We start from the raw sequence: 50,347 nt of genomic DNA on the forward strand, positions 1-50,347 counted from the left end.
ATTGTCAATAGAGTCAAACGTGCGGATCTCACTCAAACCACGCTTCGACAATAAAAGCGTCATCGCCGCCGTCAACGTCGTCTTGCCGTGATCCACATGTCCAATCGTACCTACGTTTATGTGAGGCTTCGTTCGCTCAAATTTCTCCTTTGCCATAACCTGTTCTCCTTGATTACTGCATGTCGATTACAGAGCCTACGACCGGGCTTGAACCGGTGACCTCGTCCTTACCAAGGACGTGCTCTACCGACTGAGCTACGTAGGCATCCAAAGAAATTTTAGACCAAGGGGCATTGAAAGTAGTTTTTTGCGTGTGATTTCCATAAACCCGTTCTGAGCGGCGGACGGGGCTCGAACCCGCGACCCTCAGCTTGGAAGGCTGATGCTCTACCAACTGAGCTACCACCGCATTCTTATCACCCACCACTGTGCCTCTTATCTTCTGGATGCGTACGGTTCTTGTGGGGAGAGATGGATTTGAACCACCGTAGGCTTGCGCCGCCAGATTTACAGTCTGGTGCATTTGACCGCTCTGCCATCTCCCCCAGTTTTCATGAGGATGTGAAATACCCAAGGTAACCATAAACTTGATGTTTTGTTTTCTTCTGCGTTTTTTCTAGGGTCAAAAACCCTTTTTCAAATTCTCTCGGGGCGGGAGCCCTGTACCGCTACTTTTATTCTTATAATGTGTTGCCTGAGGGAAGTCTCTCCAGCTGGCTGTCGGGCAACGTCCCTTCGACTCATAGATCATCCCGATATGCCATCGAGCCACCGGAGGGACTTGAACCCCCGACCGGCTGATTACAAATCAGCTGCTCTACCATCTGAGCTACGGTGGCATGTCGGGATCTTTTCCCAAGCCGAGGCTGAAATCCAACACCGGCAAGGCGGGACTTCGTCACCTGAGTTACACCTTGGACAAAACTCGAGACTTCAAAACCTCCGTGGCACACATTTTGCATAGCCTTGAAATTTAGAGACGATTTTAATATATGTCAAATTATTTCAGCTAAAAAATAAAGAAAAATAATAGTGAGAAATATAGAGTATTTATAACCATTTACACGACAGCGCAATATAACCTCATCTAACTTCACCCGATATCCGCTTCACCACAGTACCGGAAGGAGTGTCCTCAAGCTGCAGACCTTTCTTAAGAAAATAGTGGCGAATTTCATCAGATCGTGCCCAATCCTTACTATCCCTTGCCGCCTCTCTCTCTTCAATAAGCGTCAAATCTTCCTGAGACAATTCGACTTCATCTTCTGACGTTACACCGATAACCGAATCGATTTTACTCAGAATGGAGAGAATATGGCTGGCTTCTTCTTTCTTCAGTTTCCCATCGTCAATTCTTCTATTCTCTTCCCTGACCCAGTTGAAGACAAATCCCATCGCCTCAGCTATATTTAAATCCTTATTCATAGCGCTTGTGAATTCTTCCAGTACATTCGAACTATCTGGCGTCAATTCACCGGATTGTATTTCCGCAATCCCTTCCAATCTCCGTTTAAAATCCTGAAGCCTCAGCACTGAATTGTCAGCAGCTGCCAGATGTTCCTCTGTAAGATTGATCTTCTGACGGTAGTGCGAAGAAATGAGAAGATAGCGAATGGCGAGAGGGTTGTACCCCTTCTTCAGCAATGCAGGCAACGTATAGTAATTACCCAGCGATTTGCTCATCTTTGTGCCGTCTACAATAAGATGTTCACAGTGTACCCAACAGTTTGCAAACCTTCCCCCTGTGGCACAAATACTCTGCGCTATTTCATTCTCGTGATGGGGAAAGATGAGATCGACACCGCCGCAATGAATGTCGAATTCTTCTCCGAGATATTGCATCGACATGGCGGAACATTCCACATGCCAACCGGGGCGTCCCCTTCCCCAGGGGGCATCCCACGAAACTTCTCCATCCTCAGGTTTCCACCCTTTCCAGAGGGCAAAATCGTTGATATTCTCTTTGTCGTATTCGTCGTCTGCCACACGTTGCGTCGAAGTGAGCGATTGGGTGTCAATTCGAGACAAACGCCCGTACTCAGGGTACGATGACAGTTTGAAGAAAACTGAGCCGTCATCAGTAGCATATGCGTGTCCTCGATCCATAAGGGATGAAATGAGATCGATAATATGAGGAATATGTTGTGTTGCAGCAGGGTATTCATCCGCCTCCAAAATGCCAAGTGTGCTGACGTCTTCCATGAACGCCGCCCGGTACCTTTCCGTAAATTGCACTAAGGTTTCATTTTCCTCGGCGCATTTTGCGATAATTTTGTCATCCACATCAGTAAGATTCATAACGTGGAGAACACGGTAACCGATAAAGCGAAGATATCGCTTCAGAAGGTCAAAAAAGAGGAACGATCGACAGTTGCCAATATGGGCGAAATCGTACAGCGTAGGACCGCACGTATACAGTCGTACCGTATCTCCCTCAATAGGCTTGAACTCCTCAACTCGTCTGGTGAACGTATTATGGAGACGAAGACCCATCTTCACTTCACAGGTTTTATCATATTGGAATCGATCTTGACGGAGATAGCTTGCTGGATCCCATCAACATGAAGTACAAAACGTTGGTCAGTATCTTTCCTTGAAAGGGTACCTCTGACACCCCGCAGCGGGCCGCCAATGACTTCCACCTCCTCCCCTATATCAAAAAAGTCGTGCGGATCAGGAATGAAACCACCCTCAAGTATCTGCCGCACCGCCTCTACCTGTTCAGACGGTACAATAGCGTATTCGCCCTTAAACTTTACGATATGGTGGACGCCGATCGTCTGCAATACGTAAAGAGCGTGGTTGAGGGGGATATGAACAAAAAGGTAACTGTTAAATAACGGCATCCAGACCCACTTCTTGCGATCCTTCCAGAACCGCAACTTCTTGACGAGAGGTAGATAGGTCTTTATCCCTTTCTCTCTAAGTTGCTCATCAGCCGTTTTTTCGTGGCGAGGCTTAGTATAGACGGCAAGCCATACTTCCTCCACTCCATTCTCATTCATTGCAAGGCAAGATCGATAATAGTTTTTATTACTTTCTCAAAAGAAACACCCGCTTGCTTTGCCGCCTTGGGAACAAGGCTTGTACCGGTAAGTCCGGGCAATGTATTTACTTCAAGACAGTAGTATTCGTTTTCCGGATTGAGCCGAAAATCGACACGGCAATAATGACGACAACCGATGAGATCAGCGATCTTTTTGGATGCGTTGACAATTAACTCAACCAGGGAAGAAGGTAAATCAGCCGGACAGATATAGTCAGACATTCCTGCTGTGTACTTACATTTGTAATCGTAGAATTCGTGGGAAGGTTTAATCTCGATAACAGGTAGAGCATCCCCGCCAAGAATGCCCACGGTGATCTCTCTTCCGGGGATATACTCCTCGATCATAACATCACCACCGAACTCCTGGGCTATTTCAACGGCAGCGTCTATCTCTGAGGCACTGTGCACAATTGAAACACCCATTGTACTTCCGTCTGCGTTTGGTTTAACAACAACCGGATAGGAGAATCTCTCTTCGCTGGTTTTTACCTCACCAAAAGAACCGCCTTCAATCATCAGCCACGATGCAGTTGTAAGACCGTTTTCTCTAAGCAACAGCTTTGTCCTGTTTTTGTCCATAGCGAGAGCCGATGCTTTGGCACCAGAGCCCGTATACCTGATACCATTTTCCTCAAGAACCTGCTGAACGCCGCCATCTTCACCTTCACCGCCGTGGAGCGCGATGAAGACCACTTCTGTACTCTTAAGAATTGGAATCACCGCTTCAAGTGCGCCCTCGTAGGGGCAAGGAATGACTTCCATCCCAAGAGTGTCTACAGCTTCCACCACCGCCCGACCCGTTGAGAGCGATACCTCTCTCTCGGAGGAATTGCCCCCCATCAATACAGCAACTGTCATTTGGAACTCTTGTCTCCGATTATAAAGTCAATACAGTCGGTTAAGTTGTTGCCTGATAAATCAATCTCTAACATAGCTTGTGCCAGTATTCTTTCTGTAAGTTTACCGTTTCCCGTACGGACAAGGACAGTTTTCATTGATAGTGCTTTCCCAGCTCTGATATCCGCTTCAGAGTCGCCAATAATATAAGACCGATCCAGTTCAATCGAGTGATCCTTCGCCGCCCGTTCAAAGAGTGCTGTCCCCGGTTTGCGACATCGGCATCCTTCATCGGGATGATGGGGACAAACATACACGCCTAAAAGCGGGATGCCAGACGCCTCGAATTGGTCCTCAATAAAGCGGTGAATAGCGTCCAGATTCTCTTGTTTGATCTTTCCCCTGGCAATACCTGATTGATTGGTGACAATGATGAAAGCAAACTCCTGATCATCGAGATTCTGCAGCGCTACAAGTGCATTAGGGAAGAACTGAAACTGATCCAGCGAAGAGATGTAACCCGGATCCGGATTCAATGTCCCGTCTCTATCCAAGAATACTACTGTCCGTGATTCAGAATGATTCACGCTTCGATCTCTATTGGTTTGACTTCTTTAAGGGTAACAGAACTTCTGATCAGGCAGAAAGACCCAACCGCCACCAGCGGCACAAAACCGATGGCATGATTCAGTATGGCAAACGCCTGAGACATAGATTCACCCTGGCCAAACAGCCCAACCATCACCAGAACAGCACCAGCGTGGTATGTACCAATGAATCCGGGTGCCGAAGGGATCATAATAACCATCGTGGTGGCCACCAGCACCACTCCCACCTCTATCCAGGTTATGTTGATGTCAAGCGCGTGAGCAGTCAGCCAGCTTATGCTAAAGTAAATCACCCACAAAGAGATACTGTAGAATGCAAGTGACCAGTAGTGTTTTGTTTGTCTGAGACTTACCAGTCCGTGGAGAAATGAATGAAGCAGGTGTCTCACTTTCAGACCCAGCCCGCGCTGCAGCAGTGCCATATTCTCAATTCTTTCCAGCCACTCCTCATGCGTACTGGATATCCACAAAAGGACAGCGAACCCTCCCAGAACGATGATTCCAAGCGCAATTCCCCCACTTGCCAGCCAGCGGGGTACGTCGTAAAGAGAGAAAAAGAGAATCACAAGAATGAGCGTGCCTGTCATATCCAGGAGGCGTTCAACCACAATGGTTCCGAACGCGCTGGCGGCCGTGAGGGAGGGCTCTTTTTCACGAATGGCATAAGCCCTCATGAATTCTCCCAGGCGGAGCGGGAGAACGCTATTGCCAAAATAACCGATCATTGTAGAAGAAAATGCCGTAGAAACGGATACTCGAGAAATGGGTAAGAGCAGAATCTGCCATCTGAGCGCTCTCACCCAGACACTGAATACCATCAGTAGCAGTGCAACAAGAATCAAAGACCATTGCGCCTGGGCAAGTGCTCCCCCCAGTTCCGTTAAATCAATTTGACGGAAAGCCACATATAGACCTATGATACTAATAACTAAACCGACAATAAACTTCTTCATTTCTGAATTATCACCTTAGATCAATTATTTCTTTGCCACGGAGCGATTCATTTGTCAGTCGTTCCGCATCCTTGAGAGACGATACACTCTCCACTGTCACCGCTACCCGGGCATCGTCCCCGATGCTACCTCTGATTGAGACAGGAAGCCAGTCATACGAGTTCACAATGATATCTAACCTGTCAAAACCGACCAAGGTTTCCGCGGTAAGTCTGACGCGTACTTTGTTTTCATCTATTCTGGACACCGCCCGGACACTAAAACCTGAAAAGTCACCCAACAGAATGGAGAAGAAACTGGACGGATCCTTTCTGTTGAAGCGGTCTATGACCACCTGATCTGTTTCGGAATAGTGTGTCATAATCGTCGACTCCTGGATTAGAATAGTCTGATAGGGCAAGTTGAGTTCCAGATAGTCACTCCCGAGGATCGACAAGGTTCCACGTCCTTCCCAAGAATCATCCAGGGCTGAGTAGCTCCACTTGACCTGAAAATGGTGACCGGCGGGATCATGAAGTGCTTTTTTAATCTTCCCAAGGATGTCCGCATCGACCCGAAGTTCAGCCGCCGTAATTGCCCCCGAAGTCACCGCAATAACTGAGAAGTATGTGAGAATGTGAATAAAGCTGACTACCCGATCAGGATGAGTCGTCATCCAGCACCTGGAGGTAGGATTCGTCAACGAGGACTTCCCTGGCCTTACTTCCTGTAAAGGCACCGACAATACCGAGCTGTTCCATCTCATCGATCAGCCTGGCAGCCCGGGAATAACCGATCCGGAATCGCCGCTGGAGGAGCGAGATCGATCCCTGCTGATGAGTAACAATAAGGCGGATTGCATCCTTCAGGAGTTCATCTTCCCCATCAACAGGTCTTCCCAATCCGCCATCCTCAGCCAGTTGGACTTTAGAGCCTTCCAACAGGATTTCGTCGGCTGTCGGCTGAGATGCAACATGGCCCACAAGCCTGTTTATCTCTTCCAGTGACACAAAAGAGTTATGAACACGTATCGGTTCAGATGCACCCGGCGGCAGAAACAGCATATCGCCTTTGCCAAGAAGTTTTTCCGCTCCATTTGTATCAATGATCGTCCTCGAATCAATTTTTGTTGCCACCTGAAATGCAATTCTGGCCGGAAAGTTCGCCTTAATTACACCGGTAATGACATCCACGGACGGCCGCTGTGTGGCCACCACAAGATGAATTCCCACGGCCCTGGCCATCTGTGTAAGTCGTGCGATGGGGATTTCCACTTCCTTGGGCGCCCTGAGCATCAAATCAGCGAGTTCATCAATCAGCACAACAATGTAAGGCATTACGGGGAAGTCATTAGACTGTACCGCCTTTTCATTATACTCTTGAATATTTCTTACGACCGCATCAGCCAACACATCGTAACGCCGACTCATCTCCCGCTCCGCAGCACGCAGCGAGAGAATAGCATTCTCAGGCGTGGTGATTACATATTCATCTATATCATCGCTGGTAATCAGGTGGTGTTTTTCCAGAGAGCGGTAGGACGCCAGTTCCAGTTTCTTGGGATCAATCAGGATAAACCTTACATCCTCAGGCGTCGCGCGATAGAGAATACTAGTAATAATCGTATTGATACAGACGGATTTTCCCGATCCCGTCGTTCCAGCCACCAGCAGATGCGGCATCTTCTCAAGTTCGATTATAAAATTCTCACCATTGGTGGTTTTACCGAGAGCCACAGCCAGCTTTGAGTCCGAACTGACAAACTTTTCCGAATTGATCACCGACCGTAAATAGACGATGGACGGATTCTGGTTGGGTATTTCTATTCCGACGGAAGACTTCCCCGGAATCGGTGCGATCACCCTTACACGGGGCGCTTTCAAAACCCTCGCCAGATCGTCCGATAGTTGCACAAACTTGTTGACTCTTACTCCCTCAGCCGGTTCCACCTCAAAGAGAGTAATGATTGGACCGGGAGAAATGTTGACCACTTGACCTTCCACACCAAACGTCATGAGCGACTGTACCAGGAAATTGGCTTTCTCTACCAGTTCTTCATGAGATGCGCTGGGAATAACAATCTGTTCGTGCTTGTCCAGGATATCTACGGAAGGGAGTTGATATTCGCGTTTTGGCGCTCGTTCCGCCTGAGCATCGAGATCTACCTCTTCCTCGATGACTTCCTCACCAATTGTGAAGCCGCCCGATTCGTCAGCCTCGGGAGTTTCCTCCATCTCCATTTCCATCTGCGGCAGATCGGCCTCTTCCGTTTCTACCTGTTCTTCTGCTGGCGGTATCGAGACAGATGTCGGCTGAACCGGACGCTCACTTTCAGGATCGGGAGGTGGTGCTTCTAAAATCTTCTCAGATTCTTGTACCTTTTCATCAGGAAAATCTTCTTCTCCTCTCTTCTGCTGCAGTTGAGTCAGTAGGTGAGCGGTGTGTTCCCGCTTCTCTTTTTCCTTATCTTTTTCGGCAACTTTTAAATTGTGTTTATTGCGAACCGTCATTAAAGATATCGATGCCATTTTAAAGGGGCGGTAAAAATCCCAATTGAAATATCCCCTAATCACGACCAGGGTACCAGCCAGCAAAACTAAACTGGCCCCGATTGTACCAAGAAAGTCGTGTAGTAATCTTGCGAGAAGGGCTCCCACGAGACCGGCGTTCTGGTAACTTGTGGGGCTCATGATGCCGCGGACAGCTGCCGGCAGACCGAGAGCAACTGAGAGAATCAGGGAAAGTGCCAGACCGTGAACTGAAATACGAATGAGTGTATTATATGACTTCTTGGCGAAGATCCACCAACCCCAGATAAGCCCCAGCAAAGGGATCACATATGCCACGTAGCCGATAGTCATCTTGATGAGTGCGTGGGAGACATAGACGCCCAAGATACCCATCCGGTTTGTAATAGCCACATGCTGGGAAATGGACGGTTCTTCAGTGGCATTATAGGTGAAAAGACTGAGCAAAACGAACAGTGATAAAACAATGAGGAGAATCCCGATGATTTCTTTACGTCTATCTTTCATTCAATCTCTTTCGTCAAAGTACCACTATTCCAGAAAGGCGGTTTCACGATCACGGCCCCGATGCCTGCATCGCGGATGCTAATCTCAACCCTTGAACCGGGCTTACCATATTCAGCTTCAACAAATCCTATGCCGATACCCTTTTTCAGAGATGGAGAGAAGGTTCCGCTGGTAACCTGACCTACTTGCGCACCGTCCCGGAGGATCGGATAGCCGTTTCTTGGAATCCCGCGTTCTTCCATTTCGAAGGCCACTAATTTACGAGAGATACCGGCAGACTTCAATCGGAGAATTGCATCGCGCCCAATAAAGCTTTCCTGATCAAGTTTGGTTATCCAGCCGAGTCCAGCTTCAAGAGGTGAGGTCGATTCATCCAGTTCATTGCCATAAAGAACATATCCCATCTCCAGCCGCAAAGTATCCCTGGCGCCGAGACCGACAGGCTTTACCCCAAATGAGTCGCCCGCTGCTGTCAGAGCATTCCACAATCGGTCTGCATCGTCATTACTGAGATAGAGTTCGTAGCCCAATTCGCCAGTGTAACCGGTCCTGGCACACAGAATGGTCACGCTGTCAAATGTTGTTTCCTGGTGATGATAGAAAGAGAGAGCACCGATCCAGGGATCACAATTGAGATTCTTAAGTAGAGCATGAGAATCGGGTCCCTGCACCGCTATCAGTGTTGTTTCATCAGAAACGTCGCGCAACAAAACATTTTCAGTTTGATGTTCTTTAAGCCAATCATAGTCCTTGAGGATATTGGATACGTTCACGACCAAAAGATAATCTTCATCCCTTCTATACAAAACACAATCGTCTATGATTCCCCCGTTCTCGTTGCAGATGGCGGTATACTGCGCCTGACCAACTTCAAGCCGGGCGACATCGTTAATCGTTACTTTTTGCAGGAACTGTCTGGCACCACTCCCACCAATCTCAAACTCACCCATATGAGACAGATCAAACAGCCCAACCCTTTCCCTCACGACACTGTGCTCTTCGATGATGCTACTGTACTGAATGGGCATCTCAAAACCTGCGAAAGGAACCATCTTTGCACCCAAGTCAACATGCCTATGGAACAGCGCTGTACGTTTCACGGTGTATTCAGACTATAATTTCTTATGTAATCGCTGATGGTGCAGTCCCGCACCGCGATGATCAAGTCTCAAAGTATTCCTTCAGCCTCCCCAGCCCCTGCACAATATCTTCCACATCTATACCGGAATATGCAAAACGGATGTAGTAATCTCTCTCATCGGGAAGAGGGCGGCCGAAGTGGTTCCGGGTGCAGAAGGAGATCCCCGTCTTATGCAACGCTTCAGTCTGAAGTTCACCGATCTCCGTGAATCCCTTACGTTCCATGATTTCTGTGACCTTGGGGAAAAGGTAAAAGGTGCTGTTTGGGAGGGCAATGTCAATCCCATAGATAGCGTTGAGACCGTCCACAGCGGCGTTGCGGCGATCCTTCAGGATTTCGAGAATTCTTTTCGGTCCAGACTGATCGCCGTCAATCCCCTCCACCATAGCCCACTGAATGAAATGATTAGAACACGACTCATGATTCGTATTCAGCTTGGTAATAACATTAATTACTTTTTCCGGCCCAACACCCGCCCCCAAGCGCCAGCCTGTCATAGCAAACTTTTTAGAGAAGGTGTACAGAATTACCGTGCGTTCCATCATTCCCGGCAGCGCTACAATAGAGTGGGGTTCGCCTCCGTAACGAATCTCGAAATAGGCTTCATCTGAGAGAACCCACAAATCACACTTAAGCGCAAGTTCCGCGAGGGATTTCATCTCATCTTCTGTAGACTCTGCACTGATGGGGTTTTGATAATTGTTATAGATGAGAATCCGAGTTTTATCCGTAATGGAATCGTGAAGTTTATCCAAGTCGATGGCGAATCCCTCATCCGTCTGGACGTATCCGTACGGGACGGCGACACCCCCCTGGAATTCAATCTGAGATTCATAGATGGGGTAGCCGGGATTGGGATAGAGGACCTCATCTCCGGAATTCATAACAGCGGAGATAAACTTGCTGATGAGAGGTTTACCCCCGGGTTGAATGGAGACATTTTCCGGGCCATATATTACTCCGCGCCTGTGACTGACGTCATGGGCTAAGGCCTCTCTTAGTGTAGCGATTCCCGCTGCCGGAGAGTAGCCTGTTCTTCCGTCCGCGATAGCCTTGCTGGCGGCTTGCACCACATTGGCTGGCGTAGAGATATTCATATCACCGAGATGGAAGGGGTAAACCTTGTTTCCCTGTGAAGCCCACCGGGCCGCCTGCACAGACACAGCAAAAGCTGTCTCTGTGCCGAGACGCTTTAATCGATCAGCAAGTTGCACGAAGTATTTCCTTTTCTATTAAGTTGAACGCCTTCCGCACAAGTCCCCTCCTTGGAGGGGTGGATCCGCTGTACCTCGAAGACAGGGTGGGTAAGTACAATTCTTGATAACTCATCATCATTCATTTGCTACAAACCTTGAAGGTTTCTGCCCTCACATGAACTATAAGAATCAATTAGTCTTGAACCAAGATTTTACGAGATACCTCTCCTACAGTTTGGTCAGGGCAGACTTAACGATCTCTTCCAAACCGCCTTCCAGCTGACCATCCTTTCTCATACCGGTGAGTACTTTGAACCCTTGCACCCTTGAGAATCCAAGTGCGGTAAGTGCTGCCAGAGCGTCAGCGAATTCATCACTGAGAGCGTCATCCTCTTTAAGGATATCATCTAAACCTTCGACGGTGACAAATTTCTCCTTTAGTTCGACAATAATTCGTTTAGCCGTCTTCGGTCCGATTCCTGGAAGTGCTGTTAAAGCCGCAACATCGCCCGCGATGATCCGGCGCTTGAATTCACCCGGGCTGGCCCCTGACAGAATTCCGATGGCGAGCTTGGGTCCTATTTTCGTAATCCCGATCAACATCTTGAAGAGCTCCAACTCTTCCTGCGAATAGAAACCGTAAAGCTCCAGTGCGTCTTCACGGACGTTGAGGTAAGTTATCACCTCTACTTCGGCACCTGCTTCCGACATATGATCGTAAGTCGGCACCGAAACGAAAATATGTAGTGATATGCCGCCTACATCGATCACGATCCCACTGGGCGTTTTTTGTCTAAGTTTACCCTTTACAGAATGAATCATATTCACATCTCCGGCGGCTGGTTAAGGTGACAAAGGGCAGTGGCAAGCGCATCGGTGATATCCAGCTTAAGAGGCGTATCCGGTAACGATAACAGCGACTTCACCATGTATTGAACCTGCTCTTTGGATGCATTTCCATTCCCCACCACAGACATCTTAATCTTGCGCGGCGAATACTCAAAGCACTGGATATCCTGGTGAGCCCCCGCCAGCAGAATGACGCCCCGCGCCTGCCCCAGCACAAGAGCTGTCCTGGCATTCTTGCTGAAAAAAGCCTCCTCCACTGCCATTTCATTAGGACTGTTCTCCTCAATAATCTTTTTAAGATCGTCATACAGATAAGATAGGCGTTCATAAAGAGGTTTACCGCCGGGCGGCAATACGGTGCCGAACTTAACGGCGCGGTGATCGTGGCCATCTGACTCAATGATGCCATAACCTGTTACCTCGATCCCGGGATCAATCCCGATGATTTTACGCAACTATTGTACCTCAGCAATGACCACTTCATCCATGTCGAAGTTCGACGAGAGGGTCTGGATGTCATCATGATCTTCCAGCGATTCCATCAGATTGATCACCTTACGAGCGGTCTCTCCTTCGACCCTGGCCGTATCACGGGGAATATTTGAAATTTCTGCCCCGGTCACAGTGAACTGATTATGCTCCAGATGATGTTTCAAGTCCGCCATCCTCTCCGGTTCCGAAGTGATCTCGTAGACATCCTCCTCTTCTACAAAGTCGTCACCGCCCCCTTCCAGCACCGTCTCAAGGAGCCTATCTTCGTCCATCTCGTTCTTGTCCACCGTCACAAGTCCCTTCTTTTCAAACATCCACGCCACGCATCCTGATGCACCAAGATTGCCGCCGTACATTGTCATGAGATGACGGATTTCAGCTACTGTCCGCTTTCTGTTGTCCGTCATCACTTCCATCATGATAGCGACGCCGCCGGGACCATAGCCTTCAAAGACAGCTTCCTCATAGGTGACGCCGGGGAGTTCGCCCGTCCCCCGCCGGATGGCCCGTTTGACGTTATCGGCAGGCATGTTGGCCGCTTTCGCCGCCAGGACGGCCTGTCGCAGCCTCGGATTGGCGTCCTCTTCCCCACCGCCCATTCTGGCCGCCACGGTGATCTCCCTGATAAGCCGGGTGAACACCTTGCCGCGCTTAGCGTCCACTACCGCCTTCTTGCGCTTAATCTGTGCCCATTTGGAATGACCGGCCATTGGTTCCTCCGATAACTAATGATTGCAGGCGCTTGTCACAAGACTGTATCCGGACAGGATTAAAATCTCCAAGATTGTCAGCAACAACAGGCTTTCCCGACGGGGAAATTTATGGCGAAGGTGTCTGCCGGACAACCGTTTTCCCGACGGGGAAATTTATGGCGAAGGCAATGTTGCTTCTTAGCGTCTGCTCTGTTGTACCCTAACCTGACTGCGGATAATCCACGCTGTCAGGTATCCCATTTTCCTGATACGAAGCTGAACTCTCTCAGCATCGAAACGGGAACGGAAATTCCCCACCCTTACCTTATAGTTTGGGGGATCGAATATCACATAGACTTCATCATCGAACAGAGGTAAAAGTTCAGTGCGTAGGTTGGCAGCCGACTCGTGATCCAGAGTTGACAGTACCTGAATCCGGTACCCTTCTTCAGTGGTATCAGCTGACGTTCTTTTCAGTTCTTCAGGAAGCTCGTCTCCGGGTCGTAGAATGACAGGCCATTTGATTTCAGGTTCACTCAATGTGTTAGGACTAAAGCTTTCATCCACCTTGACTTTCCTGTCCTGACCACTGACCATAAAGAAGAAAACAATGACAGCAAAAAGTGACCTCATCTTAAAGTACTCTCATTCTATCTGAATGTATCCAACCTTTCTTGCCGTCAATCAGTTCTATTTCCATCCATGGAAACTGTTGGCTTGCAATTTTTGCTTTCGTCCCCTCGTGCACTACAAACAGTAGATTACCGATATCAGTCGGTGCCGAATATACTTTCGCTTCCGTGGCGATGATTACACCTTCCTCTTTGTCCAGGAGATCAAAATAGAGATCTGCAAAGATGACGCCTGAGAGAAGGGCAATTGCAAGAGTTCCCGCCAGCAGATTGCTGGAAATCACCCGCGGTACCCATTCAAGAAAAGATCCGTTGAGATAAAGTAAGCTGGAAATCAGGAGAAAGCTACTCACGATGAGGAGCCACTGAGACGGCGAAAATCCACGCTTCAGTGCGCCGTACCATTCCAGAACGAACAGAGCCTCAGGCGCTTCCACCCGGTCGACTATTCTGGCATTGGCCACACTCAGATTGAATCTTAAATCGCCATCTCTCGGGTTAAACTTGAGTCCCTTTTCGTAGGCCCATATAGCATCGCCCAAGCTACCTATCTGATAATATGCATTGCCAAGATTGTAGTAAAGATTCGTATGCGAAAAACCCTGATTCAGCACCTGATTGTAAAGATTGACTGCCTCGGTATAGCTGTTCTGCTCGTACATCTGGTTGGCATCGCTGAACAGTGAATCGGGATATGAACGCTGAGCCCCCGCTGAAGTGCACAATAAAAGTATAACAATCAGGATTAACGAAGTCCTACTCATAAAACAGTATCAATTTTTTTCAGTAATACAGTCGTTCTTTTTGCCATGGCCGCAGCGTCCTTTCCTTTGTCAGCCAGATCAGAGGGGGCATAACGGGCGCGATCGCATGAGACAAGAATGTCTGTCAAGTCCTGTATCGTATCACTACCAAGTCTGCCATCCAGAATCCTGTTCAATGAAGCGCTATCCATGCCGGCACGGGAGATACCAAGTCTAGCGCTAAAATAGCTGAAAACAGCATCCGCTACCAGATGAAAACCGGACGGATCCTTTACTTTGCGCAGCTTTCTCCTGGCCTTACGCATGGCATTCCGCGACCTACTGATAGCACTTCTTTCTTCTTTCCCATCCTCAAGCGATGTCACAACTCTGGGAGTCAAAAAGAGTGCCAGCGCCGCAATAGTAAACCACCAGAAAAACGCCGGAATCATCCTTTCGCTCAGAGGTTTCAACTTCACCGCCCCGGTGCGAATATAGCGTATATCCTGACCCAAAAGTGCAATCTCTTCTTTCGTCAGTCCTCTTCCCTCACCCATAATGCCCTTGCCCGGTTTCACATCCAGGACAGCCGTCTCAGTGGTCGTCTTTTTCCATTCAGATACCTCGGGATTTAAATAGCCGAGTTCTGATCTCGGTATGAAAAATCTGCCCTCTTTGCGCGGAATGATAATGTATTCCCACCGCTTCTTTCCGGAGATCTGATCCCGGAAAGGATCCTTCTCAAATGAAGTTTTGGGATTGAACACTTCCAGTCCATCGGGAAAATCCGGTTCCTCCAGCTGAAAAAGGTTCAGATTTCCCGTCCCCGTCAATTCCACCACATAAGAAACTGCTTCATTAACTTCTGTTGATGTGGTATCGAGATAAGAGGCAAGAGCAAACTCACCCACAGCGCCGGTAAAATCAGCGGGACGGTTCTCAGCCGGTACGGGCTTCACTGCCAGCTTAAGTCCGTCAGACCTCACAATCTGTTGCTTGTTCCGCTTGAAGAAATCGTCAAAAAGCGAAGGCACTCTCGATCTCGACGGCACCTCAATGGTGCAGTTCAAGATCATGGGGTCCAGTGTCAAGTCTCCCGTTGTAGTTGGAAAAAGGGCAATCTTGTAGAGCGTCGCTACCTTGTAGCGAACTCCCTCTAATTGGGCGTCCCTCAGGGTAGGCTGTTTAGGAGCATACAGCTCCTCCATCCAGAAACCGATACCTTGCGGCTGCTTTTCCACTGAATACTGACGAAGATTTACTCTCGTGTACAGTTTGTAGCTGACTGTGATCTGCTCACCGAGGTATGCTTCACTTTTGTCACTCTCCGCCGTCAGAAAAACAAGGGGTGTGGTTGTCTCAGATTGCTGCTGCGGCTCTCCGCTCCTCTGCGCTGGCTGCCGCTGCCCTTGTGAGACCCGAACAGTAATAGCTTCCGTACGGTAACGTTTCCCATCGATTGTTACGTCCAACGCTGGGATGGTCAACGTGCCAGATCTTTTGGGAATCAGTGTCCAAGAGAGCGTCTTCGAGCTGGACATTTTTCCATTTACCCACTGGAAGCTGCTACTCTGCGCGGGGCCAGAGATCAGGGTAAAGTCTTCAATCTGTGAAATATCTAATTGGGCAAAACCTTCGCTTCCTTCTACAGTTACCTTGAAATTGACTGTCTCATTCAATCCTATCTGTTTAGCATCCACGGTGGCGAGGAAAGACACATCGGCCCTGAGAATAGACAGAAGGCTGAAAATGAGTAGTAAAGGGCGCAGCAATATCATTACCAGTCTTTCTCTCTCTTTTTCGACTTGGCCAGGCTCAACAGCCGTTTCATCAAATTCTCTTCATCCGCTTTGAGGGCATTGAGTATAGTTTCAGCATCTGGCTTTTCCCGTTGTTCTGCCCCACCTTGTTCCTGCGGTTGTGGCTGGCTTTGCTGCGGCCGATTTTCCTGTTGTTTACTTTCACCTTGAGATGGATCTTGCCCGGCTTGATCTTGCGCCTGCTGTTGCTGTTGTTGCTGCTCTTCTGCCGAATCGTCCTTTTGTTCCTGACCGGATTGATCCGGTTGCTGTTGTTGCTGCATCTGCTCCATCAGCCGTTTGGTGAATTCATAGTTGTACTTGGCATCAAGGTCACCGGGATTCAATTCCAGCGATTTCCTGAAAGCGGAAAGACTCTCTTCCATCATCCCCTGCTGATGGAGGGTATTACCGAGATTGTAGTAGCTTTTGGAACGCAGATCATTTTCATCAACTCCAGCAACAGATTTGAATTCCAACGAAGCCCTTTCATAGTCCTCCTCCAGGTAAGCTGCGTGACCTGCGCCAAATCTCGCTTCTGGCATGTCGGGGTACTTCTTCAGGACAGATTCGTAGTAAGCGAGTGACCGGGATCCGTCTGCCCCTACTGAGTCAACCGCTACAGGCGGCTGACTCCAAAGGATTGCCGCGCTCGCCGCTGTTAAGATTATATGTCTACACAAAGCGACCCCTCCATTCAGGCGATCCCTTTTTTCGACTGGGGATAAACAGTATACCGGTAAACAGCACAAGTGCACAGGCAAGAAAAATCTGATACCTGTCCTCAAACTGAGAATATTCGTGAGTCTTCAACGTCCTCTTTTCCATGGCGTGGATCATTTCGAGGACGTCTTCCATCGATCCGCCACGATTATCGAAGCGAACGAAAACACCCCCTCCGAGCATGGCAAGTTCGTTAAGCATCGGCTCGTTGAGTATTGAGGTCACGAGTTTACCTTTACGATCCTTCTTGTAGTCGATTCTATCTCCCGTCTGACTGAAAACCGGAATCAGGGAACCTGTAACTGTCCCCACGCCGACAGTGTGGATAATAACACCTCTTTGCACCGCCTCTTTTGCCATCTTCACTGCCCGTCCTTCATGGTCTTCACCATCTGTCACCACAACCAGAACCCTGTACTTCTCACTCTCTTCAGGAAACGACGATGATGCCATCTCCAGAGCATCCGCAAGTGCTGTCCCCTGCGTCTGAATGAGGTCACTGTCAACGGCGTCCACAAACAGTTCGGCGGCGGCGTAATCCCCTGTAAGCGGAAGATAAAGATGACTCGTCCCCGCAAACACAATAATCCCGATTCGATCTCCCTTCAGGCGCCCAATGAGCCTTGAGATTTCGAACTTCGCCTTCTCCAGACGATTGGGCTTCACGTCTTCGGCTGTCATGCTTGAAGAGATGTCGAGGGCGACAATGATGTCAACTCCTTGCCGCTTGACCTCTACTAGCTTTGTACCGATCTGGGGTCCACTGAGCGCAAATATCAGGATGATAATTGCCCACCAGCGCAATCTCTGCTTCCACCGATCGGCAGCGGGATTAATCCTGGAGAAGAGGCGATTTCTCACCTTCTCATCTCCCCACCGTTCCATCTCCCGCAGGCGCTGACCACGTGTTAACCACCTGTAAAGCAAAACAGCGCCCAGAAGAAAATAGAAGACAAAGGCAAGAGGATATCTGAAGTCTACCACTCTAGTTTTTCCTCTTGAAAACAATGTCCGCCAGCACGCGATCAGTGAGCATGAATATAACAGCAGGTAACAGAAACCAGACAAAAAGTTCGCGGTATTCGAAAAACTCCTTCACTGTGATCTCAGACCGTTCCAGCAGATTGATCTCTTCGTATATTGCCGTAAGTCGCTCTTCATCGGTGGCACGAAAGTACTCACCTCCCGTGGCCGAAGCGATCTTTCGCAGCGTCTCCTCATCCATGTCGACATCCACCTGCATATAGCGCTTGCCGTAGACAGGATCAGCTACTGGATATGGCGCCTTACCTCTACTCCCGACGCCGATGGCATAGATCCGGATATCATACTCAGCGGCAAACCCGGCTGCCGTGATGGGATCGAGCTCTCCTGCATTGTTGCTACCGTCAGAAAGAAGGATCATAACCTTGCTCGCGGCATCGCTGCTCCTGAGCCGGTTGATGCTGTGCGCGATAGCCATACCGATAGCCGTTCCATCATGAGCCTCATCGATAATAGTAACCTGAGACAGCAATCCTTGGAGGACATCGTAGTCTATGGTGAGCGGACACTGGATATAGCTTTCGCCGGCAAAGACGAGCAGACCGATGCGGTCCCCTTTTCGATCCTCGATAAATTTTTTCGCGGTCTGCTTGGCCGCCTCCAGCCGATTGGGCTTAAAGTCTTCGGCACGCATACTGCTGCTGATATCCACAACGAGCACCATGTCCACCACATTCACCGATGTCTCCGAAAGATCCAGTACGGCGCGCGGTCTCGCCATAGCCGTAATCAGCAAGGCAATGATGGTGAGCTGCAATACCATCAAAAGTCTGACCTTCCACTCGCCCGACAAGCGGGGCACTTGAAGCAGCGGTCTTATGGAAGAGAACTGGACCGTCCCTTCGGCGCGACGGCCCCAGCGCGCGTACCACCAGACAGTGAGGGGGACAACCACCAGAAGGAGGAGGATCCAGGGATGAGCAAATTCGAGCACTATTCAGATTATTGAGTTCTGCTCAATATAATGACTGAGGCGGAGGATAGTTTCCTCGCAGAAGAAATCACCTACGAGCTGCAGACCGATTGGCAATCCCGCGCTGTGTTCAGCACAAGGAATGCTGATGGCGGGAACTCCAGCCAGACTCATAGGTGTCGTAAATATATCGGCAAGATACATCTCAAGTGGATTGTCGAGATTTTCTCCAAGTTTGAAAGGGGGTGTAGGTGTTGTGGGAAGTATAATAACATCAACTTGAGAAAAAGCGTCAACAAAATCATCTCTAATGAGCCGGCGGACTTTCTGAGCCTTGCAGTAATAGGCATCATAATAACCTGATGAAAGAATATAAGTACCGAGCATGATGCGGCGTTTCACCTCATCGCCGAATCCAGCAGAACGTGTGTTGCAATACATCTCTTCCAGCGTCTCATCTCTTTCACTCAGGCCGAACCGTACACCATCAAAGCGCGCCAGATTCGATGAAGCTTCTGCCATCGTTAAAACGTAGTAGGTCGCAATAGCGAACTTGCAATGGGGTAAGATGACAGTTTCGATTTTACAACCCGCTCTCTCAAGCGATGAAAGGAGACTTTTGAGTCTCTCCAGAATTTCTTCATCCACCCCTTCTGCAAGAAAATTCCACGGCACCCCTATCCTTTGCGGCAGATCACCTTCAAGCAGCTGTGAATAGGGCGGTACGGGCTCGGCTGAGGATGTTGCATCTTTCTCATCGACACCGGCAACAGTTTCCAGAAGAAGTGCGATATCACCGGTAGTTTTGCCAAAGGGACCGATCTGATCGAACGATGAGGCAAATGCCACCAGTCCGTACCTCGATACACGACCGTAGGTCGGTTTAAGTCCATACACGCCGCAGAATGCCGCCGGTTGACGCACCGAGCCGCCGGTATCCGAACCGAGAGCCAGATCGGTGAGCCCCAATGCCACAGAAAGGGCGGATCCGCCGCTTGAACCGCCAGGAACCCTCTCCTTGTCCGTGGGATGCCTTGCCGGCCCGAAACGGGAGTGCTCAGTGGAGGAACCCATAGCGAATTCGTCATGGTTCGTCTTACCTACAATGACACCTCCATGCGCTAAAATCTTTTCCACCGCGGTAGCGTGGTAGGGCGATTCGTACTTATGTAGAATGCCGGAAGCGCAGGTGATTCGCCACCCTTTCACCGCTATGTTATCCTTCACTGCGACGGCTCTACCGCCCAGAATTCCGCTCTGAAGCGTTGATTCCCGGTAGAGCCCTTCCTGAGGGCTCAGAACAATAGCGTTATTTTGCGAGTACTTCTCAGATCCCTCAATAAAGCCCTTCGATTTTTTGGCTGGATCGAGAGATGAGACAGCGGGGTTATTCACCCGGAGATTCCGGTTTCTCCGTTGTTTTCTCTATGGAATCCACGGTATCGTCCAGTTCTTTTTCGATGCCCTCGACGGCACCCTTAAACTCTCGGATTCCCTTTCCGAGTCCCCGCGCAAGTTCGGGAAGACGTTTCGCACCAAACAGCAACAATACGACAAGCAGGATCAGGAAGACTTCCCAGCCGCCGAGACCACCGATGAGAAGAGGAATATTCATCATATGTATCATTGTAACCTCCGTTCTTAACTCTATCTGAAATAGCGCAAGAAATAGTATGCCATGCCCAGACCAAAAATACCGGCAAAATTGAGCTTGATCTTGAGTCCCAGGATAAGCGTCAGCACGCCAAGATTTAGACTCAATGCGTCATCGCCGCCCCCAAAAAGGCCGCCGAGAGAAAACTCCACACTTTGAAGGAAGAACTGCCTCACTACCCCCTCCGGCAAAACAAACCCTAATAATTCGCCGATATACGTTCCAATCATAGCCCCGGCGAAAAGGATGAGAACAATCACCTTTACTTGACGTCTATTAGCCATCTTTTATTTGCTTTTGAAGAATCCGCGTTTTGAGACCACTTTAGTTTTTATCTGAGCCTCGTCGTGGGGAAGAAATGCCCTGACTATACCAGCAGCGACGTAGAGTGCCGCCAGGGGAAAAAGGATAAGGCTTTTCCAAAAGGTAAGAGCGCCCACGCACAGCATGAGTGCCACAACTTTAATGCGCCCGCGCCAATTAATGCCTATATAGGGTATCTTCGCATAGGGAATATGACTGACCATCAGATAAGATAGAACAAGCGCCAGCAACAGCGCAATTCGAGGGTCACCGGGCGAACCGTAAATACCCTGATTGAAAAGCACAAATGAAGCAAAAGTCAATGCTTGAGCTGTGCTGGCCAATCCTGTAAAGAAATGCTTCGGTGCATCCTCGCTCTGAATGGTGAAGCGAGCCAGTCGGAAGGCACCGGCAAAAAGCGGGGTAAAACTAATCATCGCTCCCAGAAAGGGGTGCATTCCTTCAATGTAAGCAAAATATAGCAGCACAGCCGGTGCGGTGCAAAAAGAAACAAGGTCGGCAGCAGAATCAAACTGTTTACCAAAGTTGGAAGGAACTTTCAGCAGTCGAGCTGTAGCACCATCGAGACCGTCAAAAAGAGCAGCCGCCAGGATTAACCATGCGGCCTTTCCGAAAGCTCCCAAGGCTGACTGTAGAATCGCCAGAAAGCCGAAGAGAAGATTAAAGAAAGTGAACACTCCCGGTATAGCCGATTTATTCACATGAATCTGTTTCATCATAAAAGTTCTCCAATCACCGACTGACCGCCGACCACCTTCTGTCCCACGTTTACATGAATCTTTGCATCAGCCGGAACAATAATATCTGTACGCGATCCAAACCGGATGTAACCGAGACGATCGCCGCGAGAGACCTCATCTCCTTCCTTGAGATAACAGATGATTCTTCGGGCTACAACCCCTGCGATCTGTTTTACCCTGATGAGGCTTTCACCGGTCACAATATGAATCTCCGTATGTTCATTCGCCCTGGAAGCTTCGTCTTTAAATGCAGCCAGGAATCTACCTTTTGAATATAATACTTTTTTCACAAGCCCGGAGACAGGAACGCGATTAGCATGAACATCGAAAATCGAAAGAAATATCGATACCTGCATAGCCTCTCCCTCTGAGCCTCTTTCGCTGCCCACAAAGACAACTTTCCCATCAGCAGGAGACAGGATGAGGTTTTCTCCGGGCGGTGTAATCCTGTCAGGATCGCGGAAAAAAATCAGGCAGAGAACAAGTAACGGCAGACAAATTATGGCGAGTACTTTTAACACCGGAATCTCTCCAGTCCAGCCGCCAAGCGCGAAAACTACCGTGACCAGAACTACTCCCGCAATTATACTTTTCCCCTCAGGCGCTAACATTTCATCTTTCCAGGTTCATCCACTCTTCGTCAGCCGTAATTTAGTAGTCGACATCTTTCCGTCGCGGTAGAACTTGATGCTGACCCTGTCATCCGCACGGAGATAGTCTTCCTCAATAAGTTTCAAAATATCACCCCCTGAATTAACCGAAGCATTATTCATCTCGTAGATTACATCTCCCACTTGAAGGCCGGCCTTATCAGCCGTACCGCCTCTGAGGATTTCCGTAATTATGATGCCACCGATTAGCGGCAGATTCAGGTATCTGGCGAGGGCTCTGTCCACTCGCTGAAATCGAAATCCGATGCTGACACTCCGGTCTATTCGACCATACTTTTTCAACTCCTCGGCGATTCCTTTGGCTCGGTTGATGGGTATAGCAAAGCTGATGCCGATGGAACCTTCCGAATATCCTCCACCGGTAAATATGAAAGTGTTGATCCCTATTACTTCACCTTCAGCATTGCTGAGCGGTCCACCGCTGTTACCCTGATTAATGGAAGCATCTGTCTGAATCATCCCTTGATACACTCTGCCGGAAAGTTCCTTGCCGAAATCGAGATCGACAGCACTGATAATGCCAACAGTCGCCGTCGGTTGTTTATTCACATCAAAAAGTCCGAAAGGATTGCCTAAGGCAATTACCCATTCCCCTATGATGATATCGTCGGAATCTCCAAGTTTTGAATATGGAAGGTGTTTACCCTCAATTCTCAGAACGGCAAGATCGGTAACTCTGTCTTCTCCTATGACTTCCGCATCGTATTCCTTCCCACCCGGCAGGGTAACAATTACTTCATCTGCGTTCTCGACAACGTGCTGGTTTGTGATGATATAGCCGTCGGGGCTGATGAGTACCCCGGACCCAAGACTCTTGATGGTTTGGCGATAAGGATTTTCGGGAAACAGGAACTGGAAAAATGGATCATTAAAAAAGGGCGATGGGATATACTCCTTGATCTGAACAACGTTTATGCTGGCAACAGCCGGCCCCACTGACTTGATCGCTTCCGTGATGGCGTTCTGCCTCGAGGCACTGACATCCGCCAATTCACCACAAAACGTTGACGGTGCTGTCAAAAGCAGGATCAGTGTAATCGAATAAAACATCTTTTTTACGCATGACATCATCATTAATAGGAAACTCTATCCAGGAAGAGTCCGGCTGCGGGCGCCTTCCAGACTTTCGCCTGAGGATCCTTGACTTCTAAAGTCTTGCCAAAATCGTCCACTGTAAGCCCGCCTTTTGCTACTTCTACCATAGTACCAACCAGATACCTGATCAGGTGACGAAGGAATCTATTTGCTTCCATCGTAAAAATTACAAAATCCCCACGTTTATTCCACCCAGATTGGTAGACGGTACAGCATCGGTTATCCCGCTGGGAAGAAAACTTTGTAAATGACGTGAAATCGATTTCACCGTTGAGAAGTCTTGCACACTGGCGCAACTTATGTACTACAACACTTTTCGGCACGCACCAGCAAATTCTTCTGTCAAGAGCAGATTCTCCCAATCGACAGTAGTAGCGATAAAGTCGGCGAGCAGCGCTGAACCGGGCATGAAAACTATCAGGCACAGCGGTGCAGTCCAATATACGCAGATCGTCAGACAGATTTCCGTTCAGTGCGTTCTTCAACTCCTGGCTGTTCCACACTTTTTCCAGTCGAAAGTTGGCCACCTGTCCCCTGGCGTGTACGCCAGCATCGGTCCGGCCCGCCCCGTTCAGCACCACCCGTTCTCCAGCGGTTAGCTTCTTCAGTACCCCTTCTATGTCACCCTGCACTGTACGCTTGGTACGCTGCATTTGCCAACCAGAAAAGTCGGTACCGTCATACTCAATGACAATCTTGTAATTAGGCAAGAGAGAGATATCCCTGCACCAGAATAGCTGTCAGGAGCAGATAGAACAGATCGGGCCATCCAAAACCGACGGGGTTGGCAATGCCCCGCGGCAAAACAGTCCCGTAACGCCTCGACTCTATCGCTATACCGAGATTCTCAGCCCGATGGAGGCAGTTGGAAATCAGCGAAGGGAGGTGAGTTGCGATTTGTTTGACCCTGCTGAATCTTCCGCTGGCCGGAGAAAGTCCCAAATAGGTTTCGTGATGGGTTATTGCTACCACCTCTTCCTTCAGCATGGGGAAAAACCGGAATGTCAGATACATGAGCTGAAAAGTATCCTCCACTACTCTCCCGCTGATTGCCGCCTGTCTGCAGACTGTTCTAAGGGCATCCAGGAGTCTTCGCGACGAAACAGCCTCAATAACAGCAGCCGTAACAATGACCATGAGGAAAACTCTAATACCCGATAAAAGTGCCGCTACCACCACATCAGCCAGAGAATCAGAAGTGAGTAAAAGACTGAAAACCGTGTAAATCAGCAACATTATCGGCACGTACAGAATAAATGGACGGATACGTAAATAGAGGGATCTGGTGTCAATTCTTAGAATCGGCATAAGAGCGATTGCCACCAGCGACAGCAAGATGAATTGATTAATTGCCTCTACGCTGAAAACAAGCATCAGATAGATGATCAGCAACAGCGAAAGTGTTATAGGATTGGGTCGATCAATCATAATGATTTAGAGGCCGTATCCCAAATATAACTCCAGTCCCACAGTCCCGTTTTTCGTCACAGGCAGTAGAGAAACCTCTACACCCTCTGCTTTATTGCCGAAAATGTAGCTGACATCAATAACAGAAATGATCCTGTTCAGTACCATACCTCCCATGACGAAAAGAGCGATTTCGTCAGCTCGATTGCGCCGCGACCAGTAGGTGCCGTATTTTTCCCTGCTCTCATTACTATCCCATCGCCAGGTGAAGTTTTCCTCATCCGGATAGACATCTGCAGGCAACCGTTCTCTTTGCTTAGTTTCATTATAAGCTTCCGTACTCATATAATTACCCACGTTCAGCAGAAATGTATCATCTCTTGCATCAAGAGAAATATCAGCATGAACTGCGGCGTATGCTTCGAGTCTCGATTGATACATATTACGAGACCAATAACTCTCAGCCAGCGCCAACCATAGTCCGATTTCAATACCGGTAAAAATTTTGCCTGTTCGGCTCTGTCCCACACTCATCTCTCCCAGTCCCGGAAGGAGAAGGGAGCGCACCATCGCTTTTGATTTTGACAACGGTACCTCCTGATAATTCGTGGATTGCGCATAGATGCCGGTGGAAGCTGTGAGGATGAGCGCTAGCGCAATGATGACTATTTTTCTCGATGCCAAAACCATAATCCAAGCAGAACAAAAATCACAAGAATGGAGTGTGTAAACAGATCGCCGTGCCTGCCGTAAAAGGTTAATACCGAACGGGGTGAAATACCAGCGGTGATAATACCTTCTTCTCCTACCTCCAGTCGCGAAGTCATTTGACCGGAAGCGTCATAAAAAGCTGAAATGCCCGTATTGGCGCACCTGGCCACAGCCATACGGTGTTCCACCGCTCTTATTCTTGCCAGCGCCGCATGCTGATACGGCTCGGCCGTATTTCCATACCACCCGTCATTCACCACCACAACGAGAAATCTGGCCCCAGCTGAAACGAACTTATTCACCAGACGGGGAAACGCCGATTCAAAACAGATAATCGTTGCAAAGGGAACGTCTTCAAGATGAAATAGAGTATGGCGATCCCCGGGTGTAAAATTCCCCAAACTCAATTTTTCCGCAAAGGAGACCCATTTAGGAAAGAGAGAGGACTCAGCCAGCGGTACCAGTTGAATCTTATGATAAGTAGCGATGGAATCGCCACCGTCAATCATGATTGCGCTGTTATAGGAAACTCTCTCCCCGGCCTCTCTTCCCCAGTCGATTGAACCGGTCAGGAGCGGGATTCCGCTTTCAATCACACGTTTCTTCACTCTACGGAGACGCTTCTGGTTCTTGCTCAGATAGGTCGGTGTTGCGCTCTCCGGCCAGACGATCAGCTGGGGATCCGTTTCAGTTGCCACCTTATAGAGCAAATCGAGATGATCGAACACCCAGTTCCTCCTCTCTGGATCCCACTTCTCATGAGGACCTACATTTGACTGTACTAAAGCAATCCTGATCTGAGGATCCGTCGTCGCCGAACGCCACTTCGCTATTAACCCGTAGCCCAGAAGCCACGGTAACACCAGGAGAACTAGTGTACCTTTACCCATCTGCAATCGTAATCGCGCCGGAAATCTGCAGATGCGAAAAGTGAGTACATTAAGGAGTACCAGCCAGAATGTGATGCCGTGAATACCTGTGAATTCAGCCATCTGTATCAGTGGTAGGTAGTCGGCCTGAGTTGTTGCCGGCGATACCCACGGAAATCCCAGCGGACCGAAATTCATTGCGTAGTCCACCGCTGTCCAGATGAACGGGGCCAGGAGCAATCCTTTACCTGTTCGAACATGAATAAGGGTGACCAAGAAACCGATCAAACTCCAGAACAGGGAGAGATAGACAACGGCGGCAACCATGGAGGCGAAGACGACGGGGAGAGTCTCACCGACATTGAAGGTGAGCCAATGGACTGCAATGAGATTGCTGGCCACTCCGGCGAGATATCCGAAGAGCATCCCCTCTGTCGGACTGGAACGACTGAAAACAGTCAGAAGTGGAACGAGACCAAACCATGCAACGAATCCCAGTTTCAGAGGTGGAAAAGCGAGTCCAATCAGAATACCGGACAGGAGGGTCAACTTCCACCGTGAAGCTGACAGGATTGTCTCAATCACGAAATGATTTCCTATCCAGGTAAGCTTGAAGGAAGATGGCCGCTGCGGTTGCATCAACAGACCCTTTTTCCCGGCTCGGCTCAAATCCCTGCTCTTGCAGTGATCGAACCGCTTCCACCGATGTCAGCCTTTCGTCTTCGATTTCGACAGCGACCGAAAAACGGTCTTTCAGGATATCGATGAAGAGTTCAACTGCTTTCGTCTGTTCCGTTTTCTGACCCTTCATGCCGATGGGAAATCCCACCACGATACCGTTGATCTGGTATTCCCCCATCAGTGACTTGAGTTGGGCTATCAAATCATCGATAGTCTGATATTTGATTGCTCTCAGAGGTGATGCGATGGTGCCGCTGGGATCAGACAGTGCCAGCCCGACCCGTCGGGAACCGTAGTCGATGCCGAGAATTCTTCCCATTCGCTTCGAGCCATGTTTTTTCGCAAGAACAAAAACTAATAGTCTATCGGTTGGTGCAAAACAGACTTCAGCAATTTCCCCGGTCGGAAATGAGACTTTCTATGAGCCGGAACGTATATCTCTTCATTTGTCCGAGGGTTACGAGCGCGCGGTTTGGCGCGTGCAGGTTTCACTGTAAGAGTCCCGAAGTTCCTTATCTCAATCCGGGTATTCAGTCGATCTTCAGACATCATCTCCCGCATTACTGTAAACGCTTCACTGATAACACCGTGAGTCTGATTTACACTCATATTGAGCCTGGATGCTACTCTCTTCGAGATGTCCTTCTTCGTATAGCTTTTTTGTTCTTCCATGATTATCCTCTCTCTAAGGTTATAGTTCCTTCCACATCATTTATCTTTCGTAATGCCAGATTGAGGCGCTTCAGATTATATACCTGGATAACTATATGACAGGTAGCAATCTCGTCCTTCACCTTGAGGTCGATACTTGTAATGTTGATATTCAGTCCAGAAATTGCTTCAGTAATATCCTTCAAATAACCTTTCCTGTCCTCTGCTAGAATCTTGATGCGGGAAAGAAATTCTTCCTTCCGTCCCACATCCCACTCTACTTCGAGAAATCTGTCTTGAAATTCATCCATGATAGGCAGGCTTTCGCAGTGAGAACGGTGGATTGTGACACCTCTCCCTTTGGTCACAAACCCTACAATTTCATCGCCGGGGATCGGATTACAACATTTGCTAAATTTAATCAGAACATTTTCGATTCCTTGCACACGCACGCCCTTAACCGAACGCCTGGCAATGTCTAGAAAAGAATTCTTCTCATCCCGCACCTTCTCGATCTGTTCATCACTAACTTCAGGTGAAAACTCGCGCATCACCTCTCGAACAGTCACTTGGCCTGTCCCCAGCGCTATGTACAGCTCTTCCTCACTGCTGAATCCTGTTTTTTCAGGAGATTTCTTGATCTCCTTGGCTGTACTCATCATTTTCAACCTTCGTAGAGTCTTTTCAAGAATCTCCTTCCCCAGTTTCTTACTTTCGTCTCTCCGAATTTTCCTGTACCAGCGAAGAATCGCCGTTCTTGCTTTGCTCGTTCGGATAAACTTCAGCCAGGCGTAACTAGGCGACTGTGAATCTGAGGTAATGATTTCCACAGTCTGTCCGCTTTTCAGCTCTGTGTTCAGCGGAACAATTCTCCCATCAACTTTTGCGCTTAGACAGCGGTGACCTACCTCGGTATGAACATTGTAAGCGAAGTCGATAGGGGTTGAACCAGCAGGCAACTGAAACAGATCCCCAGCCGGGGTAAAGACATAGACTTCATCCGGAAATAGATCAATTTGCAGGAGCTTCATAAACTCTTTCGGATCAGCCGATTCATCCTGCAGAATACCGACTAGATCTCTCAGCCACTGCACCTGTTTGTCCAGACCGTCGTCTTTGTCACGGGTCTCTTTATATTTCCAGTGAGCCGCAACGCCAATCTCAGCTGTTCTATTCATCTCCTCAGTCCTGATCTGGATTTCAACCATTTTCCCCAACGGACCAATCACCGTTGTATGAAGCGACTGATATCCATTATTTTTAGGTGTAGCAATAAAATCTTTGAACCTTTCATGAACGGGCGTGTAGAGTTGATGAATTATTCCCAGCACTGTATAGCAGGCGGCAACATCTTGCACAATAATGCGGATAGCAAAGATGTCATAAATCCCCTCAAGCGGCTTATCACGAGCAACCATTTTCTTATAGATGGATGTATAAGACTTCAGCCGACCCATAACCGTGTAAGCAATACCATAATTCCTGAGTTCTTCTTCCAGAGAATCGCTTACCTCTTTGATGAATTTTTTTCTGTATCCGCCAGTAGATTTAAGCGCTTTACCAATCTTCCTGTAATTATCTGGTTCTATCATCTTTAACACAAGATCATCCAGTTCACTTTTAACAGCAAACATGCCGAGGCGATGAGCCAGAGGTGAATAGACATCTCTTGTTTCCACCGCAATCCGTCTCTGCTTGATGAGCGGCAGATGGGAAATCGTACTCATATTGTGGAGGCGATCGGCAAACTTTATAATGATAACGCGGATATCCTTTGTCATGGAAAGGAGCATCTTCATGAGGTTTTCAGCCTGTTTTTCCTTGCGGCTACTAAACTTGATATCTCCAAGTTTGGTTACTCCGTCCACCAGATCGCTAACTTCGTGGCCGAATTCCTCCATAACGTCGTCATAGCTGGTAGCCGTATCTTCGAGGCAGTCGTGTAAAATCCCTCCCATGATCGTGGCGTGATCCATCTGCCATTCAGCGAGCGAACGAGCTACAGAGTAACAGTGTTCGAAGTAAGGTTTGCCAGACTGCCTCAACTGGCCGGTGTGTTTTTCTTTACTAAACTGGTAGGCGTGCCAGAGCTGATCGGTAACCTCGTCACCCGGTGCCTTGCCGTTCCGGCTGAGGAGGTTAACCAAATCGAGGAATTCTTTGGGATATGAGCCGGTAACTGTGGGGATTAGATCGGCGATCTTCACTAAAATGGTACTTCTGTGCCCTCTTCTTCGAAGATGGTGGCACTCTCAAATTTGGCATAGCGATCGACGAAGATCGTCTCCACAGTGCCCGTTGGGCCGTTACGCTGTTTTGCCAGCAGGATCTGAGCTTTGCGACGATCCTCTTCATCCCTGGTATACATCCATTGCCGGTATAGAAACATGACAACATCTGCGTCCTGTTCAATGGCGCCGCTTTCACGCAGATCTGAAAGTTGCGGCCGGTGATCGCTGCGGCTTTCCGGTGCTCGTGACAGCTGAGACAAGGCAATGACGGGCACCTCGATTTCTTTGGCAAGGGACTTAAGGGAACGGGAAATGGTGGAAATTTCCTGTTGCCGGCTCTCCGAACCGTACGGCCCGCGCATAAGCTGAAGATAATCGATGATGATCAGTTTTACGTCTTTCTCAGCCTTCAAGCGGCGAGACTTCGCCCGTATTTCTGTAATTCCTATGGCCGGAGTATCATCAAGATAGATGGGCGCCTCCGCCAGTGTTCCTACTGACAGAGAGAGATTCTTCCACTGCTGCTTGGGAAGCTTTCCGGTCCGCACAAGGTGACTGTCCACGCGAGCTTCCGCACAAAGAAGCCTCAGTGCGAGCTGATTGTTAGACATCTCCAGACTGAAAATTCCCACAGGGATGCCATGGTCCACCGCAGCGTTCCTGCCAATGGTCATCGCCAGAGAGGTCTTACCCATGCCGGGACGTCCCGCCACAACGATTAGCTCAGAATCCTGAAATCCTGAGGTCAACTCATCCAGATCCATGAGACCCGAAGGAACACCAGTAACTGAACCGGGCTTCTGGTGGATGCGATCAAGTTCTTCAAAAGCCTGCTGGAGGACAGGATTCAGCTGTTCGAATCCGCCTCGCAAACGGTTTTGAGAAATGGCAAATATCTTCTGTTCGGCCGTGTCCAGCAGCTCCTCAATGTTTTCTCGATCATTGTAAGCTCGCTGTGAAAGTTCAGCTGCCGCATCGATCAGACCGCGAAGACTCGCTTTCTCAAGAACGATTCTGGCGTAATGATCAATGTTCGCCGTCGTCGGTACACTTTCTGAGAGCCCCGTGATATAGTAGGCGCCTCCTACAGCTTCCAGATCTTTACCCTTCTTCAGATTATCAACAACCGAGATGGCATCCACGGGGTCGCCGGAATTGAACAGATTAAGCATGCACTTGAATATCTTAGCGTGAGCATCCTTGTAAAAACTTTCGGGAGCAAGAATCTCCATGGCTCGACTTACGGCTTCCTTAGAGGAGAGCATAGCACCCAGAACAGCCTGTTCAGCCTCTATCGCCTGCGGTGGTACGTGGAGTTCCAGTTCAGATGTCTCTCTCGCCATGATCAATCCTGAAGCATTCTCTGTATCCACTGGAAGTCTTCCCAGGCCGGACGTTTATAATTGGGATTTCGCAGGAGTGCTGCCGGATGGTAAGTAATCACCATATCATAGCCGTTCCATTTCCAGAGCTTTGATCTAAGTTGAGCCAGTGATGCTCTCACAGAGAGAAGTGAGTGTGCCGCGGTGGCACCCAGGGCTACGATCAGTTTAGGATCGATAATGCTCAACTGCTGCTCAAGGTAAGGCATACATGTGGCGATCTCATCAGCGGAGGGAGTCCGGTTGTCAGGTGGACGGCATTTGAGAACATTACAGATGTATACCTGATTGCGGTTCATATGAATAGCCGCTAGTATCTTATCCAGCAACTTTCCGGCTCTGCCGACAAATGGTTCTCCCTGCCGATCTTCTTCTCTCCCCGGTGCCTCGCCCACAAAGACGATATCTGAATGCGGATCGCCTACACCGAAAACAAACTTTATCCGCGTCTCTCCCAAAGCGCACCGCATACACTGATTGATCTCCTGTTCAAACTCATCCAGAGATTCATTCGTCTTGGGAAAATCAGCGAGGAAACTTTGATCGGTATACACCGTATCGCCATACATCTCCCGCGTCTGCCTGAAATAGCGCTGCGCCAAACCAGCTGTCGATGAATCCTCAATCATTAAGATTCAGACTCTCATTCCTCATCGGGCTCAGGATAGCTCCATTGAAGTTCTTCTTTAAGGAATTCCTCAACGGCAACAGTAGTCGCTTTCTCTTTTTCCTCATAATCCTCTGACAACTGTGGCTCTCCAAGCAGAGGCAGTTCTTCTTCGTAAACCTCCATCTTTTCCTCCGCTGCCCGGTCGCCAATGATCTGACGCGCCCGCTTAGCCATCACAAGCGTAGCTTCATACATGTCTTCAGTCCTTTCTTCTATCTCCCTTAACGGGATTGTCTTAATTGCCATTCTTCGTTCCTCCATTTTTCCAATTAGACAATTTACCTAGAATCGTATTTATCGTTTCTGAAACATCGTCATTTACCACTGAGGAATCGTACTGATCCTCAAATGCCATTTCCATCTCCATCCGTTCGAGTCTTTTTGTAATCCTCGCCTCAGAATCTACTCCTCTCTTCCTGAGCCTTCTCTTGAGCTCTTCCTTACTTGGCGGCCTTATAAAAAAAGAGATCGCTTTCTCGGGATAGGCCTCCTTGATTGCAACCCCCCCCTTCACATCAACTTCCAGTAGAAGAACATCACCGTTCTCAATCGCCTTCTCCACACTGTCGCGTTTTGTGCCGTACATATAACCGTGCACTTCCTCATATTCAACCAGACCACCCGCCTTTACCATCTGATCAAACTTTTTCTGTGATATAAACTCATAGTCATATCCGTCTTTTTCGTATTCCCTTTTCGGACGGGTGGTGCAGGATACAGAGAAAATCCAATCGGGTCTCTCTTTCTGAAGTTCACGACAGATAGTTGTTTTTCCTGCGCCTGACGGCGCCGAGATTACGACGAGACAGCCATTCATAGGACATTCTGTACCTGCTCTTTGATCTGTTCCCCTTTTTCTTTCATATCGATCACTCGCTGGGTGATTTCAAGTTCACTCGTCTTTGCTCCTATGGTGTTGATCTCTCTGTTAATCTCCTGCAAGAGAAAATTCATTCTCTTTCCAACAGACAGTTCAGATTCGACAAGCTTTTCCAACTGAGCAAGATGACTATCCAAACGAACACACTCTTCGGAAACATCAGCTTTCTCCGCAAGAACGGCTGCCTCCTGAAGCAGGCGTGAATCGTCAAGTTCAATATCCCGAACCAACTCTAATAGTCTGTTTTTATAACTCTCCTTTACTTTTTCCATCGACTGGTCAGCCAGAGACTTGATCTCATCAAGTGTACCGATCAACTGATCGATTCTCTTCTTCATATCGCGCGCCAGAATCTTGCCTTCCGAAACTCTCATTTCCACCAATGTTCTAAGAGCCTGCTTCACACTCCCCATGACCGCATCTCCATCAATCCGTTCAGCCGGCTTAGTTGCGATCAGTTCATTCAGATCGATAACTTTCCCCAAGTCGATTTTGCGCTGGTACTCCTTTTCAATGGTGTCGAGGATTGAAGCATACTGTTCGAACCGCTTGCGATCAAAACTGAAACCTCCGTTAGCAGACGGATTTTCAGTTTCAAGATTGACAGTCACCGTCACCGACCCCCGCACACAGACATCCTGTACCGTGCGGCGGATTTCATCCTGAAGGTAGTTCAACTCCTTTGGTAACCTGGCCTTGAAGTCTACGAAACGGCTGTTCACGGCCCTCACTTCTGTCGATACGACTGTGCGTCCGATGGTGACCGAAGCAGAGCCGAACCCTGTCATACTTTTAATCATTCAGAAAGTCCTGGATAAAGTTAGCAATTTTAGTGTAGAAATTTGTTTCAGACAAGATCAATCAACGCATATAACATTCGGATAATTAAGAAGTTATCCACACTCAATTCTCGCTCTTCTCTCTCAGGGAATCTAGGTATCCGAGTCTTACATTCAAAGAGAGATAGTGACTGGTGCCGAGGATACTACCGAGGGGCGACGGGGTGAAGGCGTAATCGAGGTGACCAAAAGGGAGAGCGAATCCCAAGCCGATTGAATATCGTGAAACGGGATTCCTTCCTGCTCTAAGATGGAAACTGTCCTTGTAATCGATTTCAACTCCAGCTCTCAAATGAGCACCAATATTGCCCACTGAGAAGTCATCACTGCCGGATCGCCCGCCAAGATTCAGATCGGCGGTGAGCATGGCCTTCACCTCCATCTCGGCGCTCTCCACAGGAAAGACATGTACATCACCGATGACGATCCGCGGAGCGACGCGTTCCACCGTACCGGAATCCCAGACGATCCACGAAGTGGATGCATCCCGCAGTGAAATTCCCACCGTATTGTTTGGCATGAAACTGTTGTATGCCCCCACATCAAAACCGACGCCGTAACCGGTATGGTCACCCAGCTGATGCATCAAAAGCTTGGCCGCGCCGCCCACATTCCACTGCCATCGCGTAGTGGCAAATCCGACAGCGCCGGCCCACTGCACCTGATTGAAAAAGGTGACATCAGAAGCGATAATCCGTTCACTGGGATCATCAAGAGAGCCTGTATTGTAGAGAAGTGCATCCAGAGTATTTGGAATATCCTGAACCGCATCGCGAATCAGTACTAATGACCATTTTGACTCCAAGTCTTGCTTTAAATCAAATGCTATAACATCAAAAATAACGGAACCTGAGAATCTTTCCTGATGAGCATAAACAAGCGACTTTTCGTGTTCGGCAAACAGCCTTGCCGGATTCCACAGAATGGAGAGAGGACCTGTGGCGGATGCGACCTCCGACCCGCTGAGCCCGATGGACTTAGCATCTCCTGCACCCTGATAAACCTGATTTCCGTACTTGATCCAGATGGACTCCGCCCTGAGGCTGCCACCATGGAGCATCATAACAACGGTGACCAGGATTAGAAATGTCACCCGTTTGATTTTACTGTTAAAGTCCATACTTCGATTTCAGTTCATCGAGTTTCTTCAGCGCTTCCAGAGGAGTCATCTGATTCACATCCAGCTGCGCCAGGGTTTTGCTAAATTCTGATTCCTTTTTTGAGAAGAAATCCAACTGATCTTTCGACTCTGCTGCGTGTGTCGTTTCCGTTTTTTCCGGCGTCCTGTGCTGGATGAGACCGGTCAGTATTTCGGAAGCTCTGCCTATCACCTTCTGCGGTAGTCCAGCCATCAGGGCGACATGGATGCCGTAACTCTTATCACACGGACCGGGTACAATCTTGCGCAGAAATACGATATGATCGCCAAACTCTTTTACCGCCACATTGTAGTTGACCACCCTTTCGAGCATCGTTTCCAGCTCAGTCAGTTCGTGGTAGTGCGTCGCAAAAACAGTTCTTGACGCTGCCTCAGGCGTATTGTGAAGATATTCCGTAATGGCCCATGCCAGGGAGAGGCCATCGTAGGTAGCGGTACCCCTACCGATTTCATCAAACAGGATCAGGCTCCTCGGAGTAGCGTTATTGAGGATATTGGCTGCTTCTGTCATTTCCACCATGAAAGTCGATTCACCGCCGGCCAGATTGTCACTGGCGCCGACGCGAGTAAAGAGGCGATCGACAATGCCGATTCTTGCCTTCTGCGCCGGAACGAAACTCCCGCATTGAGCCAGAAGAACGGTAAGTCCTATCTGCCGCAAATAGGTCGATTTGCCCGCCATATTGGGTCCCGTAATCAGCAGAATCTGATCGGAGCTTGCTTCCAGCGTAAGGTCGTTGGCGATGAACTTTTCCCCTACCGGCAACAGTGATTCCACTACGGGATGTCGGGATTCAATAAGCTTCATAGTCGGCTCTTCAACCAGCTCCGGCTTCGTCCAGCGGTGTGACAGTGCTACTTCCGCCAGGGCAGCGTAGAGATCAACCTGGCTCAGCAGATGAGCATTGTGCTGGATGGACGATGAAAAGGTCAGTATCGCCAGCATGAGTTCATCGAATATGCGCGCCTCTATTCTTTGAATTCTCTCATCCGCACTCAGGATCTTTTCTTCATACTCCTTCAGCTCCGGCGTAACGAACCGTTCAGCATTGACCAGCGTCTGCTTACGGATATAGTCCTCAGGAACTTTGGCCAGATGGGTCTTCGTAATTTCGAGATAATAGCCGAACACCTTATTGTAGCCGATTTTAAGAGACGGAATACCGGTCTTCTCCTTTTCCGTTTGTTCAAGTCCGGCTATCCAGCTTTTGCCTCCACTGGAAATGGATCTCAATTCGTCAAGCTCTCCATCAACACCTTTTCTGATGACGCCCCCATGAGACAGGAGCATCGGAGGTGTATCTTCCAGAATGTCATCAATTTTGGCAACAGCGTCGCTTAAATCAGCGAAATTTTCCGCGATACTCTTTAACGAACTGTTCTCAGCTGCCAGCAACAGATCTGCTATAACGGGCATCAGTTTCAGGGTCGATTTCAAACCGAACACATCTCGCGGCGTAGCCCGCCCCCGGCTGAGCTTACCTGTAAGGCGCTCGACATCGGAACAATTACTAAGAATCCGCCTCACATCACTGCGCAAAGTTTCATCATTGAAAAACCCTTCCACGCCACTGAGCCACCTCTCGATCCTGTTTCGATCCAGTGAAGGATTTTTCAGTCTGTGCCGCAGGAGCCGGCCGCCTCCGCCAGTAATTGTTTCGTCCAGAATGCTGATAAGTGTCCCGTGAGTCCCCTGGGTCAAAAGGGAGGTGAAGACCTCCAGATTCCTGACTGTAAAATCATCTAGACCCATCCGTTCGCCATCGCGCAGGGGTGTAAGTTTGGTGATATGGCGCAGGCTGCTCTGAATGTTTTGCTCAACATAGCGCAGGATAACACCGGCGGCCGAAACGCCTGCTGTCATGTTATCACATCCGAATCCTTTGAGAGATTTCACCTTAAAGTGAGCATGGAGAGCTTCGCGGCAAACTTTCTCATCAAACGCCCATTCATCCATCTGCGAAAGAAACGGCTTCATCTTTTGAAACCATTGGGAAGCTGTAATGCTGTCACTATCGGAGACTATGATCTCCCGCGGTGAGAAACGGACGAGATTTTCGGCCACATTTTCCTCACCACATTCTCCCACAAAAAATTCCCCCGTAGAGTGATCAAGCATGGCAAAGCCGACGCGGTCAGAACCGTACTTCACCGCCCCCAGAAACGTGTTCGATTTCCGCCCTTCCTTTTCATCGTGAATAGCGGTGCCGGGCGTTACGACTTCCACTACCTCGCGCTTTACGATCCCCTTGGCCGTTTTCGGATCTTCAACCTGTTCACAGATGGCCACCCTGATTCCTGAATCGACTAGCCGAGGCAGGTAGCTATCGAGGGTGTGGTGAGGAAAACCGGCAAGGGGGACTTCTTTGGCGGCGCCGTTAGCCCGCTTGGTTAAAGTTATTCCCAGAACCTTCGCGGTCACTCTGGCGTCATCATCGAAGGTTTCATAAAAGTCCCCCATCCTGAAAAGAAGCAAACTTTCCGGATGCTGCCGTTTGACATCGTAATACTGTCGCATGAGGGGCGTCATACCGTCTGCTGAAGATTTTCCTCTCTTTTTGGCCGCCGCACTCATGAGTTCAATATCCTGTGATCACCTTCTCTCTGCGTTATCTGGTGCTCATCCAGATATTCCAGCAGTGGGATGGCATGCTTCCGAGTTGTATGCGTAATGGATTTGAAATCGTTCACCGGAAGGAGTGCCGCCGAGCGGAAAAAATCGCGTACCTTCTGTTCTAGTTTCACCAGGTTATCCCTGTGGTACCAGAGATCCCTGTTTACCTCATCAACTCGATCCTGATCCTTCAAGACATGTAGAATGGGCAGCAAATCGCTAGAGGAAACCTCCAGTAAGGAGGCAAGATCGGATACGTTCGGCGGTGTAAGATTCGACCGGCGAAGCTTAACCTCCACCCTTTCAGCCAGTTCCTTGTCCTTATCACTCAGTTCAATGTGAAATCCTTTCAGTGAGACAAGCCCCTGCGCTAGTCCAACCTCTCCATCAGAAACGAGTTGTTCTGTTAAAAAGTTAAAAGCGGTTTGGCTCAATTTAAGCTGTTGCCGCAGTTCTTCTTTCGGAATCCCCTTGCGGTAAAGGCGCTGTTTATGCGACGTCTGCAACACGCGTCTGTAATCTTCAGCCAGCGATTCGCTATCAGAGCACAGTAAGATGAACGGATCATCAGGCGCTCCGAACCTTTCCACCTCCAAGCCCGAAAGTAATACCTCGAGATGCTCACATGAGATTTGCCACTTTGCTGCCCACTGTTTCAAGCTTAACGGCCTTTTCATTGAAGCTCCAAGGAAGAGTACCAATCTCTGCTGTTCATTTTCACCCTTGAGAAGTGTGAGCCACTGCCTGGCTTCCTTCCACTTCATCGGTGCCGCGGGATCGATGACGGTGCCCCCGCCGATGGTCACTGCCGGTGAGTAAAACCTGATTATGACAGGATCATCCACCGCTACAGCCACACTCTTTTCCAGTCTTATGAGAGCTGCAGACTCCTCCCCCGGCTTCAACTTCTTCTTACCGGATTTGTCAGCCAGATAGACTCGACCCATTACCTCATCAGTTCCCACGTGAACACGAACCCGCTGTTCATGTTTGATACTTCTTTCACTCCTGTCGAGAACTTTGAGCATCACACCAATCTCGCTAGAAGGGTGCATGAACTCTTTCGCTACAACCTGTGAACCGCGGTAGATTTTTTCTTTGTCACCTCCGCTCAGATTGAGAGCTGCCCGGTCTCCCAGTGAGACGCTGGCAACTTCGTTACCGTGGGACTGGAGTCCCCGAATCTTCACTTTCATCTGCGCCGGCAGTATCTCCAGTTCATCTCCCGTGGCGGCTGAACCACTCACTACCGTCCCGGTAACGACTGTTCCGAACCCTTTCATGGCAAATGCCCTGTCTATAAATAGGCGAAAGAATCCCCGGTCCGCTTTTTCGACCACATCGCCTGACAGATCCAGCAGAACCTGCCTCAGTTCCTCAACACCGTCCCCGGTTACGGTGGAGACTCTGACAATCGGCGCCGCCGCCAGAAAGGAACCTTTGACGTAGTCGCGAACATCTTCCTCCAGAAGATCGAGCCAGTCAGTATCCTGCGCCAGATCGACTTTTGTGATGGCGATACAGCCGGACTTCACACCTAGAAGCTTCAGGATGTCCAGATGTTCTTTTGTCTGAGGCATGATGCCGTCATCGGCGGCGACGGTTACGAGGGCGATATCAACAGTAGTGACACCCGCCATCATATTGCGGATGAATCGCTCATGTCCCGGCACATCGATGATCGTGATGTCATCGCTCAGGAAAGCGAAACCGAGATCAATAGTCATACCCCGTTCCTGCTCTGCCGGCAGGTGATCCGTATTCATGCCTGTCAGCGCCTCCACCAGAGCCGTCTTGCCGTGATCGATATGTCCCGCCGTGCCGATGACCACCTGCTTCATAACCCACTATCTCCACGCGCCACCTTCTCCAGCACAGTCTTCAATTTAGAATAGTGATCTGGCAGGACCGCCTTCAGATCGATAAAGAATCGGTTTCCTGAAATGTATCCCAGAACGGGCGGCTCGGATTGGCGGAAGCGACGCGCAAGATGGGAAGGCTTAACTTCTGTCTTATTGAACTTGAGCGCAACACTGTCGAGTGTCTCAGTGGGCAGTGATCCACTGCCGGCTTCCACTTCGGTTTCCACAAGTTCGATACCTAATCGATTGACGGTCTTCCTGCTGAGATTCGTAAGCAGCTTGTTGCCGCGCCGCCTCAACGTCTTTGACGCAGTTGTCAACAGTGAAAAAGTGAGATTGTCTTTCGTGACAGACATATCACGAAAAGTATGCATCGTCTGCTCAAGCAAGAGTAGAGTCATTTTATCGCACCGTAGTGCGCGGTAGAGCGGATTTCTGTGCAGCTTTACAATCAGACTTTTTCTCCCGGCGATGACACCGGCTTGAGGACCTCCCAGAAGCTTATCCCCTGAAAATGTGATCAGATCAGCACCCTGTTTTACCATTTGGACTGCCACCGGTTCAGCGGGCAATCCCACCCCTTGAAGATCAAAGAGAGCGCCGCTGCCGAGGTCTACGATAAGTGGTACGCGTTTCTTGCGTGCCAGTACCGACAGCTCAGATGTGGCTACCTCATTAGTGAATCCAAGGACACGGTAATTACTTGTATGAACAACAAGAATTGCACCCGTATCTTTGGAAACACTTTTCTCATAATCACGAAAATGGGTACGGTTAGTGGTGCCGATTTCTACCAGTCGTGCTCCGCTCTTGGCTACAACTTCAGGAATCCGGAAAGAGCCGCCGATTTCGACCATCTGTCCTCTCGATATAATCACTTCCTTCCTTTCGGCGAGGCTGTTCAGAGCCAAGAGAACAGCGGCGGCGTTGTTATTCACCACGAGCACCGACTCTGCTCCGGTCAAAGACGAGAGGAGTGGCTCAATGTGATGAAGCCTCTCACCCCGTTTACCGGTGGCAAGGTCGACCTCTAGAGCAGTGTACCCGGCCGCATCTCCGGCAACTTTTGAAAGGAACTTCTTTGACAGCGGCGCCCGCCCCAGGCCGGTGTGAAGGACTATTCCCGTCCCATTGATGACTTGGCAGAAACCGGATACAGAGGCCTCCGCTACCGCTTGCCTAACCAACTCCAGTACAGCCTGCTTATCAGGCAGCGGTTTACCATTTCTGGCCATGTTTCTAAGGAGAGTCAGTTCTCTTCTCACAATATCGGAAATATAGCCCCGAGGAAGATCAATCTCTTCACAGGAAAGTGACTCGAGAATCGAGTTAACAGAAGGGATGTCATGCAGCTTCAACTAAGATTCCTCACTTTTCGAAGATAGAGGATGACATATTGAAATGCAAGGGAATCCGTGCTGACTTTATCGAATTGCTCGTCTCAAGAAGAGGGCCACAAAGAATACCATGAACATCAGTATCGCTACGAAAGGAAATACCATTGAAACACCGTATTTCACAGCGAGGTTCCCGCCGAATCCGGACGCGAGCGATCCGATTCCGAAGCTAAGGAAGAATGAGATGCCGTAGCCGAGGCCGCGGGAGGTATCGGAAGTGAAACTGGCGATAAGAGAATTCCCGATTGGTTGAATCATAAAATGAACAACACCCAGTAAGATGCCACTCAGAATCATAATTCCGCTGTTGTTCATTCCGAACGCAATGAGCAGCGGAATGTGGGCAATGGCGATCAACTGCACCAGACGCACCTTGTCAAATCTATCACCCCACCTTCCACCAAGGAGCTGTCCCGGGATACCGGCAACGAGTACGAGGGTAGCGAAGAAGCCCCCTTTTACAACACCGTCAAGACCTTCGAATACCCCTTCCAGGTTTTCGCTGAAATGGATAGGCATATAGGTAGAAAAGCCGTAGAAGGTGAGCCCGATGAGTACCGCAATGATGTAATACATGAAAAGCGGGAGTATCCTGGTGGGACCGTCATGAACGACGTTTTCTTCATGGACGGCTGTTTTCCTTGTGGGAATCACGATCGCAGTTACAGCTGCGAGGGCGAGACAGAACAGCGCGAGCGAGCCGTAGGCCCAGCGCCACGAAATATTTATAGCCAGCCACGCCGCCAGCAGAGGACCCGCCGCAAGGCCTGCACTACCGGCAATCCCGTGATATCCCATGGCCCTGCTTGTCTGACGAATTCTACGCGAAATGAGGGTGAGTCCGGCGGGATGATAGATGGAGCAGAACAGTCCTAGCATCATGAGGGCAACTGTCAATGTCGTCAGATCTCGCGAAATTACGACCATGATTCCAGATGCTGCGGCACCCAGCAGATAAATAAGAAGTAGTTTCCGGCCGCCAATCTTCCGCTCAATCCATCCTGCAGGGATAGCACCAAGTCCGAACATGAAATTCGAGATCATATAAACCCATCCCAGAGTACTGAGGTTGACTTCAAACTCTTTCATCAGCAGGCTCATGATAGCCGGAAAGATGAGCATCGCGCTGTGAACGGTAAAATGACTCAACCCTGTCAGGAGGAGGAGGATCTTGGAATCACTTGAAAACATCAGCTTGAAGCTGTGACGAGCGTGGCGCGGCCCGGCAAGTTGAAAGAGGAGTTACCAGGCCTGAAGCTGGTTCGATCTGTTGGGGGCAGTCCAGAAGAATCTGCTAGCGCCGCTCCTTGATCCTGGCAGCTTTGCCTTTGAGCTTTCTCAGATAATAGAGTTTGGCCCGCCTGACCTTCCCGCGACGAACAACATTAACGCTTTCGATGTTAGGCGAGTGGAGTGGAAAGATTGTTTCAACACCTACATTGGATGCGATTCTTCTGATGGTAAAAGTAGAATTTGTTCCACTCCCTTTTTTCGAAAGGACAACACCTTCAAAGCGTTGAGTCCTCTCTCTTCCGCCTTCAACGATTTTTACACTTACGGCAACCGTGTCGCCGGCGCGAAAATGTGGGATATCACTTCTTTCCTGATCTTGCGATAATTCGTGTGCCTGAACCATTTTTCTACCTCACTTCGAAATCTCTTCCTGATATCGTTTCCAGAGATCAGGACGACTCTTTTTCGTTTTTGCCTCTCTCTTGGCTTTACGCCACTCTTCAATCCTGGCGTGATGACCACTCAATAGAACATCCGGCACCTTCGCTCCTCTTACCTTTTCCGGCCGCGTATAATGGGGATGATCCAGAAGCTGATGGGTGAAGGAATCGCTGGTAGCAGAATCGTGATCTCCCAAAACTTCCGGGATCAGTCTTACTACCGAATCAAGTATTACCATGGCGGGGAGTTCACCGCCTGTCACCACATAATCACCAATGGATATCTCGTCAGTGACTTCCATCTCCCTGATCCGTTCATCCATCCCTTTATAGTGTCCGCAGATGAATACCAAAGCTTCCTCCCTGGAAAGATCCCAAGCTTTTTCCTGGGTCAGGATCTCACCCTGGGGTGTTGGAAAGATTATTCTTAGGGCACCTTTACCTTTATAATCAGAGCGCACATGATCCATCGCCTTCAGTATCGGTTCCGCCATCATCACCATGCCCGTACCGCCACCAAAAGGATAATCATCGATCTGCCGGTATTTACCTTCAGTGTATTCCCTGATATCAACAGTATGATATGCCACGATGCCCTTCTCACCGGCGCGGCGAAGGATACTCTCCCCAATGATGGCTTCTACCATTTTGGGGAAAGGTGTCAAAATATATATCTGGTTCATCTCTCGTATACTTCTTAAGGAGATTTCTACTCTACGATTTCCAGCAGCGCGCGCTTGCCGCCCCCCTTGGCGCTGATGGCTGATATAAAAGTTCGGAGAGCACCTGCCGTTCTGCCGCGCTTACCGATAACCTTACCCAGATCACCATCGCCAACGCGCAATTCATAAATAATGGTTCGTTCGCTCTCCACTAGTGTTACTGTAACTTCATCTGGTTTATCCACCAATTCCTTCACAATCCGCTCTATGAGATCTTCCATGCCAAGCTCCTTACTCAGTCACTTGATTCCGACTGATCCATCTCAACTATCTGTCTTCTTTTTAGACTCTTTCTTTTTCTTCGCTTTCTCTTTTTCCTCTTTGGCCTCTATCTCCTGTTCCTCAACTTCCTCAACTTCAACTTTTTCCTCAACCTCAGCTTTCTCTTCCGGCTCAATTACAGCCTCCGCCTTATCCTCAGCCTCAGTTTCGGCTTCTACCTCTTCCTCGACTTCAGTTACCTCTTCCGGCTCTGCCTCTTCTTCCTCATTCTTTACCTCAGTTTCTTTTTCATCTGTCGCAGCTTCCTCTTCCGGTTCTTCTTCTGCCTCAGCTTCAGGTTCTAACTTTTCTTCAGCCTTAGCCTCAACCTCCGCTTCGGCTTCTTCATCGGCCTTAGTTTCAACCTCAACCGTCTCTTCCGGCTCAGTAGCTTCTTCCACTACTTCACCCTCCTCAGCTTTTTCTTCCGGCTTTGCCTCAGCTTCAGTTTCTACCGGCTCTTCCGTATCAGTTTCCCCATCTGGTTTTTCTTCCTCTGCTCCAGCTTCCCCCTGAGTCGCCAGTTCTTCTTCTGTCTCTTCTTCTTTTTCGACTTCGGCCCCTTCCTGAGTCTCGACCTTCTTTTCTTCCTTTGTCTCGGGCTCTTCTTCTACCTCAGCTTCAGGTTCTACCTTCTCCTCAGCCTTAGCCTCAACTTTCTCTTTTGGTTCTTCCTTAGCCTCAGACTCAGCCTTAACCTCCTCTTCCGGCTCAGTTACAGCCTCAACTTCCTCTTTCGGTTCTTCCTTAGCCTCAGACTCAGCCTTAGCCTCTGCTTTTACCTTGGCTTCCGCTTCCGCCTTCTCCTTGGCTTCTGCTTTTGCCTTCGCCCTCTCTTCAGCTTTCTTCTTAAGTCGCTCATCCCTATCCAGCGACCATTTCTGGATTTCGTGATCGATAGCTTTCTCATCTAACCCCTGTTTCATCAGATGCCAGCGATAGGACAATCCAGACTTCTTCATCAGATTCTTCACGGTATCGGAAGGCTGTGCACCTTGTTGCAGCCAATGAATCAGGCGGTCATCTTTGAGGGAGAAATTATCTTCGGTCTTGATGGGGTCGTACCACCCCACCTCCTCGATGGCGGCGCCGTCCCTTTGCCGGCGGGAGTCTATCACGATTACCCTGAAAAAGGGTCGGTTCCGTCTTCCCATCCGTTTCATTCTTATCCGTGTAGCCACTGTTTACTCCTTCAGTTTAATATTCCGGCAAACTGGTTTACCGCCTGCCGGTTCGGTTGCTGTTTAGATAGACTCTTCATCATCTTTTTCATCTGTTGAAATTCTTTTAACAGTCGATTGACATCCTGTATGGGCCTGCCGCTGCCCACGGCAATCCGCTTGCGACGACCTCCATCGATGATCTCTGGATGTTGCCGTTCTTTCGGCGTCATAGAATTGATGATGGCATCAGTCCAGACAAGCTGCCGCTCATCGAGCACGGCACCTTTCATCATTTTACCCATGCCCGGGATCATACCCATCAGCTCGCTCATAGATCCCATCTTCTTCATCTGTGTCATTTGAGACTGAAAATCCTCCAGGGTAAAACTGGCCTTGCGCAGTTTTTCGGCCATCTTTGCCGCTTCATCTTTGTCTATAGCCTCTTCAGCCTTCTCGACGAGGCTCACCACATCTCCCATACCGAGGATTCTATCAGCCATCCGCTGCGGATGGAACGGCTCAAGCCCGCTCATCTTCTCACTCGTGCCGATGAATTTAATGGGAACTTTGGTCATTGCGGTGATGGAAACGGCGGCTCCACCCCTGGCGTCGCCATCCATTTTGGTAAGAATTGTGCCGCTAATCTCAAGGGCGGCGGAAAATGCCTGAGCTGAATTGACGGCATCCTGCCCCGACATTCCGTCAGCGACGAAAAGAACTTCTGTCGGTCCAGTCGCTTCAGCAATAGTAACAATTTCTTCCATCATTTCACTATCCACATGCAGTCGGCCGGCGGTATCGAGAATAACAACATCGTACTTCTCATTACTCGCTTTCAGAATTCCGTCTTTGCAGATTCTAACAGGATCTTGATGACCCTGGCTCCAAACAGGAACGTCAATCTCACCGCCGAGAATTTCAAGCTGTTCAATAGCCGCAGGACGGTAGACATCCGCCGCCACCAGGTAAGGTTTCTTCCCCGCCTTCTTCATATAACTCGCCAGCTTGGCCGCAGTAGTTGTCTTGCCCGATCCCTGAAGTCCTGCCATCAAGATCACCGTCGGAGGTTTGTTGGCGAATCGGAGCGGTTCGTTGTGCTGGCCCAAGAGCCCCGCAAGCTCATCACGAACAATCTTGACAAACTGCTGCCCCGGCACAACAGAATTGGTGACAGACGTCCCTTTGGCCTTTTCCGTCACCTTCTGGACAAACTCCTTGGCTATCGTGTAGTGAACGTCTGATTCCAAAAGCGCCTTGCGAATCTCGCGTCCTGTTTCGCTGACGTTCTTTTCCGTTATCTTGCCGAGACCGCGAAGGTTGCGGACTATTGCACCAAACCTGTCTTGTAGTTCTTCAAACATAGTCTATTTCAAGCTCAGAATAGCAAGGAAATTTAGATGTTCATTATACAGAGTAGCAAGAAATAACACGGACTGACAAAACCCGTCCCCAGTTGCGGCGGCGGCCGTCTATCCCTTTCCTTTCCGAAAACCTGAATCCTATAGACCGATCTAGTTCAGCCCCCCCTCCAACCGCCTAAACTCCTCGCTCGTGGAGCACTCAATGTCTAACTTTAACAATGTTATTGAGGCAACAGATGAATTCGGCGGTATTCTTCGCAAGCTTAACTTCCCTTTTGGCGATGGCTCCGGACTATCTCTCCGCCTCCACGGCCCTGCATACCGTCTCATTCAGCCGCACCGATCTGACTATCCTGAAAAAGGAAGATTACGATCTCCCTCAGATGAAGGGATGTCTCGCCTCAGCAGAAGTCGGGTCTCCACAATTGCCCGTTTTGACCATGTCGATTCTTCTGCCGCCCGATGCGGTGGTTGAAGGCGTCAGGACTGTTTCCAGCGAAAGTGTCGAACTGAAGAACCGATTCGACGTTTATCCGGTCCAGCACCCCAGCAAACCACAGGAACAGCTTCCTTTCACAACTCCCGATCCCGGCATTTATGGTACGGATCATCCCTATCCGTCGCAGTCGGTTCAGCTGACCGCAAGCGGAAACATGAGGGGCTACCACATAGTCAGCCTACTCGTATACCCTCTCCAGTACATACCGGCCGAACATAGACTTATTCTTCACACGAGTATCTCATTCGCCATCGATTATGTTGACGGATCCCCGGCCGCATCGGGCCCCCTGCGACAGTCTCGCGCGAGCCGATCACGTTTTGAAAACATCGTGAGAGGCGCAATCCAGAACAGTAACGATCACTTGATCTACACTCCCCCCAGTTCCGTACAGGTGGATCTCTCCATTGCGAAAGAACGAGTCGGCGGTTTCCAGCCGGAACCGCTTCCCTCCCTTGAAGGAAGCGCGGTCGATTATCTGATTATCACCAATGATGAGATGAAGCCAGCGTTCGAATTGCTGAGCGACTGGAAGACCGCTAAAGGTGTACCGGCTGTGGTCAAGACAATGAGCGAGATCAAAGCCGTCGCTCCCCATGGAGCCGATGATGCTGAGACACTTCGCTACTTCCTCACGGAAGCGTATCAAAAGTGGGGCGTGATGTGGGTACTTCTGGGAGGCGATGTGAGCGTAATTCCTGTCCGGTACGTAAGGCTGCAGGCGGGGGAGACCGCCATCAGCGATCAGTATTACGCTGCGCTCGATGGGAACTGGAATGCAGACGGAGACAGTTTCTGGGGCGAGTATCCCAGTGATGAGGTTGACCTCTACGCCGATCTGTTCCTGGGAAGAGCACCTGTGGAAACGCTGGAGGAGGCGGAATACTTCGTGAACAAAACTCTGGCGTATGAGCACGGTCTTGGCGAGCATCAGAACAAACTCCTCTATCTGGGAGAAAAACTTGGCGCCGAAGACGGCAAAGACTACTGTGAACGGGTCGATTCACAGGTGAACCAGGAGGGACTTGTCAAGACCAAGCTATACGAGAGTGACGGAAACCAGAACAGAGATGCTACCCTATCTGCCTTGAACGAAGGACAAAATCTCATCTTGAACGTCAGCCACGGAAACGCTTATCGGCTTCTTGCCGGCCCACCCGGAGAGGCTTTGGAATACACCGATATGGAAGCTCTGACCAACAGCAACAACTGTTCCATTTTTTGCAGCATCACCTGCAATAGCAATGATATCAGTTACGAAGATTCCTTCTCCGAACACTTCATCCTCAATCCATCGGGCGGCGGCGTTGGATACATCGGGAGCACATGGCTCGACTATCCATCCATCTCTGTCGTCCAGAATGAAGAATTCTTCAAACTTGTCTTCCAGGAAAAGGACAGCCGCCTCGGGGCCACTTTCGTCAATTCCCAACTTCCCGCCATTCCCACCGTCAAAACAAGAGTACGGCAACAGGTCTTTCTCAGTTACCTCCTCTTGGGCGATCCTGAACTGGCGATAGCCACCAGAATTCCTTCCGCCCTCTCACTCGCAGCGCCCTCGGCGATAGAGGTAGGAACATCCGAAGTCTCAGTTGGCGTAAGTACCACAGTCAATGGTGAAACGGTACCTGTCACCGATGCAGTGATCTGTCTGACCAAAGAGGCGGAAGTTTACGCCACAACTATTACCAGCAACACAGGAGAGGCAACATTAACGATTGCTCCCAACACAACGGGACATGTGAGCCTCACCGTTACGGCTCACAATTTCGTGCCCCATACTGGACAGATCGAGGTGCAGACCACCGAAGAATCCCATCTCTACTGGAGTGGCTACAGCATAGATGACGATGAGCATGGCAACGGGGATGGAATTGTGAACGCCGGGGAACAGGTTCGCCTCGAGGCGGTCATTATCAACGGCGGGGAGGCCGATGCGAATCCACCCATTCGTGCGGTCGTGAGCACTACCTTCCCTCATGTATCTCTGAACTCTGACACGTCGCTGATACAGGTCTCCATCGCACCCGATGACACAGCTTACGCCGGCTTCGAGATAGTCGTCAGCCCAGCATCCACCGATGGAATCGTGATTCCGTTTTCGCTCGCGATGACCAATGAGGATGGCGCATGGGGCGATTCGCTGTCAGTTGAGGTGGCCAGCGCCGATGTGCGTCATATTTCCACCCAGTTTTCGGGCGAAGCGCCCTTCTACCTCTGTACGGTTGGATTGCACAATGAAGGCAGCGGCGTGGCGAGAGCTGTCTCAGCAACTCTGAACATTGTCAGCGGCAAGGCTGAGATTCAGGATAAGAACCACAACTTCGGCGACATTCAGTCCGGCGATGCCAGAGACGGCACCTTCAGATTGAGAGCGGACGACCTGTCACAGGTAATGTTTGAAATGACCCTAACGGATTTCTACGGCAAGACTCAGATCTATCAGATTGATGCAGTTGCTCCGGCGCCGCCAGCAGGACTGGGTTTCGAGCCTCAAAAAACGGGCATCACCCTTTTCTGGAATCCGGGCCCAGAGGACGATCTGGCCGGTTACCATGTCTATCGAAGCGGTTCATTCGCCGGGCCGTTCACCAGGATCACTGATTACCCCATCAGGGGCAGTGCAACCTATGAAGATTCCGGTCTCTCCCGTGACCAGCTGTATTATCACAAAGTGTCAGCGGTCGATTCTTCGGGGAATCAAAGTCCTCTCTCTGAGACGGTGACAACCTGGACAGAGAAGACAATTTCTCAAGGCTGGCCTATTCCGGTGAGTACGTTGGTGAGGGGAGGTGCGACGCTGGCTGATCTCAACGCAGACGGCGATATGGAAATCGTCATGGGCACCCTGGGTGGTAAACTGTATGTCTTCAATCACGACGGTTCAGAAACGTTCGACTGGGACGACGACTCTTCAACGCTGAATGAATTTGCCCAGGCAGGCGCGAGCATCTGGGGCAGTCCCGCCGTGGGTGATCTGGAAAATGACGGAATTCTTGACGTAGTGGTGACGGCACGCGGTGCGTCTGTTCCGGAAACGGTCTACGCGTGGCGTCTTCAGGATTCCGACGGCGACGGTCACCCCGATCCGGTTCCGGGCTGGCCTACCCCCCACCTTACCACAACCGCCGTCCTCGCTTCCCCCGTACTGGCTAACGTCGACTCAGATGAAGCGCTGGAAGTTATCGCCATGGATCAGAACGGCGCGGTTCACGTCTGGGAGCATGACGGCACTCTGAAGTCAGGCTGGCCCAAAGTGGCTGGCTACGGTTCCAGAAGAGGACAGCTCTACGCGACAGTGGCCGTTGGCAATCTTGACGATGATCCAGAATTCGAAATCGTCGCATGCGGTGGAAACCGTTCAGAGAGAATTGGTGCCATCTATGTATGGGGACACGCTGGTCTCGACAGCGCTTTGATATTCGAGGGGCCGGGGCCGTTCTCCGCCTCCCCCGCACTTGCGGACCTGGATGACGACGGTCAATTGGAAATCGTGGCAGTCTCGGAGGAAAACACGGTTTACGCCATCGAGACCGACGGGACAGATGTGGCAGGATGGGAGAACGGAAAAGACGTGAGGGTGATCAGTATTGCGTCACACAATATGGTAACGCCGTCGCCGGCTGTCGGTGATCTGGACGGAGACGGTCGCGTGGAAGTGGTGGTGGCAACCATCAGAGGCGTGACAGCCTGGCGTGGAGATGGCTCTGTCGTCGCCGGCTTTCCCATTGAGAATGTAGACTTGCCGGCCTCGCCCATCATTGCGGATGTGGATGGCACCGCCGGTGCGGAGATCGTGGTAGGTGCCGATGATAGAAAACTGTACGCCTTTAGATTCGATGGTACCATCGCTCAAGGGTGGCCTGTCTCGCTGGGAGCGGCCATCGTTCCCAGTGCCGCAGCCGGTGATATGGATGGCGATGGACTGAACGAAATCATCTGGTCGCCTGATGACTTTAAGCTGTACATGATCGAGACCTCAGGCTATCCTGACCAAAACCAATGGAGCATGTTCCACGGCGACGCAACCAACAGCGGCTTGTATTCCGCTCCTCCACAAGCTGTAGCTATTGATGAAGGCGGCCGTGACAGCGTTCCGCTACCGGAATTTTTCGCACTCTATCAGAACTATCCCAACCCATTCAA

At 49.7% G+C, this 50,347-nt stretch carries 48 protein-coding genes and 4 tRNA genes; 1 reads left to right on the forward strand and 51 read right to left on the reverse strand.

Annotation, left to right across the window (positions count from 1 at the left end; genetic code table 11):
* From QF669_01280 to ffh, 51 genes are all read right to left on the reverse strand, one after another.
* Window positions 1–156, reverse strand: a 156-nt coding sequence (locus QF669_01280; protein ID MDP6456078.1) for a GTP-binding protein, incomplete at its 3' end; no start/stop codon positions are given.
* Between the two features lie 36 nt (window positions 157–192).
* Window positions 193–265 (reverse strand) — tRNA-Thr (locus QF669_01285).
* 71 nt (window positions 266–336) lie between these two features.
* Window positions 337–409: transfer RNA gene (locus QF669_01290), tRNA-Gly, on the reverse strand.
* A gap of 53 nt (window positions 410–462) precedes the next feature.
* Window positions 463–545: transfer RNA gene (locus QF669_01295), tRNA-Tyr, on the reverse strand.
* A 221-nt stretch (window positions 546–766) separates the two neighbouring features.
* Window positions 767–839, reverse strand: a tRNA-Thr gene (locus QF669_01300).
* A 244-nt stretch (window positions 840–1,083) separates the two neighbouring features.
* Complete coding sequence (gene cysS, locus QF669_01305) at window positions 1,084–2,493, reverse strand: cysteine--tRNA ligase (GenBank protein ID MDP6456079.1); 1,410 nt, start codon at window positions 2,491–2,493, stop codon at window positions 1,084–1,086.
* A 2-nt stretch (window positions 2,494–2,495) separates the two neighbouring features.
* Complete coding sequence (locus QF669_01310) at window positions 2,496–2,990, reverse strand: UpxY family transcription antiterminator (GenBank protein ID MDP6456080.1); 495 nt, start codon at window positions 2,988–2,990, stop codon at window positions 2,496–2,498.
* An 11-nt stretch (window positions 2,991–3,001) separates the two neighbouring features.
* Window positions 3,002–3,907 carry a D-alanine--D-alanine ligase gene (locus QF669_01315; GenBank protein ID MDP6456081.1) on the reverse strand — a complete coding sequence of 302 codons (906 nt, stop codon included), beginning with the start codon at window positions 3,905–3,907 and terminating at the stop codon, window positions 3,002–3,004.
* Window positions 3,904–4,473: an HAD family hydrolase gene (locus QF669_01320; GenBank protein MDP6456082.1), complete on the reverse strand. Its 570-nt coding sequence runs from the start codon at window positions 4,471–4,473 to the stop codon at window positions 3,904–3,906. Before QF669_01320 ends, QF669_01315 begins: the two co-directional genes overlap by 4 nt.
* Window positions 4,470–5,447, reverse strand: coding sequence for a lysylphosphatidylglycerol synthase transmembrane domain-containing protein (locus QF669_01325; GenBank protein MDP6456083.1), 978 nt, complete (start codon window positions 5,445–5,447; stop codon window positions 4,470–4,472). The genes QF669_01320 and QF669_01325 overlap by 4 nt, the downstream gene beginning before the upstream one ends.
* A gap of 10 nt (window positions 5,448–5,457) precedes the next feature.
* The gene (locus QF669_01330) at window positions 5,458–6,102 is read right to left on the reverse strand and encodes a hypothetical protein (GenBank protein ID MDP6456084.1); all 645 of its coding nucleotides are present in this window, start codon (window positions 6,100–6,102) and stop codon (window positions 5,458–5,460) included.
* The gene (locus QF669_01335; GenBank protein MDP6456085.1) at window positions 6,086–8,461 is read right to left on the reverse strand and encodes a DNA translocase FtsK 4TM domain-containing protein; all 2,376 of its coding nucleotides are present in this window, start codon (window positions 8,459–8,461) and stop codon (window positions 6,086–6,088) included. The genes QF669_01330 and QF669_01335 overlap by 17 nt, the downstream gene beginning before the upstream one ends.
* Window positions 8,458–9,561 carry a glycine cleavage system aminomethyltransferase GcvT gene (gcvT, locus tag QF669_01340; protein ID MDP6456086.1) on the reverse strand — a complete coding sequence of 368 codons (1,104 nt, stop codon included), beginning with the start codon at window positions 9,559–9,561 and terminating at the stop codon, window positions 8,458–8,460. The genes QF669_01335 and gcvT overlap by 4 nt, the downstream gene beginning before the upstream one ends.
* Before the next feature lie 61 nt (window positions 9,562–9,622).
* Complete coding sequence (locus tag QF669_01345) at window positions 9,623–10,816, reverse strand: aminotransferase class I/II-fold pyridoxal phosphate-dependent enzyme (GenBank protein MDP6456087.1); 1,194 nt, start codon at window positions 10,814–10,816, stop codon at window positions 9,623–9,625.
* Window positions 10,817–11,026: 210 nt separating this feature from the next.
* On the reverse strand, window positions 11,027–11,620 hold the full coding sequence (gene ruvA / locus QF669_01350) for a Holliday junction branch migration protein RuvA (protein MDP6456088.1): 594 nt from the start codon (window positions 11,618–11,620) through the stop codon (window positions 11,027–11,029).
* 2 nt (window positions 11,621–11,622) lie between these two features.
* Window positions 11,623–12,102: a crossover junction endodeoxyribonuclease RuvC gene (gene ruvC / locus QF669_01355; protein ID MDP6456089.1), complete on the reverse strand. Its 480-nt coding sequence runs from the start codon at window positions 12,100–12,102 to the stop codon at window positions 11,623–11,625.
* Window positions 12,103–12,849, reverse strand: a complete 747-nt coding sequence (locus tag QF669_01360; GenBank protein ID MDP6456090.1) for a YebC/PmpR family DNA-binding transcriptional regulator — start codon at window positions 12,847–12,849, stop codon at window positions 12,103–12,105. It lies immediately after the preceding gene.
* 180 nt (window positions 12,850–13,029) lie between these two features.
* On the reverse strand, window positions 13,030–13,464 hold the full coding sequence (locus QF669_01365) for an SPOR domain-containing protein (GenBank protein MDP6456091.1): 435 nt from the start codon (window positions 13,462–13,464) through the stop codon (window positions 13,030–13,032).
* A gap of 1 nt (window position 13,465) precedes the next feature.
* A complete protein-coding gene (locus tag QF669_01370) occupies window positions 13,466–14,227 on the reverse strand; it encodes a tetratricopeptide repeat protein (GenBank protein ID MDP6456092.1) in 762 nt (253 codons plus the stop codon).
* Window positions 14,224–15,984, reverse strand: coding sequence for a BatD family protein (locus QF669_01375; protein MDP6456093.1), 1,761 nt, complete (start codon window positions 15,982–15,984; stop codon window positions 14,224–14,226). Before QF669_01375 ends, QF669_01370 begins: the two co-directional genes overlap by 4 nt.
* The gene (locus tag QF669_01380; GenBank protein ID MDP6456094.1) at window positions 15,984–16,688 is read right to left on the reverse strand and encodes a tetratricopeptide repeat protein; all 705 of its coding nucleotides are present in this window, start codon (window positions 16,686–16,688) and stop codon (window positions 15,984–15,986) included. The genes QF669_01375 and QF669_01380 overlap by 1 nt, the downstream gene beginning before the upstream one ends.
* Window positions 16,681–17,712 carry a VWA domain-containing protein gene (locus tag QF669_01385; GenBank protein ID MDP6456095.1) on the reverse strand — a complete coding sequence of 344 codons (1,032 nt, stop codon included), beginning with the start codon at window positions 17,710–17,712 and terminating at the stop codon, window positions 16,681–16,683. Before QF669_01385 ends, QF669_01380 begins: the two co-directional genes overlap by 8 nt.
* Window position 17,713: 1 nt before the next feature.
* The gene (locus QF669_01390; protein ID MDP6456096.1) at window positions 17,714–18,706 is read right to left on the reverse strand and encodes a VWA domain-containing protein; all 993 of its coding nucleotides are present in this window, start codon (window positions 18,704–18,706) and stop codon (window positions 17,714–17,716) included.
* Between the two features lie 3 nt (window positions 18,707–18,709).
* A complete protein-coding gene (gene gatA, locus QF669_01395) occupies window positions 18,710–20,080 on the reverse strand; it encodes an Asp-tRNA(Asn)/Glu-tRNA(Gln) amidotransferase subunit GatA (protein ID MDP6456097.1) in 1,371 nt (456 codons plus the stop codon).
* The gene (locus tag QF669_01400; protein MDP6456098.1) at window positions 20,073–20,312 is read right to left on the reverse strand and encodes a twin-arginine translocase TatA/TatE family subunit; all 240 of its coding nucleotides are present in this window, start codon (window positions 20,310–20,312) and stop codon (window positions 20,073–20,075) included. Before QF669_01400 ends, gatA begins: the two co-directional genes overlap by 8 nt.
* A 20-nt stretch (window positions 20,313–20,332) precedes the next feature.
* Window positions 20,333–20,623 carry a DUF4321 domain-containing protein gene (locus QF669_01405; GenBank protein ID MDP6456099.1) on the reverse strand — a complete coding sequence of 97 codons (291 nt, stop codon included), beginning with the start codon at window positions 20,621–20,623 and terminating at the stop codon, window positions 20,333–20,335.
* A 3-nt stretch (window positions 20,624–20,626) separates the two neighbouring features.
* A complete protein-coding gene (pssA, locus tag QF669_01410) occupies window positions 20,627–21,382 on the reverse strand; it encodes a CDP-diacylglycerol--serine O-phosphatidyltransferase (GenBank protein ID MDP6456100.1) in 756 nt (251 codons plus the stop codon).
* Window positions 21,379–22,014 (reverse strand): phosphatidylserine decarboxylase family protein, encoded by a 636-nt coding sequence (locus QF669_01415; GenBank protein ID MDP6456101.1) that lies wholly within the window; start codon window positions 22,012–22,014, stop codon window positions 21,379–21,381. The genes pssA and QF669_01415 overlap by 4 nt, the downstream gene beginning before the upstream one ends.
* Before the next feature lie 15 nt (window positions 22,015–22,029).
* The gene (locus QF669_01420) at window positions 22,030–23,124 is read right to left on the reverse strand and encodes a trypsin-like peptidase domain-containing protein (protein ID MDP6456102.1); all 1,095 of its coding nucleotides are present in this window, start codon (window positions 23,122–23,124) and stop codon (window positions 22,030–22,032) included.
* Window positions 23,125–23,147: 23 nt separating this feature from the next.
* Window positions 23,148–23,879 carry a tRNA pseudouridine(38-40) synthase TruA gene (gene truA / locus QF669_01425; GenBank protein ID MDP6456103.1) on the reverse strand — a complete coding sequence of 244 codons (732 nt, stop codon included), beginning with the start codon at window positions 23,877–23,879 and terminating at the stop codon, window positions 23,148–23,150.
* The gene (locus QF669_01430) at window positions 23,872–24,597 is read right to left on the reverse strand and encodes an energy-coupling factor transporter transmembrane component T (GenBank protein ID MDP6456104.1); all 726 of its coding nucleotides are present in this window, start codon (window positions 24,595–24,597) and stop codon (window positions 23,872–23,874) included. Before QF669_01430 ends, truA begins: the two co-directional genes overlap by 8 nt.
* Window positions 24,598–24,603: 6 nt before the next feature.
* Complete coding sequence (locus QF669_01435; GenBank protein ID MDP6456105.1) at window positions 24,604–25,260, reverse strand: hypothetical protein; 657 nt, start codon at window positions 25,258–25,260, stop codon at window positions 24,604–24,606.
* Window positions 25,242–26,741, reverse strand: a complete 1,500-nt coding sequence (gene lnt / locus QF669_01440; GenBank protein ID MDP6456106.1) for an apolipoprotein N-acyltransferase — start codon at window positions 26,739–26,741, stop codon at window positions 25,242–25,244. The genes QF669_01435 and lnt overlap by 19 nt, the downstream gene beginning before the upstream one ends.
* Window positions 26,734–27,156, reverse strand: coding sequence for a Holliday junction resolvase RuvX (gene ruvX / locus QF669_01445; protein MDP6456107.1), 423 nt, complete (start codon window positions 27,154–27,156; stop codon window positions 26,734–26,736). The genes lnt and ruvX overlap by 8 nt, the downstream gene beginning before the upstream one ends.
* A 35-nt stretch (window positions 27,157–27,191) precedes the next feature.
* Window positions 27,192–27,509, reverse strand: coding sequence for an HU family DNA-binding protein (locus tag QF669_01450; GenBank protein MDP6456108.1), 318 nt, complete (start codon window positions 27,507–27,509; stop codon window positions 27,192–27,194).
* 2 nt (window positions 27,510–27,511) lie between these two features.
* On the reverse strand, window positions 27,512–29,695 hold the full coding sequence (locus tag QF669_01455) for a bifunctional (p)ppGpp synthetase/guanosine-3',5'-bis(diphosphate) 3'-pyrophosphohydrolase (GenBank protein MDP6456109.1): 2,184 nt from the start codon (window positions 29,693–29,695) through the stop codon (window positions 27,512–27,514).
* Entirely contained in the window at window positions 29,695–31,062 is a 1,368-nt protein-coding gene (gene dnaB, locus QF669_01460; GenBank protein ID MDP6456110.1) for a replicative DNA helicase, read from the reverse strand. The genes QF669_01455 and dnaB overlap by 1 nt, the downstream gene beginning before the upstream one ends.
* 2 nt (window positions 31,063–31,064) lie before the next feature.
* Window positions 31,065–31,730 (reverse strand): uracil-DNA glycosylase, encoded by a 666-nt coding sequence (locus QF669_01465; protein ID MDP6456111.1) that lies wholly within the window; start codon window positions 31,728–31,730, stop codon window positions 31,065–31,067.
* A gap of 14 nt (window positions 31,731–31,744) precedes the next feature.
* Window positions 31,745–32,017, reverse strand: coding sequence for a DNA-directed RNA polymerase subunit omega (locus QF669_01470; GenBank protein MDP6456112.1), 273 nt, complete (start codon window positions 32,015–32,017; stop codon window positions 31,745–31,747).
* Entirely contained in the window at window positions 32,007–32,588 is a 582-nt protein-coding gene (gene gmk, locus QF669_01475; protein ID MDP6456113.1) for a guanylate kinase, read from the reverse strand. Before gmk ends, QF669_01470 begins: the two co-directional genes overlap by 11 nt.
* A complete protein-coding gene (locus QF669_01480) occupies window positions 32,585–33,451 on the reverse strand; it encodes a YicC/YloC family endoribonuclease (GenBank protein ID MDP6456114.1) in 867 nt (288 codons plus the stop codon). The genes gmk and QF669_01480 overlap by 4 nt, the downstream gene beginning before the upstream one ends.
* Before the next feature lie 103 nt (window positions 33,452–33,554).
* Window positions 33,555–34,583 (reverse strand): hypothetical protein, encoded by a 1,029-nt coding sequence (locus tag QF669_01485; protein MDP6456115.1) that lies wholly within the window; start codon window positions 34,581–34,583, stop codon window positions 33,555–33,557.
* Between the two features lie 16 nt (window positions 34,584–34,599).
* Window positions 34,600–37,224 carry a DNA mismatch repair protein MutS gene (mutS, locus tag QF669_01490; GenBank protein ID MDP6456116.1) on the reverse strand — a complete coding sequence of 875 codons (2,625 nt, stop codon included), beginning with the start codon at window positions 37,222–37,224 and terminating at the stop codon, window positions 34,600–34,602.
* A complete protein-coding gene (gene selB / locus QF669_01495) occupies window positions 37,221–39,104 on the reverse strand; it encodes a selenocysteine-specific translation elongation factor (GenBank protein MDP6456117.1) in 1,884 nt (627 codons plus the stop codon). Before selB ends, mutS begins: the two co-directional genes overlap by 4 nt.
* Window positions 39,101–40,483 (reverse strand): L-seryl-tRNA(Sec) selenium transferase, encoded by a 1,383-nt coding sequence (gene selA / locus QF669_01500; protein ID MDP6456118.1) that lies wholly within the window; start codon window positions 40,481–40,483, stop codon window positions 39,101–39,103. The genes selB and selA overlap by 4 nt, the downstream gene beginning before the upstream one ends.
* 66 nt (window positions 40,484–40,549) lie before the next feature.
* Window positions 40,550–41,713, reverse strand: coding sequence for an MFS transporter (locus QF669_01505; protein ID MDP6456119.1), 1,164 nt, complete (start codon window positions 41,711–41,713; stop codon window positions 40,550–40,552).
* A 103-nt stretch (window positions 41,714–41,816) separates the two neighbouring features.
* A complete protein-coding gene (rplS, locus tag QF669_01510) occupies window positions 41,817–42,158 on the reverse strand; it encodes a 50S ribosomal protein L19 (protein ID MDP6456120.1) in 342 nt (113 codons plus the stop codon).
* Between the two features lie 9 nt (window positions 42,159–42,167).
* On the reverse strand, window positions 42,168–42,878 hold the full coding sequence (gene trmD, locus QF669_01515) for a tRNA (guanosine(37)-N1)-methyltransferase TrmD (GenBank protein MDP6456121.1): 711 nt from the start codon (window positions 42,876–42,878) through the stop codon (window positions 42,168–42,170).
* A 26-nt stretch (window positions 42,879–42,904) separates the two neighbouring features.
* A complete protein-coding gene (locus QF669_01520) occupies window positions 42,905–43,138 on the reverse strand; it encodes a KH domain-containing protein (GenBank protein MDP6456122.1) in 234 nt (77 codons plus the stop codon).
* A gap of 42 nt (window positions 43,139–43,180) precedes the next feature.
* The gene (gene rpsP, locus QF669_01525) at window positions 43,181–44,359 is read right to left on the reverse strand and encodes a 30S ribosomal protein S16 (GenBank protein ID MDP6456123.1); all 1,179 of its coding nucleotides are present in this window, start codon (window positions 44,357–44,359) and stop codon (window positions 43,181–43,183) included.
* Window positions 44,360–44,370: 11 nt separating this feature from the next.
* Complete coding sequence (gene ffh / locus QF669_01530; GenBank protein MDP6456124.1) at window positions 44,371–45,702, reverse strand: signal recognition particle protein; 1,332 nt, start codon at window positions 45,700–45,702, stop codon at window positions 44,371–44,373.
* Between the two features lie 236 nt (window positions 45,703–45,938).
* On the opposite strand from ffh, the gene QF669_01535 reads away from it, so the two are divergent.
* The coding region (locus tag QF669_01535) for a C25 family cysteine peptidase (GenBank protein ID MDP6456125.1) at window positions 45,939–50,347 on the forward strand (4,409 nt) is incomplete at its 3' end.

Source organism: Candidatus Neomarinimicrobiota bacterium (genome assembly GCA_030743815.1).
Taxonomy (GTDB): Bacteria; Fidelibacterota; Marinisomatia; order Marinisomatales; family S15-B10; genus UBA2146.

Bases quoted from the DNA above. Each gene is read 5' to 3' on its own strand.
- cysS (MDP6456079.1), bottom strand. From the start codon at position 2,493: ATGGGTCTTCGTCTCCATAATACGTTCACCAGACGAGTTGAGGAGTTC.
- QF669_01315 (MDP6456081.1), bottom strand. From the start codon at position 3,907: ATGACAGTTGCTGTATTGATGGGGGGCAATTCCTCCGAGAGAGAGGTA.
- QF669_01325 (MDP6456083.1), bottom strand. From the start codon at position 5,447: ATGAAGAAGTTTATTGTCGGTTTAGTTATTAGTATCATAGGTCTATAT.
- QF669_01330 (MDP6456084.1), bottom strand. From the start codon at position 6,102: ATGACGACTCATCCTGATCGGGTAGTCAGCTTTATTCACATTCTCACA.
- QF669_01335 (MDP6456085.1), bottom strand. From the start codon at position 8,461: ATGAAAGATAGACGTAAAGAAATCATCGGGATTCTCCTCATTGTTTTA.
- ruvA (MDP6456088.1), bottom strand. From the start codon at position 11,620: ATGATTCATTCTGTAAAGGGTAAACTTAGACAAAAAACGCCCAGTGGG.
- QF669_01360 (MDP6456090.1), bottom strand. From the start codon at position 12,849: ATGGCCGGTCATTCCAAATGGGCACAGATTAAGCGCAAGAAGGCGGTA.
- QF669_01365 (MDP6456091.1), bottom strand. From the start codon at position 13,464: ATGAGGTCACTTTTTGCTGTCATTGTTTTCTTCTTTATGGTCAGTGGT.
- QF669_01370 (MDP6456092.1), bottom strand. From the start codon at position 14,227: ATGAGTAGGACTTCGTTAATCCTGATTGTTATACTTTTATTGTGCACT.
- QF669_01375 (MDP6456093.1), bottom strand. From the start codon at position 15,984: ATGATATTGCTGCGCCCTTTACTACTCATTTTCAGCCTTCTGTCTATT.
- QF669_01400 (MDP6456098.1), bottom strand. From the start codon at position 20,312: ATGATACATATGATGAATATTCCTCTTCTCATCGGTGGTCTCGGCGGC.
- QF669_01405 (MDP6456099.1), bottom strand. From the start codon at position 20,623: ATGGCTAATAGACGTCAAGTAAAGGTGATTGTTCTCATCCTTTTCGCC.
- pssA (MDP6456100.1), bottom strand. From the start codon at position 21,382: ATGATGAAACAGATTCATGTGAATAAATCGGCTATACCGGGAGTGTTC.
- QF669_01415 (MDP6456101.1), bottom strand. From the start codon at position 22,014: ATGTTAGCGCCTGAGGGGAAAAGTATAATTGCGGGAGTAGTTCTGGTC.
- QF669_01420 (MDP6456102.1), bottom strand. From the start codon at position 23,124: ATGTTTTATTCGATTACACTGATCCTGCTTTTGACAGCACCGTCAACG.
- QF669_01430 (MDP6456104.1), bottom strand. From the start codon at position 24,597: ATGATTGATCGACCCAATCCTATAACACTTTCGCTGTTGCTGATCATC.
- ruvX (MDP6456107.1), bottom strand. From the start codon at position 27,156: ATGGGAAGAATTCTCGGCATCGACTACGGTTCCCGACGGGTCGGGCTG.
- QF669_01450 (MDP6456108.1), bottom strand. From the start codon at position 27,509: ATGGAAGAACAAAAAAGCTATACGAAGAAGGACATCTCGAAGAGAGTA.
- dnaB (MDP6456110.1), bottom strand. From the start codon at position 31,062: ATGGCGAGAGAGACATCTGAACTGGAACTCCACGTACCACCGCAGGCG.
- QF669_01465 (MDP6456111.1), bottom strand. From the start codon at position 31,730: ATGATTGAGGATTCATCGACAGCTGGTTTGGCGCAGCGCTATTTCAGG.
- QF669_01470 (MDP6456112.1), bottom strand. From the start codon at position 32,017: ATGGCAATTAAGACAATCCCGTTAAGGGAGATAGAAGAAAGGACTGAA.
- gmk (MDP6456113.1), bottom strand. From the start codon at position 32,588: ATGAATGGCTGTCTCGTCGTAATCTCGGCGCCGTCAGGCGCAGGAAAA.
- QF669_01480 (MDP6456114.1), bottom strand. From the start codon at position 33,451: ATGATTAAAAGTATGACAGGGTTCGGCTCTGCTTCGGTCACCATCGGA.
- mutS (MDP6456116.1), bottom strand. From the start codon at position 37,224: ATGAGTGCGGCGGCCAAAAAGAGAGGAAAATCTTCAGCAGACGGTATG.
- selB (MDP6456117.1), bottom strand. From the start codon at position 39,104: ATGAAGCAGGTGGTCATCGGCACGGCGGGACATATCGATCACGGCAAG.
- QF669_01505 (MDP6456119.1), bottom strand. From the start codon at position 41,713: ATGTTTTCAAGTGATTCCAAGATCCTCCTCCTCCTGACAGGGTTGAGT.
- rplS (MDP6456120.1), bottom strand. From the start codon at position 42,158: ATGGTTCAGGCACACGAATTATCGCAAGATCAGGAAAGAAGTGATATC.
- trmD (MDP6456121.1), bottom strand. From the start codon at position 42,878: ATGAACCAGATATATATTTTGACACCTTTCCCCAAAATGGTAGAAGCC.
- QF669_01520 (MDP6456122.1), bottom strand. From the start codon at position 43,138: ATGGAAGATCTCATAGAGCGGATTGTGAAGGAATTGGTGGATAAACCA.
- ffh (MDP6456124.1), bottom strand. From the start codon at position 45,702: ATGTTTGAAGAACTACAAGACAGGTTTGGTGCAATAGTCCGCAACCTT.